Origin of the sequence: Oligoflexus sp. (assembly GCF_035712445.1) — a bacterium.
Taxonomy (GTDB): domain Bacteria; phylum Bdellovibrionota_B; class Oligoflexia; order Oligoflexales; family Oligoflexaceae; genus Oligoflexus.
Window position 1 is genome coordinate 1 of the sequence record NZ_DASTAT010000142.1, and the last position, 57,338, is coordinate 57,338.

Below are 57,338 nucleotides of genomic sequence, written 5' to 3' on the forward strand. Positions count from 1 at the left end.
GTTGATGATGATGGAGTGCGAGAAATCTATCGCATTACATCCGAATACAAAGAGAAGATTCATGAGGTTCTGGATAAACGAAAAGGCAACAATGTTATCGTCGGTTCGCTTATCGCCGGGCCAGTGGAGTGATACGATGAAAAAAACATTACTGACTATAGTGCTTGCCTCATCTGAAGCTTTTGGAGGGAGCGGAATGAGTGGCGGCACCCCTCCAGCCATCAAGGATTTGGAACAGATTCTTAATCTCAGTCCCGAGCTTGATGGTGGTCTTTATGATTTGAAGGGCGATCTCGGCCTTCTCACTAAAACAAAGCTTCAGCCGCATATCCTGGTGAGCGCGGGTTCAATCGGCAGCGGAACTTCCTCTTCGGAATTTGATGCTGGTACCGGCGGCGTAAATCCTCCAGTACTTAGATTCTCCCCCGAAGACATTCGCATCCTCCGTGACTGGAAAAAACCCGTCGGGACAGTTGGGCCAAGTGGCGGCAACCTTTCTTACGAAGTCAGCGAAGGCGATACGCTTGATTCAGTGATTCTCAAAGACCGCAGAATGCTGATCCGGGAAGCCACACGATAAATCAGATTAGAGGGCAGGCAGGCTTTCAAACCTGCTCTTTTTTGTCCAAACTGCAAGCAGGTCCAACCTTACACTGCAGCATTCCGAAACTCACTTAGGGCTGCGGACAGTCCATTACAGCGGCCACTGATTACAAGGCAAACACATTGCTGATCAGTTTGGCTTTCAAACTATACTGATTTTCCATTCGCGCAATGATCTTCTCGCAAAACAAAGGCTCAATTTCGACGCCGAACGCCTCACGGCCTGCTTCCTGAGCGGCTGCGAAGATCACTCCTGAGCCGGCGAACGGGTCATAATTCACATCCCGCCTAATCGGACCTTCTATACGCTAAGGTTTTCTACCCGAAAGCGGATATATTCTGATTTAATTATTACCGAACTAAATCATCTACCTAAGTTTAAAACCTTCCTTTGGCCAATAAGCTACAAGTTTAATGAGGTTAATATTTATTAAATCAAGATTTGGCGCTAAGCATTCGATAAGACCTGAAACCTCCATAAGCACATGGTTTCTCTAGAGGAGTCGTATTCTGTGTAACTGGAGGCGTAATGCGTCAGCTTTTTGTTCCAAGGGTACAACGTCTTAATTTACTACGCGCCGTAATATTTAGCTTCGGCATTCTTTGTTTAAATCCGAATACAGTTCATGCACGAGACTGCGGCCCCCCTGGTCAAATCTATGTTGATTGGGATGATGATGGTGCAGTCGAAAAAGAGCCTACATACACTTATAGTCCTAATCCACTTAATAATTGCGCTGATGTAAACGCACCTCGCCACTGGGCTATTGCTGTGGAAGAAAGAGAAGCGTCAACACTGACGGATTGGGAATTCTTTGATTGCGCCCCTGGAGATCCGACGAAATATGTCAGTACCTATACATATGGAAACGATGCGGACGGTGACGGTTATCCATATCCACTCACAGGACCTACCCAATTCTGTACGGGACCAAGCCAAACAACGCCGGGTGTTTATGGATGGGAAGGCAGAGGATTCATTAACTCAGAGGACCCCTTCCCACTTGAAGACGACTTACCATTTGCACCTACAGTCTACAAGGATACAGATGGTGATGGCGCCGTAGATAGCTTTACTTCTATTATATGGAGCCTGGATCCGGACATTCTTTCCGGAAAAGCGAAATACGTTGCACCATATGATTATGTGTGGGGAGAAGGATCCGTATTACTTTCGGCAACTCAACGCACAGTTGAGATTGATTGCGATCCGCTTGACCCACAGTGGACTAGACCTGATCCAATTACAGGTGAGTGCATGCGGGATGAAGATAAGGACGGCGTGCCAGACGGCGTTGATAAATGCAGTGATCCCAATGACCCTCAAGACAAGGACTATGTTTACGACAGTAAGTATGAAATTGCAGAGAGAAGGGGATGCCCTGCTTGCCCTGAACTTTACACCTCAGGTGGAGTTCATTCGATTATCTACGCAAAGGAAGCTTTCATGGCCACTTCTCTGGCACAGTATCATGCTGACCAGAGCCAACCCTTTGATGTCATATTCGCTCCAAGCTGCCCGAGTAATACTGCGTTCAAAATAAAAGTTAAGGACGTTTCCAAGGCAGCAAAAGTTGATCATTTCAACTGGTGGCAAAGTATGCGATTCACAGACGCAGATGTTTATGAGTTTCCAGATAGTTATGAGAGCGCGCTTGTGACCGCGATTGTGAAAAAAGAGCCTCTGGACATTTCGCAAGGAACTTTGGAGAGTTTTAGAGCTGCCACGACTGATGGCTGGGCTCAGGACATGGGCGAAAACATGGTAAATCGGTTTAACGTCGCCATAAAGCGGAAGCCGGATGCTAATGGACGATATCAATTCAGCCCATTCTCCAAGCAGATCGGGTGCTCAGACGGCCCGCTGGATAGGTTTCCATACTACTATAATGAAGGGGGCGCTTGCTCGTGGGAAAACCGGTTTATAGATGAAAACAAGAACTTCGTCGAACGCTCCAAAGGGTTCGGTTTTCACTTCTCGGATACTCCAACTCTGACGGAAGGTTTTGTCAGTGAAACCAATCGCATGCATTTTTTTGTGAGACTCGCAGGGGTTGCGGCCAACGGGCGTTTCGTCAATTTCCATGTTGGAACTGATTGGTCCTCCTGGCACACAAATTCTGTAGCTCCGGGACGTTTCAATATCACAGCGGGAAATGCGAATAATCTCGGCCCTCTGACAGAGGAGCGCCTATCTCGCATGTCCAGCGAGGGGATCATAGGTATTGGGCAACTGCATGCCCCGAATTACCTCGGTCGGAATCCTTCGTCTTTGGAGACGCTTCAGTTTATGAGTGATAGCGGTTTCACTGTACGCAATGTCTCCTTTGAATTCAGTGATTCAGTAGAAAAAGACTTGGTCATACGCCAAACACCGGAGCCGTTTGTTATGTCCACGTCCGGATACGTAGACATAGTGGTGTCTCTCGGCAAAGCTGCGTCTTGTAGCGAGTTGTCGCACGGGTCGACAACGACACGCACACTTTACTTAACCTCAAATGTTCCGTTCGGTTCAAGTTGTGAGACACAGAGGGAAATCCAGACCGGGACCTGCCACAATGGCAACATCAGCTGGACAGGAACCGCCAGCTTTGAAACATGTTCGGTCAATGCACCGCTTGCATGTGGGAATATTCCTCACGGGGTGCAAACCACACAAATCCGGTATGAAAGTGCGACCGTTCCATTCGGAAGCAGCTGTGATACCGTAAAGGAAACGCAAACTGCAACTTGTTACAATGGAACTTTGATATTCGACGGAACTTTTACTTATGAGAGTTGCACAATTATGCCTTCACCTATAGGCCAGTGCATTAAATCAAAGACACATGTTTGCAAAGCAAATCTTTTTGAAGTGGATTCATGCAGGATACCAGGGAAGATCGTAGAAGCGAAAGTCATCGACACTTACAAAAATTCGCACTGCCGTCCCGAGCCTGCAAACCTAAAGTGGTGGCAGATTCTGGAGCGATTTGACACTTATAAAATTGAAGGTGATTCAATAAAAGCCCAGCTTGGTTGCCAGGCAAAATTCAATGTGAAGTATATTGGGAGCTGCAAGTGAGATTCTTGATTCCGTTGGTTCTGACCTTGTTGTGTGGCTCAGTTGCCATTTCAGGCGTATTGTGGCCAGGGCCAGACGGAACGTTACCAAAGCTGGACGAGCATGAAGTCATCTTCCTTGGCGAATTGACGAAAGTCGAATCGAAGACGGAAGACTGTGAAAAACCGACTCTTTGCCGTTATGATTACAGCTTTCGTGTTCTCAAAGTGTACAAGGGGAAGATTGGGACTGAGGCCGTATTGAGCCTCAACCAGTACACGAGCCCCGTAACTCCTCCGCTTGAATCTATCCACGGGACCTATCTCATGTACGCAAACTATAAGGACACAAAATCGGGAAAGCGGCTCTTTTTCGATAGGACACCAACTAGTCCCAGCTTCATCTATACTCGAATACCGGTTCAGGACTGGGGCCCCAGTCTTCCCAGTTTTGATGACCTGCGTTTGTTTTGGAAGTCAAACCTAAGCCGCTGGGTGAACACAAGAGCTGTCAAAGTCAACGAACCCCAGAAGCTCGTAAAGATAACACGAGATGAGGTGCTACGAGTTATCGTGCTCAATCGACCCAAACTCATTCCTTGTTACGGGGAGGCTCTAGCTCCCCTCAAATCGGGCCAGGTGGCGTTGCAGTACAGGGTATCCAGTGAAGGAAAAGTTCTAAGCGTGCAGCCAGCGATTGGTACGAAAATTCCCCAAACCGACCGGGCAAAGCACTGCTTTCTTGAGGAAACCAAAGGCTGGGCTTTTCCGCATAAAAGTGCAAAAGAAGCCGAATTTGTGATCATTTTTGAGTAGTGTCTGCAATTGGAGTGGCTTTTCTACGTGGCGTTAGGCTTTGAGTAGAGTTGAATGGGCTTCTGTGTTGGGTGAATCCGCTCGCATTGCAGGAGCACTCGACTTCACAAACGGTATTTTAACTATTCACAAGATACTGAACGAAGCTAAAATAGTGTCGGGGTCAATACCGGAGATATATTTCCAAACCCAACTCCATCAGGCTTGCAACGATCGTTGTTGAACTCTGCTGTGCTGCAAGGCATAAAAACATATGGAGTCGATAAATAACTGTGTTAAAAAAAAGTATCCTTTCATAATTGTCTTTGCATTTGTGTCTCTACTGGGCTGGATATTCGTTAATTGCGAGTCTAGAATTGTGATTATAAAAGAGACAAAACTAATGTCACAGCCTGTTCCAGATGGGCTCAAACCCGACAACTCTGTGGTTGAAGTCCTAAGTGAAGGTACAGAGGCTACGATCTTGGAAGAGAACTCGACAAAAGAATGGCTTATCCTAAAGATTAAAACTGTGAATGGAACGCAGGGTTACATCTTCGGCGACGTTCACTATCGGCGAGTTAAATAAATCTTCTAACTGGAAGGAGGGGATCGCTTATGCGTCCCTCTTTTGTGCAGCTATCTGGAATCGATCGCGTAGCTCTCTCGATTCCAAATAGGAGCTATCTAGTTCACCGTTATCGTAGTAGCGGTCAAAGTATTCATCGAACCGCCTTTACACCTGCTCTCTGAATTGACAGCGAGCCGGCGTAGATTTTTTATCCATGAGCAAATAGAGAATCCAATTTTACGGGTTGCCCCGCATCTAGGAGGGCGCTGCTTGTGATACCGAGTTTAAAGTGAAGTATATCGGAAATTGCAAATAATCGTTAGATCATCAGTAACAGTGAGGCTGCAAAAAATGTGGGTATATTTAAGGGCTCTCGTCTTGGTAACAATGATTTATGGAAGTTTTACAGTTTTGCCCTTCCGAGCCCTGGGTGGATCTGCTGTTGCCTCAAAGGTTACGTTAGCGAAAAATTTGGATGTTAAACCACCGCTTGGTGGGAAAGGGGGCTCCTTGGGAATGGATAAGCCCATGGAGTGGGTTCCCCCTTTGGAAGGCAAGGATCCAAATGATCCTGCCGTTATCGAGGAATTCATAGCTGGCTCAGGATTCTCAATCAAGATAGTCGGGTATAAAGCCAGCAGCACTGTAAAAAAGGGAGCCATTGTCTCTCAAGTGCCTAAGCCCTACTCTGAGGTTAAAAAGCCTGGAAAAATTGAAGTGATCATCTCAACAGGTCCTTAAAAAGGCGATTCAGGCTACTGATCAAGCCATCGCACTCGGAACAAATACATTGCCGATCACCCTTGGCTTTAATTGATACTGGCTTTCCATTCGCGCAATTATCTTCTCGCAGAATATGGGCTCAATTTCGACGCCTACCGCTGAACGACTGGTCTCCTGAGCGGCCGCGAAGATCACTCCTGAACCAGCGAACGGGTCATAAATCACATCCCCTTTTTCGGTGTGGTTCAGAGTCGGACGTATATAAAGGTCGATAGGCTTTTGAGTGGGGTGGATGCGATCTTTTCCTGGCGGAATTTCAGCCTCCCAGAGTGTCGTTTGCTTTCGGTCGCCTTTCCAATTTGCGGTTTCACCAAAGCGAACGGCATAAACGCAGCTTTCGTGCTTCCAATGATATGCAGCCCGACTCAATGTTGCCCGGTTCTTTGCCCAGACAATGACCTGCCTCGGCTCATAGTCCCCATCGCGAATGGCCTGTAGAGCCACGTCTGTCGCGGTCGAGGCATGCCAAATATAGGCGACCCTGGCCTGGGAGAGATAAAATGCCCGCGACCAGGACGCGCGATGATCGTTCCGGATCCTGAGTTCTTCCAGAGTCGTCCCCTGAGCGAGGACAGTTGAAGGCTCCTTCCGGTCCCTGACTTTGAAATTCACGCCGTAGGGCGGATCAGTAACCATGAGGACGGGTAACCGATCTCCGAATAGTGGCGCAAGCATCGCACGCTCGGAGCTGTCACCGCAAAGGAGAGTGTGTCGTCCGATTTTAATAAGATCGCCGAACTTGATTTTTTCCATGGGTGTTCCCTAAGAAGGTGTCCGCTTCCCGTCGATGACAGCTAATGATGTTGACATCCATCTGACTTCGCAGGAGTATTGTCGGGACAGCTTGGGAGAGCTGGTGGGAGGGATCGCTTCAAAGCGGTCCCTTTTTTATGGGCAGCTGTTTGAGATTGGTCGCCTGGCTTTCACGGTCCTAATGAACTATGAAGTTCATCTGCATCGTAGTAGCGATCAAAATACTGATCGACCACGTCCTCCACCTGCTCGCTGAATCTCCATCGTGCTAGCGTCGTCTTTTTATCCTTGAGAAGATAGAGAATTCTAAGATGCTGACCGCCCCTTACACGCTGAAAAATCCCGTGGTGCGGATAGGGCTTCCAGGATGCATATTTAGAGAAGTCAAAAGCGAAGACATCCTTACGGCTGCGCAAGGCATTAGGAAACATCGACCGCGGAATGAGAGACCTGGTGGTTGGACGGGCCGCTTTTGGGATCGCCACATGCCCCTGGGGCTTCCAGACCTGCCCCTCTTCCTGCTTCAAAAGCCAGGGGTCCGAAGAGAAGACGCGAGCCCGAAGGGAATCTCGGGTGGCCCGTTCAAACCGTATACCTTTTTGTGCCCAGTTTTTGCGCAAAGTAAAACGAGAAGGCATGTCCGCTTTAAGGGATTTACTTGCATGCTGGGCCGTCTGGTTCAAAGCGGCCATAAGACGTCTTGTCTCTTCGATCATTTCCGCCGCAGACCAGTTGCCACTATCATTATCGTCAATCACATCGATGATCAGCATGCAGGTCCCTCGACCAGGTTAACGAATGGTCCAGAAGTCGCTGGAAAGCTTTGGATCCTCGATGAAACGGTAGGGGAGATAGCCATAGCCTTCCTCGCCCCAATCCTCACCCCATGAGTTACGGATGATCAAAGCCTCCTTTGTGTCATCGTATCCGACCACAAGAACAGCATGTCCGCCCCCCCGCTTCTCTCCAGCCTTGGGCACAGGGATATGACCGGTTTTCTTCACGCTGCGGTCGTAAACGGACGAATAAACTCCAAAACCAAGAATGATCGGATAGCCTTCACAAAGGACTTCGCGGAACTGATCAAGGTCCCGATCAAGACGCTGGTAGGACTTGATTCTCTCCTTCGCCGCCTCGGTAATAACCTCCTCCGAAGGACGTGCCGTGAATTTTTTGATATCATAGGGCCACTTGCTCTCAGGTGGATAGCCCCAGCTTGCAATAGCCTTGATTGTGTTGCGGATGGTCGCACCCGAATCAACGTTTTTAGTGCCTTCGAGCATCCTGGTCGCATAGTAAACAAAGAGCCTTGAAGGAACAACGACAGGCATGTCCCGATCGTAAATATCAAGGAACATGCAGGCTGCTCCTGCGGCCTGAGCTGTGCAGGATCCGAGATCGCCCTGATCCCATACGCGAAAAAATCGCTTGCGATGGTCAAGAATCGCTGGAAAGGATTCCCTCGATTTTTTCGCTTTGTAAACGTGGTCCCGCTCATCAACCTTGTCCGGGATCCAGCCGAGTTTTCTTCGTTCAGTCATTGCACTTTCCTTATCAAAAGCCCATGGTCAGGCTTTTGGAAGGATAACTCCCGGCGCGTGGAGGAGGAAGAATGCCGACGTCCGCACGGGTGCGGACACGCTGCGTGCTGCTTGGAGTTGACGTGATAATGTTTTAACCGGGCAGACGCACGACGTCAGCTGGCATTTCTGATTCTCGCATCCCAATAGATGGCAAGGATTTCGTCTTTCCTTTCGCGGGCTGACAGCGCAGAAAGGATGCACTCCAGAACAAACGACTTTGGCAGGCGTCTTCCAGACTCAATATCTGAAATGTATCCTCGCGAGTACCCGGCCTTCCTCGCCAGAACGCGAACCGAATAACCCCGATCCTCACGGATGGCTTTCAAACAGTTCCCGAGGTTCATTTATACCTCAAAAAAGTGGTTTGATTTTCTCAATTACCAGAAATAAAAGACCCGCCACCGACACGGCAGCAAAAGTTACTGCGATCATTGCATGCAGCGACAGGGTTGAACGACCTCCATGTTTGAAAACCGGAGGCTCCTCATTGGCACCCAAAAGCACATTCGCGAAAAGCCTTGTCTTTAGATCCTCTTTCATGTTTGGCCTCATGTAGAAATTGCGATGTTGATTATACGCTTTTCCCAGCCGGTTCCAAAAATCTCATAAGTTTCAAGGGTCCGGTAAAAGCGAAGCCGCTCGACAAGAAACGATGCCAGGACACGCTTTGGAGCATAACCCTTAGCAGCTTTGACAGTCCTTTCACCCATGATGCCATCCACCACAAGGCCTGCCCCGAGTCGATTCAGGGCTTTTTGCAGGAGTTCTCCCGCTGCGCGCATCCCGTGGTTCACGGCCGCGTCGAAAAGCGGCAGGGAAAGCCGCGGGGAAAACCTGCTGAGTCGCAAGGGGATCCAGTATTTCGCCCGGTAAATCCCGATAGCCTGTTCCTCGGTAAGGTCTCGGATCCCGTCCGCGCCGAGTTCCGGGTGAGCCCGTAGGGAAATTCCATATTTCGTGAGCCCGCCCGGATCATCGGGGTGGGAGACAATCCGTCCCCCACCTTCCATCTCCAGGACGAAGCGAACCGCGTCCTGAAATTCCATCAGGCTGCCCGTCCGATGTTCAGCAGCGCAGTCTTTGTCGCGCGAAGCGCAAATTCTGCGAGATCGATCACTTCAATCCCGGACAGGTCGTCCACCTCGCCAGGAATTTCGGTGAAGCCAGCTACGGCCTTCCCGAGCTTTTCCTGGAATTCGGAGGACATCACGACCCTGACAGCGTCAGTCCATTGAAGTCCATCACCTTTGATCTCCTTCGCAAGGAGCTCGACCAATGTAAGCACGAGCTGAAGAACTTCGATCGTTTCCTGAGTTCCTTTTTTGTCAGACATATTTACTTCCCATCTTTAAAGAAAGTGACCAGACTCAACCTGCCAAACCACCGGCAAGCCTTGACTGGATATTCTCTACAGTAATTGCGTTGTCGCCCTCGGTATTGTTGTTCCGTTCCCGGATCTCACGATTCAGCGTCCTCACGTCAGCCTTGATCTTTTTGATGAGGCTGCCATAGGCGGAGCTATAGGCCTTCCTGTTATCCTCGGCCTCTTCGAGCTGTATTAGGGAACGCGACATGCGCGCCTGAATCTCATCGGTACTCATTGCCATCAGCTCGTCCCTGCTGATGCCCGAGTACGCATTCGATTGGTCATTGATCTGATCCAGAGTTTCCATCAGCGATCCTTTTCAAAAATAAACTTTTCCAGCTTTTCAATCCGTGACTGAAGGCTCTTCACCTCACCCTGATACGTCAGCTCGAAGACTACCTCCAGCTTCTGCAGCCGGCTGGATACATTGTCGAGCTGCCCCTTGAAGGCATCGAAGCTCTCGCGCAGGGATTTCATGGAATTCAAGAGCAGCAGCGAGAGCGGTATGCCGCCTGATGCGCCTACTGCGAGTGATTGCAGTGTGTCTATGTTAAGGTCCATTCCCATCCCATGGTTGTTGGAAATTATCAGTTTAAATACGCCTGCGCCTCATGTCTGTTCAGGGCAAAGAGACCGTTGGTGTTCGGTTCCAGATGTTCCTGGAGTGCAGTGGCCTTTTCCTTGACCGAAGACAGCATCGAACGTGTAGTATCATTTGTGACACCAAGTTTATCGAAGGTTTTCTCAAGCCCCCTCGTTAGGCCCACAATCGTTCGTGTGGAATGATAAGTTTGGAAACGATACTGCTCATCTGTGCTCATTTCATCGCGCGTCTTCTTCACGATCTCAATCGAATAGACAGGATTATTGAAGATGTCGTTTGGCTCCCTGCGATAGATAGGGATGCTGAACTTTGGAGACTTCTTGTTTCCTCCGAGGGCGATATGGTGATCTGCTGCTTCCAGTCTCGCGTTAAGTTCCGCGATTTGCTGATCCTGCTGCCCAAGCTTGATTGTGAATTCAGCGATTTGCTGATCCTTGATGCGCAGGTTCGCTTTTTGAATCGCAGACTCATCCAGAACAGCTTTTAGTTTTTCAGCCGTATCCAGCAGCTTTGCTTCAACCTCAATGAGCTTTTCTGAGTTATTCCAAAGCTGGTAGTAAATGGCCCATGACTCGCGCGTACTGATAAGCTTCAGCAGCTGCTGAACACTCGCTTTGGGTACAAAGATTGCGCGGCGGGCGTGCAGAAGGAGGATGCCTGCGTCCTTCAAGCTACGCAAAGACTGCTGACCCAGAGGAACAGTAGTGATGGCGTATCTGTAGATGTGCTTCCAGACGGCCCTTTCACCGATATTCGTCATTTCGGCAATCTGGGACACAGTAAGTCCCTCCAAATCGCCACTCCTAATGACCTTTATTATCGAATGCCGACCTTCAACAAAAAGCTCCTGAGGAATGACCTTGATATCGATGAGCTCCGTTGGATCCGTATCGGGCTGACACTTCTGACGAATAATATTCGGTTCACTCATTGAGAGGGCTCCATGACCTGTTAGCAAATCACTGCATCCAGGCAGCGCGAAACTTCGATCTCAATCCAACCAGGGGCTTCAGGTGGCGCATAAAATTTGATGCAGCGGCCGTCGACAATCCGTGCATCGTTCACCCAGAGAATTCCTTCGAGAGCGTCACCTATAAGCTTCTCGATATTGTCATAGTCCGGCTTCGTATCCGCATACACTTCGTTACGCTTGGACTTTGGACGTGTTCTATAGGCAAGGATCCGGACCCGCAGTGGGCCATCAAGCGGTTCTCCCTGGTATTGCTGCCGAACTGCGGTGGCAATAGCCTCCATCGCCGCCCTGGTTTCCGGATGCTTATGCACTCCAAAGCGGGTCCGTCGCGCTTCTTTTTTTCCTTCCGGTTCCAGAGGTATGGTAAACTTTAGTGGCACTCTAAATCCTGTTTCTTGACTGGAGCAGCGCTCGCCCAATCGCACGGGGCGGGCGACTTTCAGTACGGAACATCGCTGAGATCAGAATCGCCGAAGTCACCCGAGACGTTTAGGTTTCGCCCAGTTCGCGGCCGGTTATCGGCTGGCGGACTCTCCTCATTATCGCCACGCCTGTCGAGAAATTTCACATCCTCGGCCACCACGTCAGTAGCAGAACGCTTTTGCCCATTGTCGTCCCAGGATCGGCTTTCAAGTCGCCCCTGCACATAGAGCTGAGAACCCTTTCGGGTATACCGCGCTACATTCTCCGCCTGCTTTTTCCAGACCATGATGTTGTGCCATTCGGTCTTTTCCTGCCGTTCGCCCCGCTGATCGGTCCAGCGCTCGCTTGTGGCAAGACTTAGACGGCAGTACGCGGCACCGCTCTGGGTATGCTTCAGCTCAGGATCACGGCCAAGTTTTCCAACGAGGATGACGGTATTCACGCTCATGCGTTCCTTGCTGCCTTTCCGCAAAAGTAACCAATTGCATATCCACTGGCAAAGACAGCAAAAGGTATTAGAAAAAGAAAGATAAGCGTGATCAACATACTACCTCCGTCGCAAAATCACTTTCAAAGGCGTTCTGGGCTTCGGCAGCTGCTTCGTCAAGGCGTGCGCGGAGTTCATTGCGCGAACAGCCATCGACGGTTTTTATGATGAATGGCCAAAGCTCCTCCGTAATTTTCAGCTGCGCAAGCCGCTGTTCCATCCAGGCTTTGGTCTTTGGATTGTCCGCAGAAATCGGCGCACCCCCTGGTGCCGCCTGCTGGTTGCCATCCGGTTTAAGCTCCTCAGCCCGTGACCAGGCGAGCAGCTCCCGTCCAATCGCCTCAGAGGGTATGAACTCAGGACGGCCATGGAAAATGCCTGCTCTATCCTTCTCAATCGTAGCCATGTGGTTGTGATTAAGTCCGATATTCACATCCAGCTCGTATTCAAAGCCTTCCCGCATCTCGGACCTCATGCCGGCTTTTTCGACCCTCTTGCGACCACCTTCCTCATGCAGGACATACTCGACCTTGCGGCGGGTACAGACGATGACGTGCAAGGGGCATTGAAGGATGGCTCTAATGAATTTGTTATGATGGGGCGTGATCTGCTTCCAGTCGTTGATGGATTTATTGATCCGTTCCTTCTGCTCGAGACACCATTGCCACTCATGGCTGGCTGAGTCGAGGATAATGACTTCCATCCCGGCATCGGCGGCCACTTTCATGGCTGCAATCCAGCGGTCTGGGGAAAATCGGTGATCGTCTTCACTTTCGAATAAATTAATCACCTGATAGGGACCGAGGTCCCTGTGGCCGGCATACTTGTCCCCCGACCCTTCGGTATCGATCAGGCAAACCCTATCCCACGAGGTGGCAAGGCCCCGGGAGATCCTGAGACTGGAAAAGGTCTTTCCATGCCCACTCGGAGCTGTAATGCCGACTTTGACAAAGACTTTCTTTCGTTCCGCTTTTCTGAGCTTCACTCTTCACTCCCACCACTCGCCGGCTCCCGGCGCTGAAAATGTGATTTCGGAATCGGCACCGCTTTCGTCTTTCTCCCTTGGCCGGCGCATGAAGCGGCGCACATCAAGTGGCCTGATTTCCTCCTGTAGCCCCGGCCAGTTTCCCGTCGCCTCACACTGCTTCAGGAGGGAGAGGTTCCGACGGATGAACTCACGGCCTTCCGCAAGATCATCCGCCGTAGCCTCATATGCAGCGGTGAGGTAGGGGGGATGGGGCTCAATGACGAGGAAAATGTATCTCTCTGGCAGGATTCCAGTTGTTCCATGAACGCCGTCAACTGTCATCGCAGCTGAGACGTGATAGTGAAGTCTGCCGGCGGATCGGACGAACCCTTCCTCCGTGGCATCAGCAGCAGTTTTGAAGTCGATTATGGTAAGTTGGTTCGCAGAGATCCAGTCAGGGCGGCATTTGCAAAGCAGCCCCGTGTCACAGTCGATCCAGTAATATGAAACTTCAAAGCGCCCGGGTTTTCCAAGAGCCTCACGTGCCGGGCCATATTCGTACATGGCTTTCCGCATGGCAACTACCTGTCCAACCTCATCCGGAGTCACACAAATTTTTCCAGGATGGGCCTTTACGAATTCCTTCCATTCCTTCGAACGCTTGTCGCTGACCTCGGGCCCCACCCTGCACTCTTCCTCAAACGCACCCTCCATCGCGATATGGAAGATACTTCCGGTATGAAGTGATCTGTTTTGCCGGGACTTCCCAGGATTGTCGATGAAGTCCCGATAAGTCCGCGGTGATCGATCAAGCTTGCAAAGACCAGTCTTCGAGATACCACCCGAAGTGTGGTAACGCTTGATATCAAGATCGGGATAGATTCCTGGTTGCACTCAACACTCCAGAAGGGAGGCTTGAAAGACCCTACCTCCAATGGTTACAGGAGGAAGGATTGAAGTCCGATACGCGCTATAGGATCGGACGATTTGGAATATACACTTTGCTCGTGAAGAAACTCAAAGGAATAAGGCAAATAAACTTTGATTTCATCTTTGCATTTTAGGTCTGCAAAAGCGCTCTGCAAAATCGTTGTGTAGAATCGTAGGGTGGAAAAAATCTTGAGCCGCAGCAAGCAATCCAAGGCTGGTTCCAAAGGACAGTTAACCTTTTCAAAGTCCCTCCATGGACCTATGGAGCATTGTTGTTCAACGAGTGATTTTGGAATATAGTGCCATTTACCTCTAAGTCACCTGCGCACGGAAACTTCTTGGTTTGTCGTAAAGGGCGAGTGACAGTGAGATTGAAAATAGGAACGAAAAATTCAAGGTTACGGCAGGATCTTATGGATTCAAGAAATATCTACGAAAAATGTCAACATTTGATGAAAAAAGTAGTCTGGCTGAAGTGCGCTGACGACGAGTCTGAGTATAAATACGTCGGTGTAGGATCGAGCTTTGCAAAAGAAATTGCTGCAGATGTGATTTCATCAAACTTCAACGACACTATGATTCTGATGGTATTGCATAGAAAAACCAGTATGGAAATTAATATCAAAGAAGCTGCTGATTTGTTGCAGCAGCATACCGAAACCCGGAATGTAGTTTTGACAGATAAATCCTTTCGGATTTTCGTCGAATTCAACACGGTCGGAAGCTACAGAGTAGGCCACTATCTTGAACCGGGAAGAGTGCCTCAGCTCTGATGATCCCCACTAGCTTTTGTAATTGCACCCTCAATGACTTCCAAGGACGGGTGAACACCAGCCACTCGCTCTCACCGATATATCGAATGCTGAGTTACTGATGACTTAATCAGGGGATTATACTCAGAACTCCCCGGACTCTTTTCTCTGTGAACGTGCAGCACAGCGATTGCCAAAGATCGCCGTCACTTAGTCGCGCATACCCCTTCTCCATCGAACGTAGTGTTGCCGGTTTAAAGCCACGACAAAGTATCGGGATAGCCGCATCGAGTCTGAACCGGGGCACGTCTGATACGAAAGCAGGCTTCTGCTCAATCTCCGAATGCCTGGTAACCTCAGCAATGGCGTCCGATGGAGTATTCGGTCCCGAACCACAGACCAAGGTCACAACGTCCCAAGGCAATGGTGGAGCGTCGCCTGAAAGTTCATTTTGAAGTACCTCAGCTGAGGCCGAGATGACCTTAAGGCAGCAATCCTTGTCCAGAGCGGCAAAGGCCCGAATGGCTGCATCCTGAACCGGAAATCTTGTCCAAATGTCCTGCAGCAAAGATTTCTGCGACTTGATCAGCTTCGGCCAGATTCGGTGGATGAGCCAGCGCTGTCTGCTTGGGTCCGATGGGAGGTCGCGAAGCCGGTCGTTCTTCTTCTCCGAGCAACCAGGGCTCTCGCGTTCGGAATTGGCCCTTGTTTGCGTTAAAGATGCCTTCCCCAGATCATCGGCGCTCTCAACCTTATCGAGCCGACCAGGGGCTTTTTCGCGTGAATGGAGTGCGTGCGTCAAAGACTCGTTCTGACTGGCTGTTTCCTGGGCTCCGACCTCCAAAGGACTGCGTCCGGATAGAAATGCGGCTGATAAATCCTCAATGGCAAGCGAGTTGTAGGCTATGGCTCGATTACCTCTGCCCGCATACACGTCTGCCACGTAGCGCGCGAACTGCCTCGCAGCGGACTCTCCTCCAGTTTTGAAGATGTCAGCTACGGCGTCCGTCCAAAGACCTGGATCACATTTCCGGTTTCTGCTGCTGACAAAAACATGGCTGACTGAATCGGCAATGCTGATGATGCGCGCTTTGGGCAACCGACTACCCTCGAGGTCAAGATCCCCCCTCTCAGTCGAAGGCAAGCCGTGCTCGTCTTCTTCTTCCATGCTTTCTTTTATAGGCTTTATTATAAAGGCTTTATTATAAGAGCTGGAACCATTGTCCACCAAGGGTTTCAATGGGGTGTCGGAAGGCGTTTTTGCAGTCATGCATGGCTGAAATACAGTCAACCATGGCTGAAATGCAGTCATGCCAGATGAAAATACAGAATTGGAATGCACAACCGCCTCTGATTCTGCAGAGCGAAAGTACAATTTACGTGATTCAAATGCAGAGCCATTCGACGGAGTAACGCCGTCAGAAGGCTCTTCAATCGGGAAGGACTGAAGCATAGGTTTAAAGGAATCCTTCCTCTCCTGTCTTCCTGCCTCATCCGAATAACGGGTGATCCCGCGAGATGGACGCCTTTTAGGAGCAGGATAGAGGTCCTGAGCAACTTTGAATTTCCAATTGTGAACATCAGTAAGATGGAAATAAAGGAAAACCACTCTACCAAATTTCCTTCGCTGATGCTCTTCAATGGCAATCATCCCCACCTCATCAAGAGTATCCAGGGCCTGTCTGATGGTCCTCCAGTTGAGTTGTAGGTTTTTTGAGAGACCTGAAATGGTCGGATTTACATCATGCGGGAGCTGACTGAGCCATGCCCAGACGAACCGGGGTCTCCAGCCAATTTGAACCCTGAAGAGAAGATTGGGCACCCGAATTGTATCGGATTGGGCCAGGATAAATTCACGCGCTTCGTTGATCCGGGGAACGTGCTCGGAAAAAGTCCGCGGTGCATGGGCAAATGGATCGACTGAGTCGGCAAATGGAACATTTGAAAAAGACCATCGGCATGGGTGTGATATGTGCCATAGCGGCTTTTGCCGGTCGCCAACCGATAAATTGTCATGAAACAGAACGCCTTTGGACTTCAGACTTCTGAGCGCCCTCTTAAGGACTTCGGAACTCATTGCAAGATCGGTGGTCATATCGTGAATGGACGGATGTTCACGGTTGGCAAGGCTGAGTAGATAGCCAAGCACCATCATTTCTTCACTGTCCAGCCACGAGAATAACCTTCGAAGTAACACAGTGTAACGCTTGCCCCGTTCGAGTGAATAAATATAGTCTCGACGATGAATGCGCCGGGTTGCATCAACGTCATAAAATTGCTTTTCGCTCACCGCCATTCCTCCGGGAAATTGGGAATGCGATTCAAAGCGAAACCCACCGAATTGAGAACCCGGACCACGCAAATCGTAGGCGCAGCCTTGACAGCATTGATATTCATTTAACCAAGCCTCAATGTGTTCTGTGAGAGTCACGCGAACAATTAGCCGAGGAAACTCCCTAGGCGCCATGTCCACGAACCCACGATAATGACGAGCGAAAAGCCCATCACAGTTTGAAGAACAGATTTAATTGCGAGATGGAAATAATTTTCTGTTGCATGGAAGGCCGAGACTGGGGGATATCAAATCCACTTGTTGTTTGGATTTAATTCTGTCTCATACAGAAAGTTCGGCGGCTGCGTCAACAGCCGCTGAATTCCATTTTAACCCTCACTGTTATTTACGATCTCCTTCACAGTAATCCGCTGCGGTTGATTTTTCCTCGAAAACGAAAAGAAATTATTTAACCAAAAAAATTGCAATATTTCTGCTTCAAGCCTAAAAATATTTTCTCATACAACTCCTCTTGATATCGCTTACGAGTAAGCCTAAAAATGCTGTCGGCGAGCATATACAAAAGTTTTGTAAGCTGTGAAGGGTAAAAGCTCCAAGCGATGATTTTTACAAGGTTTGTAAAAAGTCCCTCCAAATTTGCAACGATTGTAGATTCCGTTGGATCAGTCTTATGCGCAGCACACATAGCGTGGAGGAGTAATGCAGAAGTGGGTAAGTGAGTTGAGAAGTCTTATAAGATCCTGGATGGACGCGTCCCCTGATCGAAACGTGTCTGTGCTCTATCGCATGGTATCAAAAATGCAGGACATCTCTTACGGCACAGTTAAGCATGCCGCAAAGGGCGATCATGAAATTAATCTTTGGTCGGCGATGGCAATCCTGAAGGTTGTCATTCCTACCAAAGACGGGAGAAAGAGCTTTATCGAACGCCATCATCCTGAGTACGTGGAATTTGCCCGGGAGTTCTTTGAGGATCATGAGAAAAAAGGAAAAGCCCCAGAAGTCTCAAAAATTGAGGCACACGTGCTGGCAAAGTTGATCAAAAAAGGATCCGTCAACCTGGAAGCAGCCAAAACTATGCTTGGCGATCAACTTTACTCGAACCTGCTTGCATGGCTTAACTATCATAATGTTGGAAAAGAGCAGGATGATTACCTGATTCTTAATGGGCCGCAAATTGATGTCGACAATTTTCATGCCGCAAAGCAGATGATTTCTGCTGCTATTGATGAAATGGATGCCACAAAATATGACGGTGATCTCATCAAGGTTGCGCTTGGCACGACGTCAAGGGAAGCAGCGCGGGAATGCTGGTACATCCAGGAAGAGACGTGGAGGAGATGCCATGAAATTATTAAAAATAATCCCGGTGATCACGAAATCTTGACTGCCAATATTATGAAATTTAATTGAGGTGAATATGAAACGACTGACTTTCGCGCTTTTGCTTTACTCAACAATAGTTCATGGAGGCGGCACAATAGGTGGTGGTAATCCTCCGGCACTTGAGGTTGACCCTACTAACATGATGGATCTGCAAGCAGGAGCCCTTGCAGACAAGCTTATTCAAGTCAAGCGACCAGGGTCAGGCTATAGCTATATGGTCCCCTTGAAGGATAGCATCCGCGAGTACAGCATGTCTGCCAGGGACTTGTATTCTGGTGATGAAACCGTGTTTCAAACGTCCAGTATGTCGGAGAGGCTGAACTTTAATGTGAGCAGATCCACAGCCCGCATGGTCGGGTCAACCATCCCAGCAGTTCTTCCAATCCTGCCAGATGATTTCACTGTGGGGCTAAGACCAACCGTTGAGGTCGTTTCCCGGTTCTCTCTCGACGAGACACCCACCCCACAGCCTAAGGAATTCAACTAATCCACAATGCCCGCGCCAGCGGGCCTCTTGTTTTCTAATTGAGAGAGCATTAAGCGCAGAACCACGGATTAATCAGCATCTCGCCTCCGACTTTCTCGGTTTTTAGGAATGCTTTAAGGCTTTTTCAAAGGACCCCGAGCCGCTTTGATAAGTTTTTCCAGTTCATCTGCTTCAGCCTTTTGAACTGCGTCAAAAAATCCTTTTGCCTTGCCGCGATTAGCGCGGCGATATGCTTTCATAAAGATTTCCGCCTGCTCTATATTCTGATTTTCAAGAGCAACCGCTGTACAAAGCAGTATGTCAGGGAGCTGATTGGGTTGCACGCTATGACAAAGTTCCAGTGCCCTCGCACTTTCCCCCATAAAGCGCAGTCCGAAGATAAGATCAAGGTCCGGTATCGGAGGCGAGACATCTTTGGGCAGTGATGTATAGCTGACAATTGAAGTTGCTTCCTGAAAAATCGGACGCAAGGCATTCCAATCCGGAACAGGTTTTAGAGCCTGTTCGAGATATGCAATCACCGTTTTTTGGATGAACGCATAACGCTGCTTTGCAAGACTCAGGCCCGCCTCATCAACCGGCTGACGAAGCTCCCGCTCAACGATTCCATGCCACATGAAATCATTGTGCTCCCCATCCCTGCCAAAATCCACAAGGACCTTGGGAGAATGTGGAGTATTTCTGTAGATGTCAAAGCGGTCTTTTTTTCCTTCGTGATCAATTGCCGCGAAGGCAAGTATTGGAGTCGTGAACGATCCTGAAGCGTTCTGCAGCTCCTCAAGAAGGGCAAACTCAATCTTCATCTTCGCAATATTTTCCATGGTTGTGTCGAGCAGGATCAATGCTCTTGTCCCAAAGCCACGTAGCGCAGCGTGCAGGCTGCTTTGGGCTCCAGCGCTGTATCCCATCAGCACAACCTGTGAAAAGTTCAAATGGGGATCAAGGCGCAGTTTTTCGCTCACAAGTATTGCATCGGCAAGCTGCAGCTCAGGAGAGCGCCTTGTATGATCAATATTCCCATTTGCATCAGGTGCGATTACTGTGAAAATGCAATAACCCTGCTGAGCCAGCGCTTCAAACAAAGGAGCGTTCTCTTCAAAGCCTCCTTGGGATCCCGTATGGTAGATGATGACTGGGAATTTCCCATCAGCAAAAGGAGCGTCTCGAGTAGCGCCTGTCAGTCGTTGGAATGCTGTAGGTTGAGACGGCCATGGATTCTGCGGAATCGGCATTAGCTGACTGATTTGTGCAACTTCCTGATAAATTATTGCGTTACGAAAGCGCTGATAGACGGCCAGATACTCCTTATCAAATGGGTCAGTCGCTTCAAAATAATCCGCATGCTTCATTTTTCCATCTAGTATTGGGGTGGGATACCAAAGGCTGACCCAAATTCGGCGATGCGGAGGCTGAGGTTTGAAGTCAGGCAGAATTCTGTTTGCATGCCAAACATCATCAACGGCAAATGACCGAAAACCAATACCGAATGGTCTCGCCTGAAGCGAGTTGCTGAATATAATAAACCAGACGATCGTCAGGAATCTCATAATGGTAACGCCCTGTTGTTTAAGGATTGCCCTATTATATTGTAGCAGACGTCACCCGACAACAAGCGTTTCCGTATCGTTTTCTAATACCTAAGCATCCATTGAAATAAGCTTCCTTTGTAAACGGGGACCGTCACATTGTGTCATTTCAGAGGTCTGATCTCTTAACTTCAGCATGTTGAGTGCTGATGCAGCCAAAAGTAAAGCTCTTAGCAGAATCAACAGGATGGACTCTATCCATAGGGTCTGGTCCAACGATGTACCCAAAACGAGGTCTTTCGGACCCTCACTGATTTGCTTTCTCAACCTGGAAACTTCAGCTCCAAAGACTTCCATGCTTTTCCATGCCCGGCCTTTTGTTGCCACTTCGAGCGATCTTTCAGCTTGTTTCAGTTGCTCTTTAATTTCAGTCGTTTCAGAAAGCTTGAATGTCGGCTCCGAGGCAGCTTTTGTACGCGATTTAGTATAGACATGGAAAGACAATGCTGAAACGAAATAGATGAAGAAGATCAGATGAACACCGATCCTAATCCATTCAAGCTTACGTCTAAATTTTACGGTGACAAGTGACAGGAATGCCAATTCACTGGCCAGAGCCAGAGGAACCGCATATCCTGGCAGGATGTCATGCTCGCGATAAAAAGCAACTTGCATTGCAGTCATTAGTATTGTCAATCCTGCAACGAGCAGCAATCTGAGGACGAAAGAAATTGGGATCTTACCTAAAAATACATTGAGCTTACCAGGCATTCCATCTGGACTATTTTTTACAGATTCGGTTAGCGCTCCAGGCTCATCACCCAATTCCCTGGCAAGTTTCAGACTTCTTTCCATTGGATTAAACTCAAACTGCATGTTGAAAGTAAATTCAGAAGTTTCAGTTCTCACTCCAGGTATGCATTCTGAAGTTTGAAATATTTCTTTCAGCGCTCTTGTTACTGGCTGAAAGTGTACTTCTGAGTTTGAAACCGCTTCCGTCGAGGTTGCAGCTTCCACATTTTCAATTTTCAGCGGAGGCACGATTTCAAGATGAGTTTGGCGCTTTTGACTTTTACGCGCTTTGGCTTGGCTCAGGATCCTTTCCCTGTTTTTCAGGTAATATTCGCGGTTCCGCTGCTTTTTTTCAGCCGTGGTCATGGCGTGACCTCCGCTTTCAATCGGGCACTAAGCCTTGCAAACAGTCCCAGGCAGTAGCCAAAGCTCAGTCTTGGTAGAGCTTCAAGAATGGATTTCAATTGGCACTTGAGCTGATCATTTAGATCAGTTTGGAGAAGCCTCTCAACTTCGGAGCGCAAGCCACGCTCGTCAGTAGGCAGGTTGAAATCAGGGTCGATGCCCAGGCGCTTCTTTGCCTTGTTGATAGGATCCTGAAGCAAGTGGCGAATGACTTCCTCAGAAGATCCGCCGAAATTTCGCGATTTCTTGTTAATAAACTCTGGAATTTCATCGAGCACCTGACCCAACTCGCGCTCGCTCTGTGCTTTCATCAGGGCAAGACCAGCTTTTTCAACAATCTCAGCCTTATTTTTCAGGGCACAGTCAAGCCCGCTGAATAGGAAGCAGATGCTTTTGGCGCGTGACGTGATATATGGATCGGACGTAATCACCAGCAGGCGTTCCATGTAGAATATTTCGTTCCCCCGAATCCGAATATACTCCTTTAGAAAGCGCTCCTTTTCACCCTTGGAAACAGGGATCTTCACCAGTTCTTCCCAGGCAACCACGATGCGATCCACTTCACCCTTCATCGTGAAGATGTCCCGACCGGAAAAAGAATCGGGTGAATCAGGATTTTCGTCTGGGACTTTGGGAAGGGAATTAGGGGCCGTCTGAAACATAGGGGCGGTTTGCTCTAAGACGGCCTCCCCATTTTCCGGCTGGGAGGGAGGGCTATACGAGACGATGGGGTAAGTGTGGCCATCAAACGAATCACCCACAGCACGCTTGCGGATACTCTGAATGTGCTTGCGACTTTCCATCACATCCTGAAAAAATTCAAAGGCTATCGGCGCCAAATAGTAATCATTCGAACTTTGTTGGTATTTTCCCTGATAGTTCAGAGCGCGTACCGCTTTGACTTTGACGTATCCCTTCTTCTCCAACGATCGAAGTTTTTTCCTGACAGTCGATTCGCTGATCTTGGTCGAGCGCGAAATGGTTGCAATGGAAGGAAAGGCAGGATGATCAAGAAAGCCTTTATCGAACGGCAAGAGTGACCCTATATAGGTCAAAATGCTGTGCTCATAGTGGTCGATGTCGGCGAGATGATCGAAGGCCCTTAGATAGCGGCCGCCTGAAAATACTGGATGATCCAATGGAAAAAGTTGACGCAAATTTGACATGATTCCCTCAATCCTTGAGGGAGCAACCGGCAGGTTGAAAAGCAGGCATAAGTCGCCTATCATCCGTGCAATGGAATGACGGGGTCTGCTTTGTCGAAATTGCCAGGCTCCGTTGTTTCAGGAAGCTGGAGGTGCGAACTCCGGCTTCCACAAAAGCCTTCAGTGCTTCTCTCTTAAATCTTCAAAGCACTTCGATGCTAAAGCAGATCCGAAACCTAGTGGAACACCACGGCACGGATTGGAACGGCATTGAGACTAAAAAAATTACTAAATGCCCCAGGTTACCTCATCTCGAAAATCTGCAATCGCAGCTCGAAAATTGTCGATTTTTGCCCACCAGAATCCCAAGCGAGGAAAGCCTCCCAGGCCTTCCTCTTTTTCTTTCTTCCCTGGCTATCTCCAAGACTATATCTTTGATCCGTCAAAAGATCAGATCGAAAACAATTTGTTTTGACCTGGCCCGTGGTTTTGAATAAAAGAAACCGGCGTCAGTTGGCGCATCCGAGCCGGGGAGTTATCGTGTTCAATAAGTTAAATCGGACTCACGTTATTCTATTATTGGCGGCCTTTCCACTGGTCCAGCTTCTTTTTCTGTGGAACGTCCTGCCGCTGCCTCCCGTCGGTCAGCATGTGTGGAGACAGGTGACGGGACTCGCCTTTGCGCGCAACTATGCTTTTGAACATGCCCCCTTCTTTCTTCCCAGGCAGGACATTCGTGTCGGTCTCGCCGATAACGGCATCGTCTATCATGAATTTCCTTTGATCTATTGGATCGTGGGCAAGCTGTACCAAATCTTTGGCTTTCACTTTGAAATCGGTCGTGCACTGGCCTTCTGCGTGAATATCATCGGCGTGCCTGGAAGTTATGTCCTGGCGCGACAGCTCGATTATTCCAAGCGCCGCTCGCTCGCTTTTGCGCTTTTTTACTGTTTTTCGCCGCTTTTCTTTTATTACACGACGACCCTGCTGCCGGACCTCACGGCGCTGAACTTTTTTATCTGCGGCGTGGCTCTGGTTCTCTATGCGAATCGCGAGTCGATGAAGACCCTCGCGTACTTCGCGGGCGTTTTGCTGATCGCTCTGGCCGTGCTCACCAAACCATCGTGGGCCCTTTATGGGCTGCCTCTGCTGGCCGTCTTTTTCAGAAAATTTTGGACCGCAAAGCGTCTACCATCTTTTAAAGAACTCATTCATCCTGCGCTGGCCGGCGTGATTATCCTGGGGCTTTTTCTTTGGCAGTATCTTTATAGTCGCGATCTCCTGGCGGCATCACCCTTGGAACGGGCCATACACGCCCAACTGAAAGTCGCTGAGCGTCCCCAGGGATGGAATGATCTCTGGCGCAATCTTTCGGCCGGCATCGGCAACTGGTTTATGGAAATCAATGTGGGTTGGGGCGCGATTCTGCTATTCCTGACCGGCGCCTGGACTGCGCTGCGGACGGGTATGAATGGAACGTTCTCGCGCCTTTTCTGGTCGCTTTATCTTCTGAGCTTCTGTATCTACGGCTACTTTTTCGTCATGCGCTTTGGTGATCACGACTATTATCTTACAGCGTCCCTCCCCTTGGCCGCTGCTCTCAGCAGCCGAGGCTTCGAGGTCTGGTTCACGCGCAACCGCCTTTGGAAAACCCTGGCCCTTATCCTTGCCCTTCTCTATCCGCTTGCCAGCTACATGAGGATCGAAGGCCGATGGTTTGGCAGTCGTCAGGTCCCAAGAGCCCTTTTGGAAGAGGCCCAGGGCTTTGAGCAGGTGATTCCAGCTGAAGATCGAGTCCTTGTCGTTGGTGACAAGACGCCTCTCACCTATCTATACTACATCAATCGCAAGGGCATCACCTACCTTTCCGTGCTGGATTCCAGTTTCCCTGAGACACTGGAAAAAGGCGATTTCCGCTGGCTTTTGATCGACAAAAAATATGTGGCGACGCCGCCGGTTCAGGTGCTGCAGAAATTCACGCTGGTTCCCGTGAAGCAGATTGATACTCTGGAACTTTATAAGCTCGAACCCGTGGGCCAATAATGATTAAAAATCTGATCATCCTTATCCCTGTGTTTAACGACTGGCCTTCATTCGCCAAGCTGGTCGAAGAAATCAGCCAGTTGAATCGCAAGAATTCTTTGGAATCCATCCATATCCTTGCGATCAACGATGGCTCCACGCTGACCCCGGAAACAAAGTCCCTGGAGCAGCGGCAGGATAAAACCCAGGTTTCCATACTGCACCTGAATCGGAATGTGGGTCATCAGAATGCGATAGCAGCCGGCCTCGGCTGGGTTGCTCAAAGTGAAGAGAACTTCGATGCTGTCGTCATCATGGATGGAGATGGCGAAGACAAGCCGCAGGATATCGCCCAGCTTATCGACAAGGCTGAAGCCAACCCTGGGCATATCGTCATTGCCGCGCGCGGTCGTCGGAACGAGAGCCTGACCTTCCGCATGGGCTACGGTGTTTATAAGCTCCTCTTCCGTCTTTTCACAGGCTTTCGCATCTCATTTGGCAATTTCTCGCTGATCCCCACCAGCTGCCTGACCCAGCTCGTCAACTCACGCGAAATCTGGCACTCCTATGCAGGCGGTGTTTTGCGGTCCCGCATTCCTAGAACCATGGTTCAGATCGATCGCGGCACCCGCTACTACGGTCAGTCCAAGATGAACTTCACCGGCCTCATTCTGCACGGGCTCAGCGCGATATCGGTGTTCGTGGACATCTGCACAGTGCGGGTTTTGATGATGACTTTGGGCTTCATCACCCTGTCCGCCTTGGGCATTGGGACCGTCGTGACGATGAAATTTCTAGGTCTCTCATCCCCGGGCTGGTCATCGACCATGGCTCTTTTGATGCTCGTGATCAGCATGCAATGTGTGCTACTCTCATTCTTCCTGATCTTCATCCTATTCATTTATCGAAACATGAACACGCAGATCCCGGTGAACGCCTCCAACACCCTTGTCAAAGACGTGTCGCACTCAAGCTCTGAGAGAATTTTGTGAGAATGGCTTAGCGGTTCGGAGGAAACGAAGGCAGAGTGCTGCAAGAAGAAAAGAGCGTGAATGTCAAAGAGCGACCAGGATCTTCCTCATGAGATGATCCAGCAGATCACAGAACCACTGACGCGTTTTCTCAAAATCGAAGCCGCAGCAGGCACCATTCTGCTCGGAGCCATGCTCGTGGCCGTGGCGGTGACGAATTCGGTCTGGTCGAGCGCATTCAGCGCGTTCTGGGAGATGAATATTGGCATCCATCTTGGAACCTGGGATCTCAGCCGCCCGCTGCGGGGCTGGATCAATGATGGCCTGATGACCCTCTTCTTTTTCGTCGTTGCCTTGGAACTGAAGCGTGAACTCGTTCGCGGTGAACTGCGGAGCTTTCATATGGCGATGCTGCCCTTGGCGGGCGCCTTGGGCGGCATGCTGTTCCCTGCCTTGCTGTATCTCTTTGTGATGCGCGATACAGCTGAGGTCCACGGCTGGGGAACCGTAATGGCCACGGATACCGCTTTCATGATAGCCTGCCTCGCTATTCTAGGCAGGCGCATCCCTTCGAGCCTTCGGCTTTTTCTTCTGTCGCTTGCTATCTTTGACGATGTTGGTGCGATTCTGGTTGTCGCCTTCGGCTATGGTCATGCGCTTGATTGGACGGCGCTGGGCTTTGGTCTTGCCGGATTTATCGCTGTGGCCGGCTTTACCTGGATGGGCGTGAGAAGTTCCCCCGTTTATTCCCTGTTCGGCGTCGCCATCTGGTTCTGCGTCGACGTTTCCGGCCTTCATCCTACTATCGTAGGTGTCGTGCTGGGATTGATGACTCCGGCTCGGGGATGGGTCAGCGACGAACGCCTGCGCTTCATCTTCGGCAAAGTCCTTTCCTACCCCAGCGGTGACCATTGGAGCGGCGATACAGTCGATCGCCACGATCTTCGTCTCGCAGGAACAGCGGCACGCGAAACGCTCTCACCTGTGGAACGGCTCGAAATAAGGCTGCATCCCTGGGTGGGTTTCGGCATCATGCCCGTCTTTGCGCTGGCGAATGCTGGGGTTGCTTTGTCGCCTGAGTCTTTGGCCCAGCCTCTTACCTATGCCATAATTTTTGCGCTGGTGTGCGGAAAGCCTTTGGGGGTTATATCCATGAGCTGGCTTGCCGTCCGCCTTGGTCTCGCCACACTGTTTGCAAAATTAAACTGGTCTTTGATTGCAGGTGGAAGCCTCTTAACCGGCATAGGCTTCACCATGTCACTCTTCATTGCAGGGCTCGCATTCACCCCATCCTCTCTTGATGCCGCCAAGACTGGAATCCTCGCGGCATCCCTGATCTCGGCCGCAGCCGGACTTCTGGCCTTGACGGTTCTGAGCTCCAGAACGTCGCGTTCCTAACCGTTCGACCGGCGACCAAGAGGAAGCGTAAACGAGAATGTGCTCCCTTGTCCGAGCCGGGAATCCACCCAAATCCGGCCGCGATGAGCTTCCACGATCATCTTGGAAATATAGAGTCCGATTCCAAGACCACTGCGATTCTGCTCGGCAATCTGCCAGAAACGTTCAAAAATCTTTTCCTGCATATCTTCCGGTATACCAGGGCCGGTATCGGAAACGGAGACTTGAACCTCCTCAGCGCGACACTCCACCGATAAGCTCACGTGCCCACCCTTGGGTGTGAATTTGAGAGCATTGCTGATCAGGTTCGCGAGCACCTGGGAAATGCGGTCCTGGTCACAGATGACAAGGGCGTTGGTGTTGGAACAGTTCCGGTGAAGAGAGAGCTTTTTATCAGTGGCCTGATGCTCAAACGTCCTGAAGGAATACTGGATAATGTCATTGAAGTCATGGCGTTCGACTTGCAGGGTCACCTTGCCCGCAGCCATGCGCTCCATATCCAGAATATCGCTGATAAGCCTCAGCGCCTCATGAGCGTTGCGACCGATGAGATCCATATATTCATTCCTGATCTCGTCAGCCGTCCCATCGTGCTCCGCTGACTTCATCAGGTCCACAGCCATGGAGATGGACGCCAGGGGATTTTTAAGGTCATGGCTCACGATGGCCAGGAGTTCCTGCCTGCTCGTGAGAGCTGCTCGGGTTGCGAGATGCCCCTTCATCTCGTCTGAGTGTATATTCGCCGCCCGAAGATATTCATTATCCGTCCATTTTCTTTCGGAGTTAAGATCCTGATCGGTTTCCGTGCGTTCTTCCTGCAACAGCTCGTTCTCAACTCGCTGTTTCTGGCTGCGTTCACGTTCCAAGACCTGATCCATTTGGCATCTCTCACGATCAAGAGCGCTGTCGATCCTTTGCCGCTCCTCCAGAAGCTGCTCATCGACCTGGCTTGCGCCTGACACTGTCCTGTCTATCTTCCGCGAATTGTCGCCCTCGACCCTGATTTGGGTTCGAGTCTCATCAGCCTCTTCGCGGCTTGTTGAGACGGACTCATCAGCATGGCGTTCCAGCCGCTTCTTCGCTTCCAATAAAGACTGATCGGTCTTGGCCCGTTCAGCACTCAAGCTTTGGTCTGTTCGTTCGCGACCATTGGGTGTGGACGTGTCTTCATTCTGGTCTGCTATCATAAATAACCCTTCAATGGCTGCGATCCTGATGGCATTCATATCAAACATTGCCGCCATTTTCAGCAAATTCCATGAGTTTCTCAACGCCATCCTTATGGCGCTCTAAACTCTGTCGTCAAACTCATGAGGTGACTTTATAATCCCGGCCTTTTCTCGCAGCGGTGCAAGACATCGATGAAATCAGTCTTAGGCATAAGGGAAATTGGGACTTCGAAAGACCACTTCTCATAGATCTTCGCCAAAGCATCGGTCTTGGCGAGTCGCTCGATTTCCTCGTCATACAGATCGCGCAGTTTGCGCCCGCGGTTGTTTTTTGTGAAAAGCATGTAAAGGGTGTCGGAGAAAATCTCAGCGCATTCGAATTCATCGCGTGACCCTGGAATAAGATCGAGGGTATCGGACAGCTGCACGAGGTTATCCAGGTAATAATCCACGCGACCGGAAAGCACCATGCGAATGCCCTGCTCACGGCTGGCAATTTCGTGTCCTTTCAGATGCTCTTTGATGTCCTGTGGAAACTCATCAATATAACCCATCGGCCACACACCTATTTTGCTTTGGAGCCGGTCGATCACCGGCGGTTTCAAAGCGCCCTTTCTCTGGAAGATGACTTCCCAGCCCTGAATCAAAGGCTGGCGCGAAATGTAATAACCAGGGATCGGCGTGGTGCCTCCGGTGAAGTCGGCTTTGCCCACCTGGACATTGTGCAGGGCCCGTTTCCACGGCACGGTCTCCCGTTTCACCGTGATGCCTTTCGCCCTGAAGACCTGTTTCACAAGATCCACATAAAGACCTTTGCCCTCTCCATTCACATAGCCTTCCCAGTCGTTGGGTGTATGCCAGACCACTGTTTTCACGGAATGCTGGGCCGATACGGGAAGGGCAGGGACAAATATCAAAAGCCCCAGACATAGACTTCGTATGCGTGGCAGGTTTTTCATCCGCCTCTCCGACTATGAACCCACGAGTGAATCTAGTCCCAATAAACATAATGCTCGGAACGCTGCCAAGTAAATTATCCTGAATTCACTGAGCTGCAAGAGTTTCGTGGATCCAAACCTTGGTTAACTATAGCCATGGTTATTTTTCATTCGGCAGACGGGCCCGGGGGGCTCAATTTGATCTTTCCGAGGACCCTGATCAGAGGTAGCCTGGATGGGCAAGACGGGAGGTCCTCATCCATGGCGCACAGCTTTGTCCGGACAGTGTTCACGTTGGTCTTGAGTTTGCTGCTTCCCACGTGGGCTTTGGGAACAGACCCGGCCCCCCGGTGGCTTGAGCTTCACCTGGGTACGATTGGAGCGGCCTCCGCAGATATCCTGAAAAGCGCCTTCAATGAGATCGGAAGAGAGAAGATGGAAGGGCTCCTCATCGTTCTGGATACGCCCGGCGGATCCCTCGATGCCACGCGCACCATGGTCCAGGATATTATGGGGTCCACTGTTCCTGTCGTGGTCTGGGTCGGCCCTGATGGCGCGCATGCAGGCAGTGCCGGGACTTTTATCACTCTGGCCGCGCATGTGGCAAGCATGGCACCGGGAACGAATATCGGCGCAGCGCATCCAATCGAAATCGGTGGTGGGGATATCGATGGCCCGTCCGACCTGCGTTCCAAGGTGGAAAACGATACGGTCGCTTTTATTCAGTCCATCGCCGGAACCCGCGGCAGGAACCAGGAGATGGCCGCGTCCTTCGTCCGCAATTCCCTGGCTATCACCGCGAAGGAAGCCCTGGAAAACAAGGTGATAGATGTGATCGCGCCGGATATTAAAACGCTGATGAAGGGTATTGATGGGCGCGAAGTGAAGATAGGGGAGACCACGAAAACTCTGCAAACCGCTGGCGCCGAACTTGTCACCTTCCAAAGGAGTTTTCGCCACGAGCTTTTGGAAATCCTCAGCAATCCCAATCTTTTTTATCTCCTCTTCATCGTCGGTCTGCTAGGCCTTGCTTTTGAAATCACCCACCCCGGCGTCATCGCTCCCGGCGTGGTGGGCGCCATCTGTCTGCTGCTGGCTCTGATTGCCTCCTCGGTATTGCCAGTCAACTTCGGAGCCATGCTCCTGATCCTGGCCAGCGTCGTCTTTATGGTGGCGGAAATATTCCTGCCGAGCTTTGGAGCTTTGGGAATCGGAGGCTTGATCGGCTTTGTTACGGGATCCATTCTTCTGATCGACGATAAAGCGGAGCCTGGCATGCGCATCTCGCGCTGGCTGATCATTCCATCGGCCCTGTTTCTGCTCCTATTTTTCCTGGGCCTGGGTTGGCTCGTCATGCGGAACATGCGCGCCAAGCCCAAGACGGGAGTGGAAACTCTTTTAGGAGCGGAAGTCGAAGCGGTCGAATACTTCATTGACGGCCATGGTCGCGTCCGCATATTCGGAGAATACTGGAATGCCACGGAAGTGAATCATCAAACCGTCAAGCCGGGCGACCGACTTTTGGTTGAAGAGATTGAGGGACTGAATCTGAAGCTAAGGCTCCTGCCATCGACACGAAAGGATTGACTATGGAATACTCCATGCTGGTTTTACTGCTCATCGTTATTCTTCTGCTCATCAGCTCTGCGGTCCGCATCATCCCGGAATACCAAAGAGCCATTGTCTTTCGATTGGGACGTGCCTTGAATGTGCCGAAGGGGCCCGGCATCATCTTTCTGATTCCCGGTGTGGATCGCATCGAAGCGCGCGTGTCCACGCGAATCGTGACCATGGACATAGATCCTCAGGATGTTATCACCCGCGATAACATCTCGCTGAAGGTGAATGCCGTCGTCTATTTTAAAGTCGTCGACAGCATGAAGGCCGTCATCAATGTGGAAAATTACCTTTATGCCACCGCCCAGCTTTCCCAGACGCATCTGCGTTCTGTATTGGGCGAACATTCCCTGGACGAGCTCCTCGCCGAACGGGATAAGATCAACCTGCACCTGCAGCGTATTCTCGATCAAAACACCGACTCCTGGGGCATAAAAGTCGTGGCTGTCGAGGTGAAACATGTCGACCTTCCACCGGATCAGCAAAGGGCCATGGCTCGTCAGGCGGAAGCCGAGCGGGAACGTCGCGCCAAAGTTATTGCCGCGGAAGGGGAGTTCCAGGCGGCGCAAACCCTCAAAAATGCTGCGGATTTGATCTCCAATAATTCCACGGCCTTGCAGCTCCGTTATCTGCAAACCATGGCCGATATGGCGACTTCGAACAACGCAAAAACGCTGTTCTTTCCCATTCCGATCGATTTACTGGAGGCGTTTCAGAATATGAAGCCGCGGAAGGAATGAGACGCGCAGCGAACTCATGACTTTTGGGGGCTCTTCTGCTAGGGTGTTCTCGCCACGGATCCTAGGGAGAGCCACGCCATGTCCAAACCCAAACGTCAACCCGAGACGCCTGCTGCCAGCCTTGATCTGAATAACACCAAGGTCGCCTTTGCCTCGCTCAGCGATGGTCAACTGCAGCAGGCTATTTTTCTTTTCCGCGTCATCGGCAGTCCGACTGTAGTGAAACTCGGTCCGACCTTGGCCGGACTCTCGCTCAAACTGCGTCTGCCCGTGCAGGGCCTGATCAAAAAAACCATCTTTTCCCATTTCTGCGGCGGGGAAACCATCCCTGATTGCCTGCCCCGCATCCAGCAGCTGGGTTCGAAGAATGTAGGCACCATCCTTGATTTTGCCCGTGAAGGTGGAGGCAAGGATGCGGACTTTGATATCGTCACGCAGGAAATCATCCGAACCATCGACATGGCCGCGCAGCATCGCAAGATGATACCCTTTGCGGTCTTCAAACCCACAGGCGTGGCCTCACTTGATCTTTTGGCGAAGGTCGATCGCGGTGATGTGCTGAGCGTGGATGAGCAGTCGGCTTATGCCCGCGTTCAGGGCCGTTTCGCAGCGATCTGCGAGCATGCTGCGAAAAAGCGCGTGCGCATCATGATCGATGCCGAGGAATCCTGGATTCAAAAAGCGGTCGATACCCTGGCCATGGATCTGATGGCTCGATTGAATAAAGAGGAAGCCATCGTCTTCAACACCATCCAGCTCTATCGCCATGATCGTTTGGAATTCATCAAGGCCTGTCATGAGACGGCGAAGGCGCAGGGCTTTCAGCTCGGCTTCAAACTCGTGCGGGGCGCCTATCTGGAAAAAGAGAACGACAAGGCAGCCGAAGACGGCCGTCCGTCGCCCATCAATCCAACCAAGGAAGCCACCGACCGCGAGTATAACGAAGCCTTGAAATTCTGCGTGGCCAACGTCGATCGCATCGCCATCTGCGCAGGAACGCATAATGAGGATTCCGTGCGTCTTCTGGTTGACCTGATGGCCCAACACCAGATCGCTGCGAATGATGAACGCATACACTTCGCTCAGCTGCTCGGGATGAGCGATAACATCAGCTTCAACCTTGCCGCATCCGGTTACCTTGTTGCCAAGTATGTTCCTTATGGAACGGTGGCGGAACTTCTGCCCTATCTTACAAGGCGCGCTCAGGAAAATTCCTCGGTGCTGGGCCAGAGCAGTCGCGAGCTCGATCTTTTGAATCGCGAATGGGCTCGACGTAAAGCCGCAAAGTAAATCTCCAACTGCATTATCGGGGCGGGCAGTTCTTGCCCTCCTTATACTACCCATGCCTCGTGTTACACTCTTTACAAGGCTTGATGGCATTCATGCGTAAGAAATCGGCTTCGTTTTCCGATTTCTGCGTTACGAAAATTCATCGTAATTACCAATAATTGCGCTCAAGTCCGCGTTGCTCCCAGCGAATGTTTAAGGTTTGGAACCGTTTCACCGAACTATTTCGTTATAGGAAGGTTTCCCCGTGCGGGAAGCTTGATTAGAGGTCAACCTATGAAATTTCGATTCGTACGCACGCGTCTTCTTCTGACAACTCTGCTGATGAGCCTGGCACCGGCCACGTTCGCCATCGACCTGAAGCCCGAAGAGATTCGTGGTAAAGGGCAGCAGTCCCCTGTGACTATTCTCCAGAATCGCTACTTTACCAAAGCGCTGCGCCCTGAGCTGGGTGTTTCCTATGGAACCATCACTAATGAAGCTTATACCGATACCACGCTCTTGGGCTTCCGGGGCGCGATGTTTCTGAATGAGTGGATCGGTGTCGAGCTGCAGTCGATGACGGCCAAGGTCGCGGATTCTGATGACCGCAAGGCTCTGCGCCGGATCACCTACTACCGTCGCGAGGCGGATGGCTCGTTCGTTCAGGGGATTTTGGATCCTGAAGTCAACCAGATCAAGAAAATCATCGACACCAGTGCGATTCTTGCTCCGTTTTACGGAAAGCTCAACCTTGCCGACTTCCTGATCGTTTACTCCGATGTTTACTTCACAGCAGGCCTGTCGCGTGTCAGCACGGATCAGGGCGATCTGAATGCTCTGAACTACGGCGCGGGTCAAAGGTTCTATTGGGCCAAGGCCCTTTCGATGCGCATCGACTTCAAAGCGCGCAGTTACACAGAAACACGAAATGGTGCGGACTATCGCAAGAATACCTATAGCGTCGACTTCGGTCTGAGCTACTACCTGTTTTAAATAGTCCAAGCCTGGGGTGGGAGCGTAATGTTAGTGAAAAATATAAAAAGCTTGATACTGATAGCCGGGCTGGTGTCGACACCGCTTTGGGCGCAGAAAAACACGACGAAAGCGGTTCCGAAGAAACCGGCGGCCGGCAAGCAGGTTTTTGTCCAGGGACAGGTCAATCCTGTGACCAATAGACGTCTGCTCGCAGTTTTCGAAAAGTATCGTCGCGGCGAGCTTCAAAAGCGCCCGGCCTGGGACGCTTTGGATACCTTCGTTCCGAAACTGAGCGAGCTGACGCTCGATAATCGTCTGGCCTATGAGCAGGTCCGCGCTGAACTTCTCTTCCTGGCCGGTTATCCCCTTCTGGCCTCGGAGCATGCGATCCGGGCTTTGGCGCTGGCTCAGGTGCCTTATGATGAAAAACATAAACCGCTCTGGGAGATTCTTTGGAAAACATCCAAAGTCAAACCCATTCAGTATCTTCTGGAAGAACTGGGGGGCAACCTCGGCTTCCGGGAAGGTAATCCACCCTCGTTTGGCAACAACTGGAACTATATCCTGGCCAACGCCTTTGCCGCGAAAAACGATACCGCGGCAGCCAAGAAAGCCTATGATAAGATCGTGATGCAGGATCGCTATTTCATGCCGGCTCAGTATCAGCTGGGTCTGATTGCGATCAAGATGAATCAGCCGCAGCAGGCGGAGGCATACTTCCGCGCTGTCCTGAATCCTGCGGCCCAGGATCTTGCCGAGCTTCGCCGTTATGAAATGGCGGAAATGCTCAACTACACGCACATGGCCCTGGCCCGACTCTATTACCAGGAGCGCCGCTTCATCGAATCCGCTCAGGAATACCGTTTGATTCGTCGCAGCAGCGTGCTCTTCTATGACGCCATCTTCGAACAGGCCTGGGCTTTGTTCATGGCCGGTAGCGTGAAGCACGCATTGGGCGCGCTTTACTCCTCGCACTCGCCTTACTTCGAGGATCGCTTCAATCCCGAAGGCAAGGTTTTGGAATCCATGATTTACTATTGGGTTTGCCGCTATGATGATGCCCGGAATTCGCTGGCGGACTTCGCGGACAAACACCGTGATGCCGTCGCCAACCTCGGGACCTTCCTCGATCGGCAACGCCTGAGCCCGGACGCCGCCTATCAGCTGTTTGAAAACCTGATCACGGGCGTGTCCGGCGAATCCATCGGGATTCCCATCAACGTTTTGAATACCGCCGCCCATAGCGATGTGATGCTGCTCGTGCGCGATCAGTATGCGACGCTCATCGAGGAGCTGAATGCCCTTGAAACATACGGCATCTATGGATCCCTGCCCGACATCGAGCCCTATAAGCAGATGCTCCTCGGACGGGCCGCCATCATGCGGACCGAGATCGGCTCGCGCTTCCTGGGCGAGCTGCGGAACCTCAAGGATCACTTTGATGAGCTTTATGACCAATCCCAGTTCCTCTATCTTGAACTGCTCATGAGCCAGAAGGATCAAATCCTTGGCAAAGAGCTGCACGGCGATAGCAAGCTGTCGAAGGTTACGGATAAGGATGCTGTGACCGGCTGGAGTCGCAAGACGCAAAGCTGGGAAGACGATAAGTTTGAATACTGGTGGGACGAGATCGGTTACCAGATCATTGACGTGGAACCCGAGTGTAAACTCTAAGCACTAAGGTTACGGCAAAGGGGAAGTTATGAAATTGAACAGCATCACAAAAACTCTGGCCCTGCCCATTCTTGCGCTGGCTCTTGCGAGCGGCGGCATGGATGGATACGCTGCCCCCAAAAAAGAGAAAGCGAAGCTGGCGAAGGATGCCGCCCCGGCCAAGGGTGACATGAACGATTACTTTGCCGAGAGTCGCCAGGGCGTATCGCCTGAAAAGCTGAGGGAGGCGGACGCGCTGCGCATGCAGACCGTCGCCAGTATCCATAAGCTTCTGGCCACACCGAACATGCAGGCGAACCGCAAGTTCGAGCTCTACCTGCGCCTCGGTGAACTTCATTCCGAACGCGCGGAGTATATCCGCGATATGGAAATGAAGGATTATGAAACCAAATACGAAGCCTGGAAGAAGACGAAAAAAGGTGCCGAACCACAGCTGACCACCAAATCGTCCCAGGCTGAACTCCTGAAGAGTACGGAAGCCTTCCGTAAGCTCGTCAAGGAATTCCCGAAGCATCCCCGTACCGATGCAGCCCTCTATTCCCTGGCCAAGACCCTTTTGCTGCTGGAGAACGACAACGCTGTTCTTTACTTCAACCAGCTCGTGAATCAGCATAAGGATTCCATGCTGCTGGCGGACACCTACCTGGCCCTGGGTGAATTCTACTTCTATAAGCACGACATGGAAAAGGCCAAGGACAACTACAAAAACGCGATGGAAGCATCCAAGGGCAAGCCTGATAAGGAAGCCAAGGTCTATCCCTTCGCGGTCTATAAGTTAGGCTGGGCCTACTACAACTCCAAGGTCAAATCCGACAAGGAAACCATGGAGAACGTCGACAAGGGCATCGCAGCCTTCAAATTGGCCATCAAAATCGCCGAGAAGGACAAGGATAGTCCGGGTAACTTCAACCTGCGTCAGGAAGCGATCAATGACCTGATCATGGTCTATGCGGAGACCGAGAAGATCGACGAGGCGATGGAATACTTCAACCGTATCGGCGAGAAGGAATCCTTCTACGATATGCTCGAACGCCTTGGTAACATCTATGAGGACAACGGGGAAAACACCAAAGCCATCGACGTGTTCGGTCGTTTGCTGGCGGAATCGCCCACGCGCCCCAGAAACCCTGAAATTCACGCGAAACTGGCAAAACTCTATGATACGACGCTGAATGCGGCCGCCCTGGTCGACAACATGAAGCGCATGAAGGCCCTCTACGTGGACGCTGGCAGCAAGTGGATTGCCGCCAACGCCACCAAGAAGGATGTCCTGGATGAAGCCGTAGAGAAAACCAGAAAGAACATCCACCGCTACGGTACCCTTTATCATCAGCAGGGTCAGAAGCTGAAGAAAAAGCCCATGCTCGCCACGGCGGCGGAACTCTATAAACTCTATCTGGCCACCTTCCCCAAAACGGAAGATGCCTATGAGCTGCGTTACTACCTTGCGGATATCTACTTCCAGTTCGAGCAGTTTGAAAACGCGGCTGACGAATACTATACCGTCACCCAGGAACGTCCCAAGGATGGCAAGTATCTGAAGGAATCCGCCTTCAATGCTGTCGTCGCCATCAAGAAAATCGACGAAGCCACCACCTATCAGAAGCTTCCCCCGTTGGGCCAGGTCTCGAAGCCGATCCCCTTGCCCCGCGTGAAGCAGAAGATGGTGACCATGATCGACAACTATGCCGCTCTTCTCCCGAAAGAGAAAGAAGGCTTCCCTATGCGCTATACAGCAGCCATGACCTGGTTTGAGTATGGCCACTATCCGGAAGGCCTGAAGCGCTTTGAAAGTATCGGGATGGATATCCCCGATACGACCCAGGGCAAGAGCGCGATCAAAATGATCCTGACGTTCTATGCCGAACGCAAGGACTGGGAGAACCTCGTCAGGTACTCGAAGAAGTATTATGACAACAAGGCGATCGTAGCGACCAGCCTGAAGGATGATCTGATCAAGGCGATGAAAACCGGCGTGTTCTCCCTGGGTCTTCAGCAGAACAAGGAAAACAAGCTGGCGGAAGCCGCCAAGACCTTCGAATCCTTCCAGTCGCAGTTCCCTCAGGATGAAAGTGCCGACGCAGCTCTTTACAATGCCTCGACCGCTTACTACAAGCTGGCCAAGGTCGAAGATGCTCTGCGCGTGGGTCACCTCCTGCTGAAGGAATATCCGAAATCCAAGCTCGCGCCCAAAGTGTCCTTGGATATGGCCCAGACCAACGAATCGCTGGCCGACTTTGATCAGGCTGCCAAGCTCTATAAGTACTACGGTCTGAACTTCAGCAAGGAAGCCGACTCGGTCAAGGCTCTTTACAACGCCGCCACTCTCTATCGCGGTCTGAAGGATTATCCGGAATCCATCAACCTTTATAAAAAATTCATCTCGCTGCATGGCAAGGACAACCTCGCTCGCACGGCCGTCCTCCAGATCGCCGAGATGAATGAACTGAACAAAACCTGGGGTGAAGCCACCCAGTATTACAATCAGTATGCCGGCCTCTGGCCCGATCGTTCGGAGCAAAACCTCGTGGCCCGCGCCCGTCTCGCCAAGATCGCTCTGGTCAGCGGCAACCGCGCCAACGGCCTGAAGGAAATCCGTCGTCTTCAGAAGGATCTGACGACTAAGGACGCGCCTCCAGCTCTGGAAGCCCGTCGGATCGCAGCCGCCGCCTTGATTGATGACATCGAGAATGATTACAAGAATTTCACGGAAATTCGCGTCACGGATGCCGCCCGCATTGAAAAGGAAATGGCGAGCAAGCAGGAACGGCTCGTGGGACTTGTGGCTCGCTATCAGGAAGTGATTGAACTGGGCAGCGGCGAACACACCGTGTCCTCGCTCTATCACCTGGGTGTGATGCACGAGAACTTCGCCAAGGTCCTCTTCGATGCGCCAGCGCCGAAAGGGGCCAATCAAAAGGCCATCGACGATTATCGCAGCTCCATCGAAAAGGTGGCTTTCCCCCTGCGTGATGAGAGCAACAAGTTCTTCGAAGCCGCCTTCAAGCGTTCGCAGGAGGTTCAGACCTTCACCGAATGGACGCGGAAGGCTTATGAGAAGATGGTGGAACTGCAGCCTGATAAATATCCGGCTGTTGTCGAGAAAACCACTTCGCCCACGTATATGTCGCATGTGATGGTCTGGGACGAATCCGTCGCCGACCTCGCGAACTGAAAGCTGGAGGAAGCCTGACATGAAAAAACTGATCTCCATCGCACTCCTGGGCGTACTCGGCTTGAATCAGGGCTGCAGCACCACAGGACAGGTCGCGAGGATCGACAAGGAAAAGCGGAAGTTCGAACTGCAAAGCCAGGACGATACCAAATCCGCGATGATGACGAACGAAGAGGGGACCACCCAGTCCCTCGTTATGAAGCTGGAAAAGCGTCTGCAGGCCAACCCTCGGGACCTGAATGCGCATATCAACCTGTCCCAGACTTATCTGGCCATGGGTCGCTATGATCGTTCAGAAAAATCCTGCCGCGACGCGCTGCGGATTGATCCCCGTAATGAAACATCCCGGAAGATCCTGGCTCAGATTTACTATCGTCGGGGTAATCTGGAGATGGCCAACATCATCCTGAACGGCCTTGACGCCATCAACAGTAAGGACAGCCAGATCCTGAACCTTTTGGGCATGATCGCTCTGCGGCAAAACAAGCCTGAATTCGCCCTGCAGGCCTTCCAGGAAGCTCTGAAGAACAATCCCTCGGACATTGCGGTCCGTATGAACCTCGGCGTGCTTTATGTCCACTACCGTCAGCTGGGTCTGGCCGCAGTGGAGTTTGAGCGCATCCTGAAGGTGATGCCCGAGCACCCCGATGCCAATCTTCATATGGCCATTATCGAATCGAATCGCGGCAACCTCGAAAAGGCTGAAGAGCTTTATCAGAAGGTGCTGGGCATGTCGAAGAATAACCCCGTGGCCATCTTTAACATGGCCGTGGTGGAAGAGCGTCGGAAGAACTTCGATAAAGCAATTGATTATCTGAAGCGTTACCTCGACACCGACTTCGCCAAGAAGAAAAACAATCAGGAAGTCTTCGCTCTGATTGAAAAGGTCCGCTCGGAAAAGGAAGCCGCCACCGGCAAACGCGTATCGGATGATGACATCATGAAGCTCGCAGCCAAGGCTCGGGCCGGCGGGGGACCTGCCTCGGCTTCGACCAAGGATAAAGAGTTCGTGGATGCCGATCCACGCAACCAGGAAATGGAAGCCTCGCGCGCGGCACCTGCTCAACCGCAGACTCAGTCGGGCTCGACTCCTGCGGCGTCCCAGGCGGCGATCAATACCGACGGCACCACAACAGCGCCTGCGCCCGCGGCCAAAGCGGAAAAGCCCAAGGCCGAAACCAGGAAGAAAAAATCCTATCGCAATGACGAAGAAGAGATTGACGATCTGGAGAAACAGCTTAAATGAGGCGGCAGCATGAAAATCATATTCGCTTTGATGCTTACAGTGTTCGCGGTCAACATTCAGGCTGCTGAAAAGGAGAAAGGCAAGCCGAAGGAAGGGAATTTCCAGACGAACATGGACTTTGACTCGTCCATGATCGACGGGAAAATGAAGGCTCCGTCGGGCTTCTTCCTGCAGGGCCGCAATAAGCAGAGTTTGAGCAACATGGTGAAACTGCGTTCGAACTTCAGCGGCAAGCTGCGGGATTCGGAAGCGGCTGTGAAAGCCCTCATCAAGTAAAAGGCGAAGCATGCGGCTTTTGATCATGCGTTCACTGCTTCTTATAGCGGCAGGCCTGAGCCTCGCCGCATGCGCAACCACGCCTCCTGCGAGCGAGGTCCGCACGGTATCCCTGCCGCCTGCTCCTCCGCCTCCTCCCGCACCTCCTGTGAACGTGGTGGCGGCGCCCTTGCCTCAGGATCATCAGGATACGCTGGAAACAGCGCCTTCAGCCCCGATTCCGGCCCGAAAATTCAAGTTGGAGTGCACATCCGGCGTCAAGGTCACAGGTCAGGTGGACCGCTGGTCCCCCCTTTCCACATGCCCGAGCGGTTATGAGGTGACCGGATTAAGCCGCATTGATCTGCAGGGAGACCACAACCGGCCCAATCTTCATGTCAATGATTTCATCTGCGATGATCGAGGCTGCAAGGCCTGGTGCATCGGTGATGGATGCACCGTCGAGGCCCGCTGCTGCCGGGTGAGTGAAGAAGGTCCTAAGAGTGCAGGACCCTAAACGCGCAGGTCAGACGTGACCTGCCGCACGACCCTGCGAAACGATTCGACCGTCTCCCGCTTTTTCACATGCGACCGCCCGCTGACCTGTTTTTTCCCCTGCACATAAACGCTCTCAATAAGCCCCTGATCGCCGGCATACATGGCAATGCCAAGGACATTCGAAACAGGCCGCTCCACCAGCCGATCATGCCCGCTATCGAGCACAATCGCATCAAAGGGCTGGCCCACGGAAAAAGCGTCTCCGAGAAGGCCTAAAGCCTTGCGTCCGGCCCTTTGCACATGATCAAAGAGGATCTGTCCCGAATCCATCCGTTCCGCATCACAGAGCAGGTTGCGCTTCTCCATAAATAACCGATGCACGATCTCCGGATAACGCGCCTCCCCAAAGGGGCAAAGGCTCACGTGCGAATCGGTGCCGATACAGAAGTTGCCACCCTGGCCGAAAAATTCGGGGAAGGGGAAAATGCCATCGCCCAGGTTGCCCTCGGTGGAGGGGCAAAGAACGACCGTGGCTTTCGAAGCCACGAGCTTTTTGATCTCAAGGGTATTGATATGCGTGGCGTGAACAAGGTTATGGTGATCGGACAGTGGAATATTATCGTAAAGCCAATCCACCGCCCGGCAATGATAAGCCTGCTCGAAAGCGATCGCATCGGTGGACTGCTCGGACACATGAAAATGCGCAGGTCCAAGGGCCCAATGGGTTCCCAGGATGGTCTTGATATCCCGGGGAGGCGCCGCACGCATCGAATGCACGCCATAGCCAACGAGAACCTCGGGATATTCCTTCCGATTCACATTCGCAATATTTTCCAAAAGGGCGAGATATTCATCGGTATCCTTGCAATAAAACCGGCGCTGCCTTGGCTGAATCGCTTGGCCTGGCGCTGACTGATGATAGTAAACAGGCACCAGAGTCAAACGAATCCCGGCCCGTCGAGCCGCTTCCATGATGGCCACGGACAGTTGCGCAGGCTGCGCATAGTGCTGACCGGACTTGTCATGATGCAGATAATGAAATTCACAGACCGATGTATAGCCGTACTCCAAGAGCGTCTGGTAAAAACGCGTCGTGATATCAAGGAGCTGCTCAGGATCGAGCACACCGGCGAGCTGATACATTTTCTCGCGCCAGGACCAGAAATCATCCTTCTCATGACCGGGTTCCAAACGCTCGGCCATGCCGCTCATCAGATACTGAAAGGAGTGCGAGTGCCCATTGGCAAAACCCGGCAGAAGATAACCGGGATTTTTTTCAGTCACAGGAAGGGACGGAGCATCGTCACCGATCGCACTGATCCGTCCCAGGTCGTCCACTGTCACATAACAGGGCGTGAGCCACTGACCGTCGACATAGCCCGCTTTGAACTGCAAAACCTGAGTCATGGCAAGGCCTCCAGGACGGTGGAAAGTTCCAGAAATGCATCCGTCAGAACCTTTTGCACCTGGGCGCATTTTTTGGGATCGAGGCGCGTACGGGCGTCGTTCATATAAACATCCTGCGACATTTCCAATTGAATCGCATGCACGCGCTTTTCAGGCATTCCATAGGCCCTTGTGATCTGCCCGCCCTTGAAAGGCTGATTATGGGCGATCTGAAAGGGCGATTGTTTAAGAACGCGCAGCAGGGCATCACTCAAGGCCTTGTCCGCGCTGCCGCCATCGCGATCACCGACGATCATATCGGCAAAGGGATCCGGAGCCAGCGACGGCACCGAACGGCGAATGGAATGCGCATCGAACAGCAGCACATGCTTGAAGTTTTTATGCGCCTCGTGAATGAGATCCTGCAGGGCGGCATGATAAGGCTGATAGTAAAGGTGTCCGCGACGCTCGCGTTCGGCGGCATCGGGCCTTTGCGCGAGTTCATAGAGCTCGACACCATCAAAGGTGGTCAGAGGCATCGCATCGGTTTGCCGTCTGTGATCGGTATAAAGAGCCGGACCTTCCATTGGGCGATTCAGATCCACCACATAGCGGCTCAGGCGCGCCTGGATCATCGGAATCCCGAGACTCGGGCAGAATGCATAAAGTTCCGGAACAAACCAGTCCGTGTCCGGGAGCTTATGCAGAATATCGGGTCTTAGCGTTTGAGCCACTTCTTCAGGCACATCGGTTCCTGCATGCGGAACGCTGACGATAATGGGCCTTCGTGCTGCTTCAGCAGGCCTAAGATGATAGACAGGGAAAGACATAACGGGCCTCGACTTCGGAAGGAACTTTTGAGGTCCCTATCTTAGCGCGAGGCCCAGGAGATTTGCAAAGGCTAAGACCGGTCAAGGCTCAGAGCCTCATAACCATTTGGTCTCAAGCTCTTTTTTGGTGAGGGGATAGGTCTTATGCAACTCCGCCAGGACTTCCGATGCATTTTCGACTTTACCGCTGCGTCCCATCACTTCCAATTGCTCAGCCAATTTCATCATCATCATGGCACCCAGGTTGCCTGAAGTGCCCTTGAGAGCATGGCCGGATCGCTCGACTTTCACAGGATCCTTGGCGGCAACGGCTGCATCGAGTTCAACCAGGAGCGCAGGACAACGCTGAAAGAAAATATTGAGCAGCTCCTTGAAGAAGTCATCCTCATCATCAGGCTCGCCGAGGTTCTTGATGGCTTGGAGTTTCTGCGCATCAATGATCGGCCAGGCTTCGTCCAGCTTAGGAGCCGCACCCATATTTTCATCCTCTTCCAGAAAAAATCAGGAGGCCGCATCCAGGTGCTGCTGACCCTGACCCAGGTATTTCAGATAGAAGCCCACACCGTATTTGGTTTCGATCACGACGTTGTCCGACACATCCTTCAGGAGTTGACGAACAGCGTGCAGTTTGCGGTGCAGCGCGTTATCTGTAACCTTGATCTGGCCCCAGCAACGCATTTTCAAAGCATCCTTCTCGACGATGGCGCCTTCGGTATTCGCAAGGCAGGCCAGAAGGTTGACTTCGATGGGGGAGGCAAAGCGTTTGCCCGATGGACCTTCGACTGTGCGATGAGCCGAGTCGATGGTGATGTCGCCGAATTCCACGACTTCCTTGGCCGCCTTCTGAGCCGCATCCGCCATGCGCAGTTTGAAACGCGCATCGACTTCATCGGGGATCAGGGGCTTGCGAATAAAATCATCCGCTCCGGAATTCAATGCTTTCACAATGCTGGTTTCCGCCGGAGTGCCGGTGATCACCAGGATTGGGCAGAAGGGCCATGCAGCGCGCAGATTGGGCAAAATATCCAATCCGGTCCGGCCATTACCCAAATGGATGTCAATAAAGACTGCGATGGGGTGCAATTCATCGACTTTGGCCAAAAGCTCCTCGGGATCCTTCATCCCAACGGTGCGAATTTTGGTTGAGCGTTCGATGATCTGATGCACCATGACATCATCGTCCAGGGTAATTGTGTAGGTATCACTTGGGTTGCCTTTCATGTCCGCATCCTTCACTTAGGGCGTTGAACCTTTATCTAGGTAAAGAATCGGTGCCGACCCGGCAATTTTTAACCCGGGAAAGTTTTTTCCCAGGCAGAAAGTTCCTCCTTGAACGTAAGATCTCCAAATTCTTACAGAAATAGAGTTGAGGAATTTTTTGCCCAGGGCCTAAGTGGGCACGTATTTCCCGCCAGCAAGGGGGGTCGAGGCAGGCCTGCGGAAGGATTCAAATCGATAACTTAGCGCAAGCAAGCGGAAAACCTGAATATTTTTCAAAAGCGAAAAAAGAGCCAACTCGGGCTTGACTACGCAACTCTGACTCATATATAAATCAGTCAACCCGGCACCCCCGGGGATGCTCTTCTCCTGTTGCTGTTGCTCTTATTGCTGCTGTTGCTGTTGAGGTTTCCCATGTTTGGCCGCACACTTACTCTTCTGTTCGCCCTTTTCTTCTTTTCCGCCTGTCAGGAATATCAGGTGGTTGCCGTGAAAGACTTCCGCATCTACACGGACACCAAAAACCCCGAGTTGAAAAAAGCCATCAGGATCCTGGCTCAGCGCTACAACAAGGACATGGGTTCCAAGACCCTGACCATCGTGGATCGCGAGGAAGACAGCAATTCCCGCATTCGCTTCACCAGCGGACTGCATGACAATGGTCACAAGCTGGGACTGGGCAAGTGGATCACGACGACCAATCAAAAATCAACGCTGACCATCAATGGCGAGAAGAATACGCAAACGGTCGCTTATGCGATGGATATTGAATTCGATCAGGAGAATTTTGAAGCGAAGGTGGCTTCCTTGAGTGATTCAAGCAGCGAGGAAGCCCAGCATCTTTACCATCTTTTCTGCCATGAGATCGGTCATGGACTTCAGATGGATCACAGCCCAGAGAATTCGAATGTGATGTATCCGACGATTCCCGACAAACCCACGCGGTATGTCGATTATAAGGCTTACTTCAATCGGGCTCGCTCGTTTATGAGCAGTCATTGATCGAGGCCTGTAACAGCAACTTGGGGTTCTCTGCATCGCAGAGAACCTTTTTTGCTTCAGTAGGCGTTGCGGCCGCGGATCACTTCATCCAGGGTTAAAAAGAGAATTTTGATATCCAGCCAGAGCGACCAATTCTGTATATAAAAAAGATCGCATTCGATGCGCTTTTCAATACTGGTGCTGCCGCGCCAGCCGTTGACCTGGGCCCAGCCGGTGATTCCGGTCTTGACCTTGTGCCGCAGCATATAGCCCGGCACTTCCTTCCGGAATTTATCGACGAAGACCGGACGCTCGGGCCTTGGTCCGACCAGGCTCATATCCCCGCGCAGCACGTTGAAGAACTGCGGGAGTTCATCAAGGCTCGTGCGGCGCAGAAAACTGCCGAGGCGCGTGGCCCTTTGATCACCAGGCTTCGCCCAGACCGCCCCGGTCTGATGCTCGGCATCCACCGGCATCGAACGGAATTTCAGGCAGTTGAAACGCACTCCATCCAGTCCCATTCGCTCCTGGCGATACAGCACCGGCCCCCGCGAGCTGAAGGGCACCAGCATGGCGATCATCAGCATCACCGGACTTAAAAGGATCAGCGCGAACGAAGCGCCCATGATGTCAAGGCCCCGCTTCAGGATGATATTGAATCCGGAGAGTGGGCTTTCGTGGATGCTGATGACCGGGGAATTGTCGATCAGCTCAATACCGGGTGACATGCGGCTGAAGCGTTTGATATCCGGCAAAATGCGAATATCGTTTACCTGATCGGCAATCTTTTCCAATTCCCGATCCAAAAAGCCATGAAACTGATAGGGAAGGGCGATCACTACAGTTTGAATGGGGTGCTCGACGAAATAGTGCGGCCAGTCTTCGGGTTGCTCGATGCGGGAAAGATCCTGCTGACGCAAGATCCTTTCCTCGTGACTTTGGAAATTTCCGCCAGGCATGACGACTCCCTCGACGAGAGACCGTTCCACACCCAGCTTCTGACTGATCGAAAGGGCCTCCAGGATGCCTTCGCCACGCGCGATGATGAGGACGCGGCGCGGATCCAGACGGCGACGATAATTGCGTATGATACGCCGAACGATGTCGCGGCCGATGATCACGGCAAAAGGCTGCAAGGCGCCGAATATCAAAAGGGTAATGCGCGAATAGCGGTATTCCTCATAAAAGTAAGTGAAAGCGATCAAGGACAAGAGCGCGACGATGGAAGCCGGAATGATATCGAAGACTTCATAGCGGAAACGCTTCTGCTGACCCAGACGTTTCAGGCCGCCGGTGAAGGCGAAGGTCGCGAACCAGATGCCCCAGATGAAAGGAATGAGCTTCGAATAAAGGGCGATGGGCGGCACACCCAGGGGGGCATCTATCCAGGAATAGAAGCGCAGAAGGAACGCCAGCACCCAGGCCAGGGTAATCATGATGAGGTCACCCAGAAGCCTTAGGGTGAAAAGGAGCTGGCTTGTCTGTCGATTCATGCTCGATCCTTAAGGGTCGCGTCGATCTCCTGACGCATTTTTCTTTGAAAGCTATCTCGACTGAAGGTCGCTGCAAAGGTGGTGAGATAATCGCGATTAAAGGCCTGGTCTGAAAAATTCTGGAGCGTTTTGGCAAGAGAGTCGGCGCTAGCCTCTTGAAAAAAGAGTCCGGTTTTTCCTTCCTGGACAAAATCCAAAGCCCCACCGGCTTTGAGCGCGATGACGGGCGTTCCCGCCGCCAGCGCTTCGATCGCCGTGATACCAAAATCCTCGACGCCTGGGAAGATGAGCGCATCCGCGTCCTGAAAGAGGCGGACCCATTCCTCGGCTGATGGCTTCAGGCGAAATTCGGTCATTTTTCCTGCCAATCGTCGCAGTTGCTTTTCCTCGGGACCGGATCCGGCGATGATCAATTTCTTGCCGAGTCTTTCGCAGGCGGCGATGGCGAGGTCAAAGCGCTTGTAGTTGACAAAGGCTCCTGCAGCCAGGAAATATCCGCCTTTTTTTGGATTTTGAGGCTTGAACCTTTCGATGGCGACCGGCGGATGCACGACCTGAGCGTCGCGACCGTAATAACGCTTCACGCGCGTCCGCACGAAGCTGCTGTTGGCCACGAAGCGATCCACGCGATGGTTCGACGCCACATCCCAAACCCTCAATTTGGACAGAAGGATGTGTTTGATCATCTCGATCAGCGAGAGGGAACGGTGAGGAGTCAGATAATAGCGGCGTTGATCCCAAATATATCGCATAGGTGAATGGATATAAGAAAGATGCCGGGCCTCGGCCCCGACCAGCACGCCCTTGGCCACGCACGACGAGGTGCTGATGACAAGGTCATAGTCCTCCAAAGGCATGGCTTCGACAGCTGCTGGTAAAAGAGGCAAGAGGATCTTACGAAAACGTTTCAGAGCATTGAGCCAGGGATCGACGATGATCGTGCGACGCCGGATGGATTCCGGCATTTCCGCTTCGTCGTAAAACAGCGTGTAAATAGGAGCATTTGGATAGAGTTCGAGCAAGGCCTCAAGGACTTTTTCCCCACCGCGCCAGGTCACCAGCCAATCATGCACAAATGCGACACGCATTCAACCCCCTGCCTTTTTTAGGCTCCGTGAAGAGAAAATTATGCGCTGCAGTCTTAAAAAACTCAGCAAAAAAACGATGTCGCATTCGATGCCTGCCCCGTCCAGCGCGGTTGTGAACGACCTACCAGAAAGACTGGGTACCTTGCGAGGCTCTCTCACGGTCTGTTAATATAAAAGTGTAGACCCCAAGCATCACAAGGTTTCCGGTTTTCGAAAGTAGCCTTTCGGTCTCTCACCCATTTGTGACTGATTACGACTTTGTCAAAAGTCCATCGGAAAAAGCGCTTCCCCGTACCCATCTTAGCGCGCCATGAGGAGGCTTCAGCTTCGCTATGAATCAACGCAATCTCTATGACAGCAACGTCGCATCGGAACTGATTCCCCAGGTTCTTGACAAGGAGGGGCCTCTTCCTGTCGGGACCCTGCGTCAGGCCCTGGACGACATCGTTGGCAAGAGCGAAGCCATGGAAAAGGTTTTTCAAACCATTGGCAAAGTCGCACGGTCAGATTCGCCAGTCTTAATCCACGGGGAAAGTGGAACTGGCAAGGAGTTGGTGGCCTGTGCCCTGCACCGCCTATCCCAACGCGCCAGCCGCCGATTCCTGGCGGTTAACTGTAGTGCTATACCTGAAACACTGCTGGAATCCGAGCTTTTTGGATATGTCAAAGGCGCTTTTACCGGAGCTGACAAAAGCCGGAAGGGTTATTTTGAAGAAGCGGCGGGTGGAACACTGTTTTTGGACGAAATCGGTGAAATGCCGCCACGTTTGCAGGCCAAGCTCCTCAGGGTCTTGCAGGAGAAGCAATACAGCCCCATCGGATCCAACGAAGTCAAGTTGTCCGATGTTCGCGTGATCACCGCGACCAACGTGGATCTGGAAGAGGCCGTGGCCCAGGGTCGTTTCCGACTCGATCTTTTCTATCGCCTGAACGTCCTGCCCATCACGCTGCCGCCACTGCGCGAGCGCAAGGGTGATGTGCGGCAGCTGCTTGATTATTTCCTGCAGCGCTCCAATCAGCTTCATGAGTTGGATAACCTCTGCTATTTCCAGGGCGATGTCTATCAATGCCTGGAGCAGTATCCATGGCCCGGCAACGTGCGCGAGCTGCAAAACCTCATCGAACGCCTGGTGGTGATGAGCGGTGGCGGCGCCATCAGTCTCGATTCCCTGCCCCCTGAGTATCGTCGTCCCAAGGCCGGCGCTACCGGACGTGATCGTGAATTGGCCGTGGATGTTCCCAAGGATATCGTGGAACCCGAGTGGGCCCAGGATGCAGCGCCTTCAGGTGCGATCGAAGTGCTGCCCGTCGATGGCATAGATCTCGAAACCTACATCGAACGCCTGGAAAACAGCCTCATCATGCAGGCCCTCGAACGCACGGGGAATAATAAGAATCAGGCAGCCAAACTTTTGGGTCTGAACCGGACGACCCTGGTCGAACGCATCAAAAAGCGGAAGCTTGTTCCTCTCAATCTTCCTTCCAAAGAGCTTTAAGTCAACACTTCAGACAGCCCTCCGGGGCTGTTTTTTTTACCTCAAAAGCCTCATAAACCCAAACTTTCCATTTCTGGAAGAGCCAGCTGGCCTTGAACCGGCTATACTGGGCAAATCATGCAAAAAATCAAAGCGGCTTGCTAAAACCAGACTAAAAGGCTAGCACAGGAAAGAACTCCAGCCGCGCAGTAGGAGCCCATGAAGAAGGACCCGCAGCGTTTTATTATCGTCAACGCCCTGATCGCTTTCGCCTGCTATGGAACGTCTTACGTTGCTCTTTCGAAGGCCCTGCCACCAGGATATTCAACGCCTCTGTGGCCCGCTGCGGGAATTGGCATTGCCTGCGCTCTTCTTTATGGCTTCAAGGCGGCTCCGGGCATCTGGCTGGGTGCATGGGCGCTCAATTTCTTTCATGACGAGTTCTGGAACAATCCCACAAACCTTGATCTCGTGCTTTTTCAATTATCCTGCGTCGTGGCCACCTTCTCAACCATTCAGGCCTTTTTTGCCCGTTTTCTGACCGAAAAATTCCTGGGTCTTCCGGTTCAGTTCGACAATCTGCGCAGCATATTCTTTTATTTCTTTTTGATTTTGCCGCCGTCCTGCCTCATCGCATCAACATGCGGATCCTTGGCCCTGGTCGCCTTTGAAAAGTCGCCAATGGATTATGCTGGCATCACATGGCTGACATGGTGGATTGGAGACCTTGTCGGTGCGGCTCTCTTCAGCATCGTGATTTTTTGCTTTTTCGCGCACCCGAAAAAACTCTGGCGTCCCCGGCGCTGGCTCCTGGGCATTCCCATCGCAATCATGATTCTTTCCCTGATATTTCTTTATTACAAAACCGCAGGCTGGCAGGCTGAGCGGATGAAAAAGCACGTTCAGCATCACAGTATCCAATTGGAACTGGAATTGGCGCTGATCAAACGCAACAGCGAAGTAAGATGGGCCGATTTTCTGGACACCTTGCCGGACCGTGATCCATTAAGCGCCCTTGAAAACCCGGAATTCCTCCTGCTCCTGCAAAAGCGATATCCGCTTATCCAAAGCCTCGCTCTGACGAACAGCGCGGGCAAAGTCCTTTTCGTCTGGAATAGACTGCGAGGCCCCGTTGATCCGTTCATGGCCCTGCGCAAAAGAACTCAGACTCTCCTGAAACCTGATGAAACGCCGATCCATCATCGCTTCACCTCGGAACTCTTTGCTATCAACAGTTCCCGGCTCGGGATCCTGCACAGGGCTCGCATCGGCCCCAACCCCTCCGACGCGATCCAGGTCGTGGCTATCGCGGATTTGACTCAAGATCTGGCCACGCCGCTTGAATCTCATAAGAATGGCGGCTTCAGCATCGCATTCGGACCCAAACCCTCCGTGCAAACGCAGTCCATTGTGAACAAAAACCCTATCATCGTGCGCTCCAATAACATTTACCAGCAGATCGCCTATACCGTTTCCATACCGATGGCCAAGGTGATCGAGAATTCCAGTTCTGAATACATCATCGTGATGATCTTCAGCGTTGTTTTCACTCTGACCGTTCTCAGCCTTCTCTTGCTTTCGAGTGGGCAATCCTATCATTTTGAGCGCCTGTTTCATGAACGTACCGAGGCGCTGAACGAACAGAAGATCATTACCGAACACGCCTCGAAGCTGGCGGCATTGGGCGAGATGGCGGGAAGCATCGCCCATGAGATCAACAATCCTCTGGCGATCATCCAGGGCTATAGTGAAATCCTCCAGACCAAACTCAAGCGCGGTCAATACGAGAGCGGCGATATCACGCATGGTTTGAATCGCATCGAGCAAACCTGCCGCCGCATATCCGCCATCATAGTTTCGCTTCGCTCATACGCCCGCAATGATTCCACCAGTCAGGTGGTCAGCTGCTCGGTTCGTGAGGTCGTGGGAGAAACGCTGGAATTGTGCCGCGAAGGGCTGAGGGACAGGGATATTCAGGTTGAATGGGAGACGGACCGGGTTCCTGATATTTCGATCATAGTGAACAAGGCGGGACTCATGCAGGTGCTTTTGAATCTGATCGCCAACGCCAGGGATGCGATCGCCGCGCTCCCGACGCGATGGATTCGCATCAGCATCGAGGAGAGTCAGCAGGGTTCCGCTGTCTCTATCCGCGTGAGCGACAGCGGCCATGGTATACCCAAGGAGCTGCAGGAAAAGATCATGCTGCCCTTCTTTACCACCAAACCGATCGGCAAGGGGACTGGCCTTGGCCTCAGCATTTCCCGTAATCTGATGCAGTCCATGGGGGGTGACCTTGATCTGGATCGCACCGACGAGCATACCAGCTTTCTGATTCGCGTGAAAAAAGAGAAGCCTGCCGAGGTGTCCCCGCGATGGGGAAATCATCCAGCTTGTCACCTGGATCGATTTCATCCACAACAGCAGTGACTCATATCGAATCCCCCATGGAAAGGACATGATGATGATCATGACGAAGCCGACGTGCGCCTGCATTCTGTCGACCGGACTCTTGAGCCCTTATTCAGCCTGGGCCGGCCAAGGAAAGTCTTCGTTCAGCAAGGGTCCTGATACTCAGCTCTTTGGCGAAACGATCGCAAGCGAGTACGAAGTGGATGGAGCTTCCCGCCTTATTGGAATTCGTCTGACGCTGCCGTCCGGCGTTATTCAAAAAGCCAAGTCCCAGCCCTCGACGGCTCATCTCATTGATCTGCCCGAAGCTTTCAAGAGTGCTTCCTTGGTGCAGAACATCACGATTGACTGGAACCCGATGGGCCATGAGCCCCAGGATGTTTATGATGTGCCGCATTTCGATTTCCATTTCTATTTCATCAGCAAGGAACAGGTGCAGACCCTTGACTGCAGTGACCGCACGCCGGTTTCGAAAGATCTGATACTGGAAGGTTACGTACTGCCCCCGCTCGATGCGCCAGGAGCCTGCGTACCTAAGATGGGCTACCATGCGGTGCCTTTGAAAGATCTTGGACCGGACCAGATCTTTGATCAGACCCCGATCTATGGTTACTACGGGGGTGACCTGATCTTCTTCGAACCGATGATTACTCATGAGCTTCTGATATCGGGTCAGCCGGTGGAGCAGCCCATAGTCTTCCCCGATGCCTTTCTTGAAACCGTGCAGAACAAGTTCGTTCCTACTGAGTTCCGTTTGAGATTTGATCGCCCCAGTCAGACCTATCGACTGACCCTGAGCGCCAAGCCCTGATTTCTTTAATCAATTTAAACATATAGCGACATAGCTTGACATTTTCACCCAAATCCACAACCATATGGTTGTGGATTGTTGATTTGGGAAAAAGAGGAGCTGCTGTGGACCGTTTGAGCGAGACCCTGGCTGCCGTGGCCGATCCCACGCGGCGGGCTCTGCTGCATCATCTCAGGCAAGGACCGCGTTCCGTTCACGAGTTGGCGAAACCCTTTCAGATGTCGCAGCAGGGAATATCCAAGCACCTGACGCTTTTGGAAAAAGCGCAGCTGATTGACAAGAAAAAAGTCGGTCGGGAGAGCATCTGCCAGCTGAAACCCATGCCGCTGCAGGAACTCGCGGGGTGGGTTGAGCAGTACCGGGAGTATTGGGAACAAGCCGTGGACCGCTTGGAAATATTCCTGACCGAACTGGAAGGAAAAGGAGATAAAGATGGATCGTGATGCGAATGACCCGCCCGTGACCGCAGAACCCGAGGTTCTGATTACGCGTGTTCTGAATTTTCCAAGAGAGCTTGTGTTTGATGCCTGGACACGGCCCGACTACCTGATGAAGTGGTATGCCCCTCACGGCTGCAGCATCCGCTTTGTCAAAATTGATGTGAGGGAGGGAGGCAGCTTTCATTCCTGCATCGACGATCCGAAGTTTGGGGAATGCTGGGTGACAGGGAGCTATCTTGAGGTCAAAAGACCCGAGCGTCTGGTTTTTACCATGACTCTGTCCAACGAGGCCGGCGACAGCGTAAGCGCGAAAGAGGCCGGTCACGATCCTGAGTGGCAGCAAAAAACCACGGTCACCCTCACGCTTACCCAGATCGAAAGCAGGAAAACGAAGCTGGTCCTTCATCAGAACGTCTCCGAGAGACTTGCGAAGAAGACAGGCGCCTATCCCAGCTGGCTGCAGATGCTGGATCGCCTGGAAACACTTTTAACTGAGAAGGTGTAAGATGAAACACATAGCCTGGGCCATGGGCCTGCTGCTTTTTCTGTCAGGCACCCGCGCTGAAACCTTCGCAGCCTCCCACTATGCGAAGGTCAACGGACTCCGCATGTATTATGAAATTCACGGGCAGGGTCAGCCGCTGGTCCTTCTGCATGGAGGCGGTTCATCCATTCAAACCACCTTCGGGAAAGTCCTTCCCACCTTGGCCAAAAGTTATCAGATCATCGCGATAGAACAGCAAGGGCATGGCCATACCGCGGATGTGGATCGGCCTTTCCGCTTTGAATCCATGGCCGATGATACAGCCGAGCTTTTGCGACAGCTTAAGATCGGCAAGGCGGATATTTTCGGCTTCAGCAATGGCGGGACTGTGGCTTTGCTGCTGGCTCTGCGGCATCCCTCGCAGGTGAAACGACTCGTCCTGGGTTCCGCCATCTATAGCCTGGACGGCATACCGAAAGAGATTCGGGAATCCTTCAAAAAGCCCATAGGCCCGCAGGATATACCGGCCGCCCTGCGCGAGGACTATCTGAAAAACGCGCCGCAGCCCGATAAGCTGCCGTTGCAGATTCAAAAACAGATGGCCCTTTTGAACTCGTTCGAGGGGATTCCAGAAAGCGCGATGAAGACCATCTCGGTTCCTACGCTTCTTTTATTCGGCGATCACGATCTTCGTCTGGAGCATCTTTTGGATATGCACCGGCTGCTTCCCCATTCGCGAATGGCGGTGATTCCTGGCGGTCATGGCGCATATATAGGCGAGGCGACGTCCCCATCCAACCCGGATATGATCGAGGCGACTTTAAATATCGTGAAATCGTTTCTGGCGGAAAAGCTGCCCTGAGGCGAGGCAAGGCCACCCGGAGGGGTGGCCAGACGCATCAAACGGTCATGACTTCTTTTTCTTTTTTGGTCAGACGCTCATCGACGGCTTTGATGAAGTTATCGGTGAGTTTTTGAATCTCATCCTGAACGCGCTTGCTTTCATCTTCCGTGATTTTCTTGTCCTTCTCCGACTTCTTCACTTCCTCGTTCACGTCGCGGCGGATGTGACGGATGGAAACCTTGGCTTCTTCCGACATCTTCTTCAGGTTCTTCACGATTTCCTTACGACGCTCTTCGGTCAGCTGCGGAATGGGAATACGCACGACAACGCCATCGCTGTTGGGCTGCAGGCCCAGGTCAGCTTTCATGATGGCCTTTTCGATTTCCTGGATCAGTTTTTTCTCGAAAGGCGCGACCAGGATGGTGCGGGCGTCAGGAGTGGACAGCGTACCCACCTGGTTCAGGGGGCTCATCGTTCCGTAATAGTCGACCTTCACGGAATCCAGCATGCTGATGGAAGCCCGGCCGGTCCGCACGCGGGTCAGATCCTTCTCAAAACCCACTACGCGTTTTTGCATCTCGTCTTTGCATTTGGCAATAAAGTCAGTCATATGTTTATCCTCGAATACAAAATGATCAACGAACCAGGGTTCCGCCCAGCTCACCTGTGATGGCCCGACGTACGCAACCCGCTTCACCGAGTTTGAACACGCGAATCGGAATGCCCGCCTCCATGCACATCGTAATCGCTGTCGCGTCCATGACATTCAATTTCTTGCTGAGAACATCGAAGTAAGTCAGCTCATCGAATTTCACGGCATTGGCATCCTTATGCGGATCGCGGTCATAGATGCCGTCGACCTTGGTCGCTTTCAGAATCACCTCAGCGCTCACCTCACGCGCACGCAAACTCGCGGCGGTGTCGGTGGTAAAATAAGGGTTGCCGGTTCCGCCCGCGAAGATCACCACCCGACCCTTGGCCAGATGTTTGATCGCCTTCCGACGAATGTAAGGCTCCGCCAACTCCTGCATGTGAATCGCTGTCATCACCCGACTGTAGACGTTGTACTTGGTTTCCAGAATACCCTGCAATGCCAGACTATTGATCACAGTCGCCAGCATGCCCATGTAGTCGGCATTGGCCCGGTCCATGTCCCAGCCAGCTGCCCGCGATCCTCGCCAGATATTACCACCACCGATGACAATGGCGACTTCCACGCCCAGCTTTTGGATATCGGCGATCTCGCGCGCAACAAATTGCAGTGCGTCGCCTTCGATACCGAATCCACGTTCGCCCCCCAACATTTCACCGGAAAGTTTGAGCATGACTCGTTTGTACTGTGCTTGACTCATTGACGCCTCTCGCGGCAGGTTTTTCATTGCGGAGAAAAGAAGGAACATGCGGACACAAGGCAAAAAAAACCCCGATCGCCTCGGGGTTTCTTCTTTTCATTAAGAGCGGAGAGCCGCGGCGACTTCATCCGCGAAGTTTTCCTTCTTCTTGTCGATGCCTTCACCCAGTTTGAAGAGGTGGAAGGAGGACAAGGTCGCGCCCTTGCCTTTTTCGGCGACGAGCTTGCTGACGCTCAGCGAAGGGTCCTTGATGAAAGCCTGCTCGGTGAAGCAGATTTCTTTGAAGAACTTGTTGATCTGACCCTGAAGGATCTTGTCATGCATATTCTCAGGCTTGCCTTGCTCAAGAAGAGCTTTGCGGCCGAGGTCTTTTTCCGTTTCGATTTCTTCGGGGCTGACTTCGTCCGACTTCAGGTAGCGAGGAGCGGCGGCAGCGGCGTGCATCGCAAGGTCCTTGCCGAGTTCCTGAACTTCAGGACCTTCAGCGCCGTTCAGAAGAACGAGAGCACCGATTTTACCACCCATGTGGGTGTAACCGGAAACAGTGCCTTTGTTCGTGGTCAGAAGAGCCACGCGGCGCAGGCGCATGTTTTCACCGATCTTGGCGATCAGGCCTTTCAGATTGTTTTCAACCGTGTCGCTGCCCATTTTCAGGCTATTCAAAGCGTCGAGGTCGCCCACTTTATTTTGCAGAGCGACTTTCGCAACGTCGTCAGCGAATTTGACGAATTCAGCGTTCTTGCTGGCAAAGTCAGTTTCCGCGTTGAGTTCGATCACAACACCCGTGCGATTGTCGTCGCTCACGAGAACCTTCACGATACCTTCGGAGGCCACGCGATCGGCTTTTTTCGCCGCGCGCGACAGACCGCGCTCACGGAGCCAAAGGATGGCTTTTTCCATATCGCCTTGGTTTTCTTCCAGCGCTTTTTTACATTCCATCATGCCAACGCCAGTTTTTTCGCGCAGCTCTTTCACCATACTCGCTGAAATTGTCACGGGGTAACCTCCCAAATTATTTTTGAAGATGATGTTCGCAATTTATGTAGACCGGTATGGCCCGCACCCTCTTTAGCGCCTCGGCATCCTAGCTCAAGTCAAAGGTCAGAACAAATGCCATTATGACATTTTTTGGGCAAGTGCCGGGGCGAGGGAGGGACATACAAAAGCTGCCCCTTGCGGAGCAGACTGAGTGAGATTACTTCTTCTCGACGTTCACGCGGTTGCCTTTGTCGTCACGGAAGCTGCCTTCCTGAACGGCGAAGCCGCGCTCTGGTTTTTCACTGTCGTCACCGCCTTTGCCGCGAGCGCGGCCTTCAGCACAGGCTTGAGCCGCGGTGCCGATGAAAAGCTGCAGCGAACGCAGGCTGTCATCGTTGCCTGGGATCGGATAGTCGATCATGGTGGGGTCAGCGTTGGTATCGGCAATAGCGACGACAGGGATGCCAAGGCGCTTGGCTTCCTTGATCGCGATCGTTTCTTTGTGGGCATCGACCACGAACAGAGCGGCTGGCAGACCAGGCATATCTTTGATACCGCCGAGAACCATCTCGAGTTTTTCTTTTTCACGGGACAGGTTCAGAGCTTCTTTTTTAGTCAGCTTCTGGAACGTACCATCGGTCGACATACGCTCGATTTTGCGCAAGCGGTGGATCGAAACGCGGATGGTCTGGAAGTTGGTCAGCGTACCGCCGAGCCAACGGTGATTGATGAAGAATTGGTTGGTGCGCTTGGTTTCTTCCTGCACGAGGTCGCGAGCCAGGCGCTTGGTGCCAACGAAGAGCACGTGGCCGCCGCGGGCGGTTGTGGCTTCCAGGAAGTCACAGGCGCGCTGGAACATTTTCACAGTCTTTTGCAGGTCGATGATGTGGATGCCGTTGCGCTGGCCGAAGATGAATGGAGCCATTTTAGGGT

At 51.9% G+C, this 57,338-nt stretch carries 57 protein-coding genes (1 of these 57 running past the window's edge); 26 read left to right on the forward strand and 31 right to left on the reverse strand.

Features of this window, described 5'->3' with window-relative positions; genetic code table 11:
- The first annotated feature begins 136 nt into the window (after positions 1–136).
- Complete coding sequence (locus tag VFO10_RS29915; protein ID WP_325145700.1) at positions 137–580, forward strand: hypothetical protein; 444 nt, start codon at positions 137–139, stop codon at positions 578–580.
- Between the two features lie 130 nt (positions 581–710).
- Here the strand turns inward: VFO10_RS29915 and VFO10_RS29920 are convergent, their stop codons facing one another.
- Positions 711–884, reverse strand: coding sequence for a DNA methyltransferase (locus tag VFO10_RS29920; RefSeq protein WP_325145701.1), 174 nt, complete (start codon positions 882–884; stop codon positions 711–713).
- 248 nt (positions 885–1,132) lie between these two features.
- Between VFO10_RS29920 and VFO10_RS29925 the strand changes: the two genes are divergently transcribed.
- The 3 genes from VFO10_RS29925 (at position 1,133) to VFO10_RS29935 (ending at position 5,752) form a co-directional block, all read left to right on the forward strand.
- The gene (locus VFO10_RS29925) at positions 1,133–3,667 is read left to right on the forward strand and encodes a PASTA domain-containing protein (RefSeq protein WP_325145702.1); all 2,535 of its coding nucleotides are present in this window, start codon (positions 1,133–1,135) and stop codon (positions 3,665–3,667) included.
- On the forward strand, positions 3,664–4,461 hold the full coding sequence (locus VFO10_RS29930; protein ID WP_325145703.1) for a hypothetical protein: 798 nt from the start codon (positions 3,664–3,666) through the stop codon (positions 4,459–4,461). Before VFO10_RS29925 ends, VFO10_RS29930 begins: the two co-directional genes overlap by 4 nt.
- Before the next feature lie 901 nt (positions 4,462–5,362).
- Entirely contained in the window at positions 5,363–5,752 is a 390-nt protein-coding gene (locus VFO10_RS29935; protein WP_325145704.1) for a PASTA domain-containing protein, read from the forward strand.
- A 21-nt stretch (positions 5,753–5,773) separates the two neighbouring features.
- Here the strand turns inward: VFO10_RS29935 and VFO10_RS29940 are convergent, their stop codons facing one another.
- From VFO10_RS29940 to VFO10_RS30000, 14 genes are all read right to left on the reverse strand, one after another.
- Positions 5,774–6,547, reverse strand: coding sequence for a DNA-methyltransferase (locus VFO10_RS29940; protein ID WP_325145705.1), 774 nt, complete (start codon positions 6,545–6,547; stop codon positions 5,774–5,776).
- A gap of 170 nt (positions 6,548–6,717) precedes the next feature.
- Complete coding sequence (locus VFO10_RS29945) at positions 6,718–7,320, reverse strand: hypothetical protein (protein ID WP_325145706.1); 603 nt, start codon at positions 7,318–7,320, stop codon at positions 6,718–6,720.
- Positions 7,321–7,338: 18 nt separating this feature from the next.
- Positions 7,339–8,088, reverse strand: a complete 750-nt coding sequence (locus VFO10_RS29950) for a C1 family peptidase (RefSeq protein ID WP_325145707.1) — start codon at positions 8,086–8,088, stop codon at positions 7,339–7,341.
- Between the two features lie 155 nt (positions 8,089–8,243).
- Positions 8,244–8,474, reverse strand: coding sequence for a helix-turn-helix domain-containing protein (locus VFO10_RS31520; RefSeq protein ID WP_414697048.1), 231 nt, complete (start codon positions 8,472–8,474; stop codon positions 8,244–8,246).
- Positions 8,475–8,481: 7 nt separating this feature from the next.
- A complete protein-coding gene (locus VFO10_RS29955; RefSeq protein ID WP_325145708.1) occupies positions 8,482–8,670 on the reverse strand; it encodes a hypothetical protein in 189 nt (62 codons plus the stop codon).
- Between the two features lie 8 nt (positions 8,671–8,678).
- Positions 8,679–9,176 carry a glycoside hydrolase family 108 protein gene (locus tag VFO10_RS29960; RefSeq protein ID WP_325145709.1) on the reverse strand — a complete coding sequence of 166 codons (498 nt, stop codon included), beginning with the start codon at positions 9,174–9,176 and terminating at the stop codon, positions 8,679–8,681.
- Positions 9,176–9,463 carry a hypothetical protein gene (locus VFO10_RS29965; protein WP_325145710.1) on the reverse strand — a complete coding sequence of 96 codons (288 nt, stop codon included), beginning with the start codon at positions 9,461–9,463 and terminating at the stop codon, positions 9,176–9,178. Before VFO10_RS29965 ends, VFO10_RS29960 begins: the two co-directional genes overlap by 1 nt.
- A 34-nt stretch (positions 9,464–9,497) precedes the next feature.
- Positions 9,498–9,803, reverse strand: coding sequence for a hypothetical protein (locus tag VFO10_RS29970; RefSeq protein WP_325145711.1), 306 nt, complete (start codon positions 9,801–9,803; stop codon positions 9,498–9,500).
- Positions 9,803–10,057 (reverse strand): hypothetical protein, encoded by a 255-nt coding sequence (locus VFO10_RS29975; protein WP_325145712.1) that lies wholly within the window; start codon positions 10,055–10,057, stop codon positions 9,803–9,805. The genes VFO10_RS29970 and VFO10_RS29975 overlap by 1 nt, the downstream gene beginning before the upstream one ends.
- Positions 10,058–10,083: 26 nt before the next feature.
- Positions 10,084–11,031: a hypothetical protein gene (locus VFO10_RS29980; RefSeq protein WP_325145713.1), complete on the reverse strand. Its 948-nt coding sequence runs from the start codon at positions 11,029–11,031 to the stop codon at positions 10,084–10,086.
- A 20-nt stretch (positions 11,032–11,051) separates the two neighbouring features.
- Positions 11,052–11,453 (reverse strand): RusA family crossover junction endodeoxyribonuclease, encoded by a 402-nt coding sequence (locus VFO10_RS29985; RefSeq protein WP_325145714.1) that lies wholly within the window; start codon positions 11,451–11,453, stop codon positions 11,052–11,054.
- Positions 11,454–11,512: 59 nt separating this feature from the next.
- A complete protein-coding gene (locus VFO10_RS29990) occupies positions 11,513–11,944 on the reverse strand; it encodes a single-stranded DNA-binding protein (protein ID WP_325145715.1) in 432 nt (143 codons plus the stop codon).
- Positions 11,945–12,035: 91 nt separating this feature from the next.
- Positions 12,036–12,968, reverse strand: coding sequence for an AAA family ATPase (locus tag VFO10_RS29995; RefSeq protein ID WP_325145716.1), 933 nt, complete (start codon positions 12,966–12,968; stop codon positions 12,036–12,038).
- A 3-nt stretch (positions 12,969–12,971) separates the two neighbouring features.
- Entirely contained in the window at positions 12,972–13,844 is an 873-nt protein-coding gene (locus VFO10_RS30000) for a PD-(D/E)XK nuclease-like domain-containing protein (RefSeq protein WP_325145717.1), read from the reverse strand.
- 449 nt (positions 13,845–14,293) lie between these two features.
- Between VFO10_RS30000 and VFO10_RS30005 the strand changes: the two genes are divergently transcribed.
- The gene (locus VFO10_RS30005) at positions 14,294–14,653 is read left to right on the forward strand and encodes a hypothetical protein (RefSeq protein ID WP_325145718.1); all 360 of its coding nucleotides are present in this window, start codon (positions 14,294–14,296) and stop codon (positions 14,651–14,653) included.
- 109 nt (positions 14,654–14,762) lie between these two features.
- On the opposite strand, the gene VFO10_RS30010 is transcribed toward VFO10_RS30005, so the two are convergent.
- On the reverse strand, positions 14,763–16,922 hold the full coding sequence (locus VFO10_RS30010) for a hypothetical protein (protein WP_325145719.1): 2,160 nt from the start codon (positions 16,920–16,922) through the stop codon (positions 14,763–14,765).
- Positions 16,923–17,624: 702 nt separating this feature from the next.
- Between VFO10_RS30010 and VFO10_RS30015 the strand changes: the two genes are divergently transcribed.
- The gene (locus VFO10_RS30015) at positions 17,625–18,338 is read left to right on the forward strand and encodes a hypothetical protein (RefSeq protein WP_325145720.1); all 714 of its coding nucleotides are present in this window, start codon (positions 17,625–17,627) and stop codon (positions 18,336–18,338) included.
- A 7-nt stretch (positions 18,339–18,345) separates the two neighbouring features.
- Complete coding sequence (locus VFO10_RS30020) at positions 18,346–18,798, forward strand: hypothetical protein (protein WP_325145721.1); 453 nt, start codon at positions 18,346–18,348, stop codon at positions 18,796–18,798.
- A 113-nt stretch (positions 18,799–18,911) separates the two neighbouring features.
- Here the strand turns inward: VFO10_RS30020 and VFO10_RS30025 are convergent, their stop codons facing one another.
- The 3 genes from VFO10_RS30025 to VFO10_RS30035 all read right to left on the reverse strand — a co-directional run bounded on the left by VFO10_RS30025 (position 18,912) and on the right by VFO10_RS30035 (position 22,687).
- On the reverse strand, positions 18,912–20,345 hold the full coding sequence (locus VFO10_RS30025; protein WP_325145722.1) for a hypothetical protein: 1,434 nt from the start codon (positions 20,343–20,345) through the stop codon (positions 18,912–18,914).
- A 90-nt stretch (positions 20,346–20,435) separates the two neighbouring features.
- Entirely contained in the window at positions 20,436–21,482 is a 1,047-nt protein-coding gene (locus tag VFO10_RS30030; RefSeq protein WP_325145723.1) for a hypothetical protein, read from the reverse strand.
- Positions 21,479–22,687 carry a helix-turn-helix domain-containing protein gene (locus tag VFO10_RS30035; RefSeq protein WP_325145724.1) on the reverse strand — a complete coding sequence of 403 codons (1,209 nt, stop codon included), beginning with the start codon at positions 22,685–22,687 and terminating at the stop codon, positions 21,479–21,481. The genes VFO10_RS30030 and VFO10_RS30035 overlap by 4 nt, the downstream gene beginning before the upstream one ends.
- A gap of 519 nt (positions 22,688–23,206) precedes the next feature.
- Here VFO10_RS30035 and VFO10_RS30040 point away from each other — a divergent pair.
- From VFO10_RS30040 to nhaA, 3 genes are read left to right on the forward strand one after another with little or no spacing between them, the layout of a single operon-like run.
- Complete coding sequence (locus VFO10_RS30040) at positions 23,207–24,709, forward strand: ArnT family glycosyltransferase (RefSeq protein WP_325145725.1); 1,503 nt, start codon at positions 23,207–23,209, stop codon at positions 24,707–24,709.
- Positions 24,709–25,680 carry a glycosyltransferase gene (locus tag VFO10_RS30045; protein WP_325145726.1) on the forward strand — a complete coding sequence of 324 codons (972 nt, stop codon included), beginning with the start codon at positions 24,709–24,711 and terminating at the stop codon, positions 25,678–25,680. The genes VFO10_RS30040 and VFO10_RS30045 overlap by 1 nt, the downstream gene beginning before the upstream one ends.
- Positions 25,681–25,740: 60 nt before the next feature.
- Positions 25,741–27,057: a Na+/H+ antiporter NhaA gene (nhaA, locus tag VFO10_RS30050; protein ID WP_325145727.1), complete on the forward strand. Its 1,317-nt coding sequence runs from the start codon at positions 25,741–25,743 to the stop codon at positions 27,055–27,057.
- Here the strand turns inward: nhaA and VFO10_RS30055 are convergent.
- Together VFO10_RS30055 and VFO10_RS30060 are read right to left on the reverse strand one after the other, a co-directional pair.
- Positions 27,054–28,244 carry a sensor histidine kinase gene (locus VFO10_RS30055; RefSeq protein WP_325145728.1) on the reverse strand — a complete coding sequence of 397 codons (1,191 nt, stop codon included), beginning with the start codon at positions 28,242–28,244 and terminating at the stop codon, positions 27,054–27,056. The genes nhaA and VFO10_RS30055 overlap by 4 nt on opposite strands.
- A gap of 134 nt (positions 28,245–28,378) precedes the next feature.
- Positions 28,379–29,185: a substrate-binding periplasmic protein gene (locus VFO10_RS30060; protein WP_325145729.1), complete on the reverse strand. Its 807-nt coding sequence runs from the start codon at positions 29,183–29,185 to the stop codon at positions 28,379–28,381.
- A 414-nt stretch (positions 29,186–29,599) separates the two neighbouring features.
- Between VFO10_RS30060 and VFO10_RS30065 the strand changes: the two genes are divergently transcribed.
- The 9 genes from VFO10_RS30065 to VFO10_RS30105 all read left to right on the forward strand — a co-directional run bounded on the left by VFO10_RS30065 (position 29,600) and on the right by VFO10_RS30105 (position 40,632).
- A complete protein-coding gene (locus VFO10_RS30065; protein WP_325145730.1) occupies positions 29,600–30,751 on the forward strand; it encodes a nodulation protein NfeD in 1,152 nt (383 codons plus the stop codon).
- A 14-nt stretch (positions 30,752–30,765) separates the two neighbouring features.
- Complete coding sequence (locus VFO10_RS30070; protein WP_325145731.1) at positions 30,766–31,521, forward strand: slipin family protein; 756 nt, start codon at positions 30,766–30,768, stop codon at positions 31,519–31,521.
- 78 nt (positions 31,522–31,599) lie between these two features.
- Positions 31,600–32,811 (forward strand): proline dehydrogenase family protein, encoded by a 1,212-nt coding sequence (locus tag VFO10_RS30075; protein WP_325145732.1) that lies wholly within the window; start codon positions 31,600–31,602, stop codon positions 32,809–32,811.
- A gap of 273 nt (positions 32,812–33,084) precedes the next feature.
- Positions 33,085–33,783: an outer membrane beta-barrel domain-containing protein gene (locus VFO10_RS30080; RefSeq protein ID WP_325145733.1), complete on the forward strand. Its 699-nt coding sequence runs from the start codon at positions 33,085–33,087 to the stop codon at positions 33,781–33,783.
- Positions 33,784–33,816: 33 nt separating this feature from the next.
- Positions 33,817–35,439: a hypothetical protein gene (locus VFO10_RS30085; protein WP_325145734.1), complete on the forward strand. Its 1,623-nt coding sequence runs from the start codon at positions 33,817–33,819 to the stop codon at positions 35,437–35,439.
- A 28-nt stretch (positions 35,440–35,467) separates the two neighbouring features.
- Positions 35,468–38,614 (forward strand): tetratricopeptide repeat protein, encoded by a 3,147-nt coding sequence (locus VFO10_RS30090; RefSeq protein ID WP_325145735.1) that lies wholly within the window; start codon positions 35,468–35,470, stop codon positions 38,612–38,614.
- Positions 38,615–38,633: 19 nt separating this feature from the next.
- The gene (locus VFO10_RS30095; RefSeq protein ID WP_325145736.1) at positions 38,634–39,860 is read left to right on the forward strand and encodes a tetratricopeptide repeat protein; all 1,227 of its coding nucleotides are present in this window, start codon (positions 38,634–38,636) and stop codon (positions 39,858–39,860) included.
- Between the two features lie 9 nt (positions 39,861–39,869).
- Positions 39,870–40,136 (forward strand): hypothetical protein, encoded by a 267-nt coding sequence (locus VFO10_RS30100; RefSeq protein ID WP_325145737.1) that lies wholly within the window; start codon positions 39,870–39,872, stop codon positions 40,134–40,136.
- Between the two features lie 10 nt (positions 40,137–40,146).
- Positions 40,147–40,632 (forward strand): hypothetical protein, encoded by a 486-nt coding sequence (locus VFO10_RS30105; RefSeq protein ID WP_325145738.1) that lies wholly within the window; start codon positions 40,147–40,149, stop codon positions 40,630–40,632.
- On the opposite strand, the gene hutF is transcribed toward VFO10_RS30105, so the two are convergent.
- From hutF to VFO10_RS30125, 4 genes are all read right to left on the reverse strand, one after another.
- Positions 40,629–42,020 carry a formimidoylglutamate deiminase gene (gene hutF, locus VFO10_RS30110; RefSeq protein ID WP_325145739.1) on the reverse strand — a complete coding sequence of 464 codons (1,392 nt, stop codon included), beginning with the start codon at positions 42,018–42,020 and terminating at the stop codon, positions 40,629–40,631. The genes VFO10_RS30105 and hutF overlap by 4 nt on opposite strands.
- A complete protein-coding gene (locus VFO10_RS30115) occupies positions 42,017–42,829 on the reverse strand; it encodes an N-formylglutamate amidohydrolase (protein WP_325145740.1) in 813 nt (270 codons plus the stop codon). Before VFO10_RS30115 ends, hutF begins: the two co-directional genes overlap by 4 nt.
- A gap of 96 nt (positions 42,830–42,925) precedes the next feature.
- On the reverse strand, positions 42,926–43,306 hold the full coding sequence (locus VFO10_RS30120; protein ID WP_325145741.1) for an Hpt domain-containing protein: 381 nt from the start codon (positions 43,304–43,306) through the stop codon (positions 42,926–42,928).
- Between the two features lie 24 nt (positions 43,307–43,330).
- Positions 43,331–44,050 (reverse strand): response regulator transcription factor, encoded by a 720-nt coding sequence (locus VFO10_RS30125; protein WP_325145742.1) that lies wholly within the window; start codon positions 44,048–44,050, stop codon positions 43,331–43,333.
- Between the two features lie 411 nt (positions 44,051–44,461).
- Between VFO10_RS30125 and VFO10_RS30130 the strand changes: the two genes are divergently transcribed.
- Positions 44,462–45,049 (forward strand): matrixin family metalloprotease, encoded by a 588-nt coding sequence (locus VFO10_RS30130; protein ID WP_325145743.1) that lies wholly within the window; start codon positions 44,462–44,464, stop codon positions 45,047–45,049.
- A 56-nt stretch (positions 45,050–45,105) separates the two neighbouring features.
- Here the strand turns inward: VFO10_RS30130 and VFO10_RS30135 are convergent, their stop codons facing one another.
- Positions 45,106–46,521: an undecaprenyl-phosphate glucose phosphotransferase gene (locus tag VFO10_RS30135; RefSeq protein ID WP_325145744.1), complete on the reverse strand. Its 1,416-nt coding sequence runs from the start codon at positions 46,519–46,521 to the stop codon at positions 45,106–45,108.
- Positions 46,518–47,609 carry a glycosyltransferase gene (locus VFO10_RS30140; protein WP_325145745.1) on the reverse strand — a complete coding sequence of 364 codons (1,092 nt, stop codon included), beginning with the start codon at positions 47,607–47,609 and terminating at the stop codon, positions 46,518–46,520. The genes VFO10_RS30135 and VFO10_RS30140 overlap by 4 nt, the downstream gene beginning before the upstream one ends.
- 332 nt (positions 47,610–47,941) lie before the next feature.
- Between VFO10_RS30140 and VFO10_RS30145 the strand changes: the two genes are divergently transcribed.
- From VFO10_RS30145 to VFO10_RS30170, 6 genes are all read left to right on the forward strand, one after another.
- Positions 47,942–49,105 carry a sigma-54 interaction domain-containing protein gene (locus VFO10_RS30145; RefSeq protein WP_325145746.1) on the forward strand — a complete coding sequence of 388 codons (1,164 nt, stop codon included), beginning with the start codon at positions 47,942–47,944 and terminating at the stop codon, positions 49,103–49,105.
- 198 nt (positions 49,106–49,303) lie between these two features.
- The gene (locus VFO10_RS30150) at positions 49,304–51,514 is read left to right on the forward strand and encodes an ATP-binding protein (RefSeq protein ID WP_325145747.1); all 2,211 of its coding nucleotides are present in this window, start codon (positions 49,304–49,306) and stop codon (positions 51,512–51,514) included.
- A gap of 40 nt (positions 51,515–51,554) precedes the next feature.
- Complete coding sequence (locus VFO10_RS30155) at positions 51,555–52,307, forward strand: hypothetical protein (protein WP_325145748.1); 753 nt, start codon at positions 51,555–51,557, stop codon at positions 52,305–52,307.
- 104 nt (positions 52,308–52,411) lie between these two features.
- Positions 52,412–52,750 (forward strand): metalloregulator ArsR/SmtB family transcription factor, encoded by a 339-nt coding sequence (locus VFO10_RS30160; protein ID WP_325145749.1) that lies wholly within the window; start codon positions 52,412–52,414, stop codon positions 52,748–52,750.
- On the forward strand, positions 52,740–53,252 hold the full coding sequence (locus VFO10_RS30165) for an SRPBCC domain-containing protein (RefSeq protein WP_325145750.1): 513 nt from the start codon (positions 52,740–52,742) through the stop codon (positions 53,250–53,252). Before VFO10_RS30160 ends, VFO10_RS30165 begins: the two co-directional genes overlap by 11 nt.
- 1 nt (position 53,253) lies before the next feature.
- Positions 53,254–54,093, forward strand: a complete 840-nt coding sequence (locus tag VFO10_RS30170; protein WP_325145751.1) for an alpha/beta hydrolase — start codon at positions 53,254–53,256, stop codon at positions 54,091–54,093.
- A gap of 37 nt (positions 54,094–54,130) precedes the next feature.
- Here the strand turns inward: VFO10_RS30170 and frr are convergent, their stop codons facing one another.
- The 4 genes from frr to rpsB all read right to left on the reverse strand — a co-directional run.
- On the reverse strand, positions 54,131–54,685 hold the full coding sequence (frr, locus tag VFO10_RS30175; RefSeq protein ID WP_325145752.1) for a ribosome recycling factor: 555 nt from the start codon (positions 54,683–54,685) through the stop codon (positions 54,131–54,133).
- A gap of 25 nt (positions 54,686–54,710) precedes the next feature.
- The gene (gene pyrH / locus VFO10_RS30180) at positions 54,711–55,427 is read right to left on the reverse strand and encodes a UMP kinase (protein WP_325145753.1); all 717 of its coding nucleotides are present in this window, start codon (positions 55,425–55,427) and stop codon (positions 54,711–54,713) included.
- A 99-nt stretch (positions 55,428–55,526) separates the two neighbouring features.
- The gene (tsf, locus tag VFO10_RS30185) at positions 55,527–56,423 is read right to left on the reverse strand and encodes a translation elongation factor Ts (RefSeq protein WP_325145754.1); all 897 of its coding nucleotides are present in this window, start codon (positions 56,421–56,423) and stop codon (positions 55,527–55,529) included.
- A gap of 199 nt (positions 56,424–56,622) precedes the next feature.
- A protein-coding gene (rpsB, locus tag VFO10_RS30190; RefSeq protein WP_325145755.1) for a 30S ribosomal protein S2 crosses the window boundary here: on the reverse strand, positions 56,623–57,338 show its 3' portion. Its footprint extends 73 nt past the window's final position; 716 of the gene's 789 nt are visible here — the last part of the coding sequence; the start codon falls outside the window, past its right edge; the stop codon is at positions 56,623–56,625.

Coding starts and splice junctions, on each gene's coding strand:
- VFO10_RS29915 (WP_325145700.1), top strand. CDS start 137: ATGAAAAAAACATTACTGACTATAGTGCTTGCCTCATCTGAAGCTTTT.
- VFO10_RS29925 (WP_325145702.1), top strand. CDS start 1,133: ATGCGTCAGCTTTTTGTTCCAAGGGTACAACGTCTTAATTTACTACGC.
- VFO10_RS29935 (WP_325145704.1), top strand. CDS start 5,363: ATGTGGGTATATTTAAGGGCTCTCGTCTTGGTAACAATGATTTATGGA.
- VFO10_RS29940 (WP_325145705.1), bottom strand. CDS start 6,547: ATGGAAAAAATCAAGTTCGGCGATCTTATTAAAATCGGACGACACACT.
- VFO10_RS29945 (WP_325145706.1), bottom strand. CDS start 7,320: ATGCTGATCATCGATGTGATTGACGATAATGATAGTGGCAACTGGTCT.
- VFO10_RS29950 (WP_325145707.1), bottom strand. CDS start 8,088: ATGACTGAACGAAGAAAACTCGGCTGGATCCCGGACAAGGTTGATGAG.
- VFO10_RS31520 (WP_414697048.1), bottom strand. CDS start 8,474: ATGAACCTCGGGAACTGTTTGAAAGCCATCCGTGAGGATCGGGGTTAT.
- VFO10_RS29955 (WP_325145708.1), bottom strand. CDS start 8,670: ATGAAAGAGGATCTAAAGACAAGGCTTTTCGCGAATGTGCTTTTGGGT.
- VFO10_RS29960 (WP_325145709.1), bottom strand. CDS start 9,176: ATGGAATTTCAGGACGCGGTTCGCTTCGTCCTGGAGATGGAAGGTGGG.
- VFO10_RS29965 (WP_325145710.1), bottom strand. CDS start 9,463: ATGTCTGACAAAAAAGGAACTCAGGAAACGATCGAAGTTCTTCAGCTC.
- VFO10_RS29970 (WP_325145711.1), bottom strand. CDS start 9,803: ATGGAAACTCTGGATCAGATCAATGACCAATCGAATGCGTACTCGGGC.
- VFO10_RS29975 (WP_325145712.1), bottom strand. CDS start 10,057: ATGGACCTTAACATAGACACACTGCAATCACTCGCAGTAGGCGCATCA.
- VFO10_RS29980 (WP_325145713.1), bottom strand. CDS start 11,031: ATGAGTGAACCGAATATTATTCGTCAGAAGTGTCAGCCCGATACGGAT.
- VFO10_RS29990 (WP_325145715.1), bottom strand. CDS start 11,944: ATGAGCGTGAATACCGTCATCCTCGTTGGAAAACTTGGCCGTGATCCT.
- VFO10_RS30005 (WP_325145718.1), top strand. CDS start 14,294: ATGGATTCAAGAAATATCTACGAAAAATGTCAACATTTGATGAAAAAA.
- VFO10_RS30015 (WP_325145720.1), top strand. CDS start 17,625: ATGCAGAAGTGGGTAAGTGAGTTGAGAAGTCTTATAAGATCCTGGATG.
- VFO10_RS30020 (WP_325145721.1), top strand. CDS start 18,346: ATGAAACGACTGACTTTCGCGCTTTTGCTTTACTCAACAATAGTTCAT.
- VFO10_RS30025 (WP_325145722.1), bottom strand. CDS start 20,345: ATGAGATTCCTGACGATCGTCTGGTTTATTATATTCAGCAACTCGCTT.
- VFO10_RS30030 (WP_325145723.1), bottom strand. CDS start 21,482: ATGACCACGGCTGAAAAAAAGCAGCGGAACCGCGAATATTACCTGAAA.
- VFO10_RS30035 (WP_325145724.1), bottom strand. CDS start 22,687: ATGTCAAATTTGCGTCAACTTTTTCCATTGGATCATCCAGTATTTTCA.
- VFO10_RS30045 (WP_325145726.1), top strand. CDS start 24,709: ATGATTAAAAATCTGATCATCCTTATCCCTGTGTTTAACGACTGGCCT.
- nhaA (WP_325145727.1), top strand. CDS start 25,741: ATGTCAAAGAGCGACCAGGATCTTCCTCATGAGATGATCCAGCAGATC.
- VFO10_RS30055 (WP_325145728.1), bottom strand. CDS start 28,244: ATGATAGCAGACCAGAATGAAGACACGTCCACACCCAATGGTCGCGAA.
- VFO10_RS30060 (WP_325145729.1), bottom strand. CDS start 29,185: ATGAAAAACCTGCCACGCATACGAAGTCTATGTCTGGGGCTTTTGATA.
- VFO10_RS30065 (WP_325145730.1), top strand. CDS start 29,600: ATGGAAGGGCTCCTCATCGTTCTGGATACGCCCGGCGGATCCCTCGAT.
- VFO10_RS30070 (WP_325145731.1), top strand. CDS start 30,766: ATGCTGGTTTTACTGCTCATCGTTATTCTTCTGCTCATCAGCTCTGCG.
- VFO10_RS30075 (WP_325145732.1), top strand. CDS start 31,600: ATGTCCAAACCCAAACGTCAACCCGAGACGCCTGCTGCCAGCCTTGAT.
- VFO10_RS30080 (WP_325145733.1), top strand. CDS start 33,085: ATGAAATTTCGATTCGTACGCACGCGTCTTCTTCTGACAACTCTGCTG.
- VFO10_RS30090 (WP_325145735.1), top strand. CDS start 35,468: ATGAAATTGAACAGCATCACAAAAACTCTGGCCCTGCCCATTCTTGCG.
- VFO10_RS30095 (WP_325145736.1), top strand. CDS start 38,634: ATGAAAAAACTGATCTCCATCGCACTCCTGGGCGTACTCGGCTTGAAT.
- VFO10_RS30100 (WP_325145737.1), top strand. CDS start 39,870: ATGAAAATCATATTCGCTTTGATGCTTACAGTGTTCGCGGTCAACATT.
- VFO10_RS30105 (WP_325145738.1), top strand. CDS start 40,147: ATGCGGCTTTTGATCATGCGTTCACTGCTTCTTATAGCGGCAGGCCTG.
- hutF (WP_325145739.1), bottom strand. CDS start 42,020: ATGACTCAGGTTTTGCAGTTCAAAGCGGGCTATGTCGACGGTCAGTGG.
- VFO10_RS30115 (WP_325145740.1), bottom strand. CDS start 42,829: ATGTCTTTCCCTGTCTATCATCTTAGGCCTGCTGAAGCAGCACGAAGG.
- VFO10_RS30120 (WP_325145741.1), bottom strand. CDS start 43,306: ATGGGTGCGGCTCCTAAGCTGGACGAAGCCTGGCCGATCATTGATGCG.
- VFO10_RS30125 (WP_325145742.1), bottom strand. CDS start 44,050: ATGAAAGGCAACCCAAGTGATACCTACACAATTACCCTGGACGATGAT.
- VFO10_RS30130 (WP_325145743.1), top strand. CDS start 44,462: ATGTTTGGCCGCACACTTACTCTTCTGTTCGCCCTTTTCTTCTTTTCC.
- VFO10_RS30135 (WP_325145744.1), bottom strand. CDS start 46,521: ATGAATCGACAGACAAGCCAGCTCCTTTTCACCCTAAGGCTTCTGGGT.
- VFO10_RS30140 (WP_325145745.1), bottom strand. CDS start 47,609: ATGCGTGTCGCATTTGTGCATGATTGGCTGGTGACCTGGCGCGGTGGG.
- VFO10_RS30145 (WP_325145746.1), top strand. CDS start 47,942: ATGAATCAACGCAATCTCTATGACAGCAACGTCGCATCGGAACTGATT.
- VFO10_RS30150 (WP_325145747.1), top strand. CDS start 49,304: ATGAAGAAGGACCCGCAGCGTTTTATTATCGTCAACGCCCTGATCGCT.
- VFO10_RS30155 (WP_325145748.1), top strand. CDS start 51,555: ATGACGAAGCCGACGTGCGCCTGCATTCTGTCGACCGGACTCTTGAGC.
- VFO10_RS30165 (WP_325145750.1), top strand. CDS start 52,740: ATGGATCGTGATGCGAATGACCCGCCCGTGACCGCAGAACCCGAGGTT.
- VFO10_RS30170 (WP_325145751.1), top strand. CDS start 53,254: ATGAAACACATAGCCTGGGCCATGGGCCTGCTGCTTTTTCTGTCAGGC.
- frr (WP_325145752.1), bottom strand. CDS start 54,685: ATGACTGACTTTATTGCCAAATGCAAAGACGAGATGCAAAAACGCGTA.
- pyrH (WP_325145753.1), bottom strand. CDS start 55,427: ATGAGTCAAGCACAGTACAAACGAGTCATGCTCAAACTTTCCGGTGAA.